Origin of the sequence: Micromonospora sp. NPDC002296 (genome assembly GCF_040296145.1) — a bacterium.
GTDB lineage: Bacteria > Actinomycetota > Actinomycetes > Mycobacteriales > Micromonosporaceae > Micromonospora.
Map to the genome: position 1 here is coordinate 119,583 of NZ_JBEOWQ010000006.1, position 56,282 is coordinate 175,864.

The following is a 56,282-nucleotide window of genomic DNA, read 5'->3' on the forward strand; positions in this document are numbered from 1 at the left end:
CGGGATCTCCGTGTCGACCTTGTCGGTCGAGACCTCCAGCAGCGGCTCGTCCACCTCGACGGTGTCGCCGACCTGCTTGAGCCAGCGGGTCACGGTGCCCTCGGTGACGCTCTCGCCCAGGGCCGGCATCTTGACCGGGGTGCCCTCGCCGGACGGGGCCGGGGCGGCCTGCGCCGGGGCGGCCTCGGCCGCCGGCTCCTCGACGGCCGGCTGCTCCGCCTCGGCCTGCGGCTCGGCTGCGGCCTCGGCGGCCTCCTCGGCCGGCTCCTCCTGCTGCGGCGCGGCGGCCTCGCCGCCTGCCGACTCGCCCTCGCCGGCGATGACGGCCAGCTCGCTGCCCACCTCGGCGGTCTCGTCCTCGCCCACCACGATCCGGCTCAGCACACCCGCCGCCGGGGACGGGATCTCGGTGTCGACCTTGTCGGTCGAGACCTCGAGCAGCGGCTCGTCGACCTCGACGGTGTCGCCCTCCTGCTTGAGCCAGCGGGTGACGGTGCCCTCGGTGACGCTCTCGCCGAGCCGAGGCATGGTGACCGATACCGGCATGTTCTGAAACTCCTTCATTCCCCTGGTGCGATCTCGCCCGTCTGCCGCCGGACGCCGCGGAATCAGTTCTCGATCAGGCGTGCGCGTGCAGCGGCTTGCCGGCGAGGGCGAGGTGCGCCTCGCCTAGGGCCTCGCCCTGGGTCGGGTGGGCGTGCACGAGCTGCGCCACCTCGGCCGGGTAGGCCTCCCAGTTGTAGATGAGCTGCGCCTCGCCGACCAGCTCGCCGACCCGGGCGCCGACCATGTGAACGCCGACGACGGGGCCGTCCTCGACCCGTACCAGCTTCACGAAGCCGGCGGTCTTGAGGATCTGGCTCTTGCCGTTGCCGCCCAGGTTGTAGTTGTACGTCTTGACCTTGTCGGCGCCGTACTGCTCCTTGGCCTTCGCCTCGGTGAGGCCGACCGACGCCAGCTCCGGGTCGCAGTAGGTGACCCGCGGGATGCCGGCCTCGTCGATCACGGCCGGGTTCTGGCCGGCGATCTCCTCGGCGACGAAGATGCCCTGCTGGAAGCCGCGGTGGGCGAGCTGGAGGCCGGGCACGATGTCGCCGACGGCGTACACGTTCGGCACGCCGGTGCGCAGCCGCTCGTCGGTCAGCACGTAGCCGCGGTCGGTCTTGACGCCCTGCTCCTCGTACCCGAGGTCGGCGGTGTTCGGGCCGCGGCCGACGGCGACCAGCAGCAGCTCGGCCTCGACGGTCTCACCGCCGGCGATGGTGACCTTGACGCCCTTGTCGGTCTTCTCGACCTTCTCGAACGGCTTGCCGACCTTGAAGTTGATCTTCCGCTTGCGGAAGGCCCGCTCCAGCGCCTTCGACGACTCCTCGTCCTCGGCGGCGACCAGCCGGGGCAGCGCCTCGATGATCGTCACGTCCACGCCGAAGGACTTCCACACGCTGGCGAACTCGACACCGATCACGCCACCGCCCAGCACGATCGCCGAGGAGGGGACCCGGTCGAGGTTCAGCGCGTGGTCGCTGGTGATGATCTTCTCGCCGTCGACCTCCAGGCCGGGCAGGCTCTTCGCGTACGAGCCGGAGGCCAGCACGACGTTGCGGCCGGTGTAGCGCTTGCCGTCGACCTCGACGACGTTCGGGGCGACCAGCCTGCCGGCACCCGCGACGAAGGTGATGTTCTTGGAGCCGCCCACCAGGCCCTGAAGGCCCTTGTACAGCCGGGAGATCACACCGTCCTTGTACGAGTTGACGCCCGCCATGTCGACGCCCACCAGCTCGGCCTTCACGCCGAACTGCTCGGACTCGCGGGTCTGGTCGGCGATCTCGGCGGCGTGCAGCAGGGCCTTCGTCGGGATGCAGCCGTTGTGCAGGCAGGTCCCGCCGAGCTTGCCCTTCTCGACCAGTGCGACCGACAGGTCCAGTTGGGCGGCGCGCAGCGCCGCCGCGTAGCCGCCGCTGCCACCTCCGAGGATGACGATGTCGAAGGTTGCGTCGTTCGGCTCGCTCACGTCCAACTCCCAGTTCGCGTCACTGCATCGGGGGTCACGGCGGGGTGGCACGGACAGTCCCCACCTCGGTCATCTTGTCACCACCGCCCACCGGCCGCGTAGCGAGGTGCCCAACGACACGTCACCGACACGTACGCTTGGCACCGGTTTCGATGACGGACACGGGGGAGACGGTCGGTGGCGCTGTTCCGACGACGCAAGCAGGCGCACCCGGCGGGCCGCGACCGCGCGCCCGACCGCGCCGATCTCGAACACCTGGAGAACTTCGTCCGAACCCGGCGGGGCGTCGAGGCGTTCATCGAGCCGCGCACCACCGTCACCGAGACCACCGTGATTCTCATCGCCGACGACGGGGAGTGGACCCGCCGCCGCGTCGACGGCCCGGAGGGGGCCCGCCGCTTCGCCCACAAGCTGGCCATCCCGATCTACGACGTCCGCCTGATGGGCTACCCACAGCGCATGCGCGACTACAACGAACGCCGCAAGCGCCGCCCCCACCACCCCTGACCCCAGCCCCCGCGCGGGCGCGGGCCCTGCGGGCCCCGGCAGGCCCCTCTTTCACGGAAAGAGTGGCCATCCCGCGCGGGATGGCCACTCTTTCCGTGAAAGTGCGCGTCTTTAAGGGGACGGGGGTCAGCCGTTGGTGGCGACGTCCTCGACCAGGTGGATCAGGGTGCGGACCGGGACGCCGGTGCCGCCCTTGGTCCAGTAGCCGGTCGGCTCGCCCGAGTGGTAGCTCGGGCCGGCGATGTCGATGTGCGCCCAGGCCACCTCGTCGGTGACGAACTCGCGCAGGAACACCCCGCCCTGGAGCATGTGACCCGCCCGGTCCATCCCGGCGTTGACCTGCGAGATGTCGGCGACGTCGGAGTCCATGCCCTTACGCACGTCGTCCGGCAGCGGCATCGGCCAGGCCGGCTCGCCGACCGCGTCGCCGGCCACCCGGACCCGCTCGCACAGCTCCGGGCTGCCCATCACCCCGGCGATCCGCTTGCCCAGCGAGATCACCTGACCGCCGGTCAGGGTGGAGGTCTCGAACAGGTAGTCGGCGCCGTCCTCGCAGGCCCGGGCGAGGGCGTCGCCCAGGACCATCCGGCCCTCGGCGTCGGTGTTGAGCACCTCCACCTTCTTGCCGTTGTACATGGTGATCACGTCGCCCGGCCGGTAGCTCGTGCCCGACGGCATGTTCTCGGCCATCGGCAGGTACCCGGTCACCGCGACCGCCGGCTTGAGCGCGGCGATCGCCAGCATGGCCGCGCCGACCGCAGCCGCGCCACCCATGTCGGACTTCATCTCCCACATGCCCTGGGCCGGCTTGATCGAGATGCCGCCGGTGTCGAAGGTGATGCCCTTGCCGACCAGCGCCACCCGCTTGCCGGTGCCGCCACCCTCCGGCGTGTAGGTCAGCTTGACCAGGCGCGGCGGGGCCTCGGAGCCCTGGCCGACGGCGATGATGCCGCCGTAGCCGCCGGCCGCCAGGGCCTCCTCGTCGAGCACCTCGACGCCGAGCCCCGCAGCCCGCGCGGCTTCGGCCACCACGTCGGCGAACGCCGGCGGACGCAGCATGTTCGGGGCGGTGTTCACCCAGTCCCGGGTCAGCCGGACCGCACCGGCCACCGCCTGCGCCCGTTCGACCTCCGCCCGGGCGGTCGCGTCGCCGGCCTCCGGGACGGCGATCAGCACCTCGGCCACCGGCTCACGCCGGGCCGGCTGCGGCCGGGTCTTGTACCCGGCGAAGCGGTACGAGCCGAGCAGCGCGCCCTCGGCGACCGCACGCAGCGCGGCGGGGGCGTCGGCGTCGTCGGGCAGCGGCAGGGTCAGCGCCACCCGGCGCGCACCGGCCAGGGCCCGGACCACCGAGCCGGCGGCTCGGCGCAGCGTCTCCGGCGCCGGGGCGGCGCCGGTCGGCTCCGCGCCGAGCCCGACGGCGGCGACGACCGGAGCGGTGATGGTGCCCAGGGTGGCCAGCTTGATCACCTCGCCCGGGGCGCCGGTCGCGCCGAGCAGCGCCAGCGTCTCGGTCAGCTTGCCGTCGAAGGCGGCGGCGATGCTCTCGGCACCGCTGGCGAGCAGCAGCGCGCCGGCCGGACCTGCGATGTCCTGCTCTCCGGTCTGGCTGTGCAGGCCGATCACGATCGCGTCGACGGCGAGCTCGGCGGGGTCGGTGTCGACCAGGCTGATGGTGGTGCTGGGCGATGTCACTGAAGCTACTCCGGGCGGGCCGGGCCGGCCGCGTCGTCGCGTACCGGCGATGAAGGTCTCCGGCGGTAACCTACCGCCGGACGATTGGGGCTGTCCCACCGAACTGCTCCGGCGGGCTCCCGCCGATGCTAACCAGCCGTTAAGGCACCGGTAAGTTGCCACCCATGACCGACGTGACCTCCGACGCCGCCGCGACCCGGCCGCGCCGTTCCCCGTTGCACGGGCGGCATACCGCCCTCGGTGCCAAGTTCGCCCCGTTCGGTGGCTGGGAGATGCCGCTGGAGTACGCCGGCGGCGGAGTGCTCAAGGAACACACGGCGGTCCGTACCGGGGTCGGGGTGTTCGACGTGTCGCACCTGGGCAAGGCCCGGGTGGCCGGGCCCGGGGCGGCGGACTTCGTCAACGCCTGCCTCAGCAACGACCTCGGCCGGATCGGCCCCGGCCAGGCGCAGTACACGCTCTGCTGCGACGACGCGACGGGCGGCGTGGTCGACGACATCATCGCCTACCTGCACGCCGAGGACCACGTCTTCCTGATCCCGAACGCCGCGAACACGGCCGAGGTGGTGCGCCGCCTGCGGGCCGCCGCGCCGCAGGGGCTGGTCGTCACCGACGAGCACGAGGCGCACGCGGTGCTGGCCGTGCAGGGGCCGCGCTCGGCGGAGCTGCTCGGCGCGCTGGGCCTGCCCACCGACCACGACTACATGTGCTTCCGCGCCGCCACCCTGGCCGGCGCGGACCTGGTGGTGTGCCGCACCGGCTACACGGGCGAGCTGGGCTACGAGCTGGTGGTGCCGGCCGAGCACGCCGTCGCGGTCTGGGACGCGATCTTCGTTGCGGGCGAGGCGTACGAGCTGCGGGCCTGCGGGCTGGCGGCGCGGGACACCCTGCGCACCGAGATGGGGTACCCGCTGCACGGGCAGGACCTGTCGCCGGAGATCACCCCGGTGCAGGCGCGCTCGGGCTGGGCGGTCGGCTGGGACAAGCCGGCGTTCTGGGGCCGCGACGTGCTGCGCGCCGAGAAGGCCGCCGGTCCGGCGCGTACGCTGCGCGGCCTGGAGGCGGTCGACCGGGCCATCCCGCGCCCCGGCATGCCGGTGTACGTCGGCGACACGCAGGTCGGCACGGTGACCAGCGGCACCTTCTCGCCGACCCGCAAGCAGGGCATCGCACTGGCCCTGCTCGACACGTCCGCCGCCCTCGCCGACGGCGACACGGTCGAGGTCGACATCCGCGGCCGCCGCGCCCCCATGCGCCTCACCCGCCCCCCTTTCGTAACCCCCTCGGTCCGCTGACCCACCCCGCCTGGCCCCGCCCCGCCGTTCGAAGGGGGGCGGGGTCAGGCAGGGCGGTTGTCGTCGGCGTCCAGGACCGCCTGGGTCCAGCCGCCCTCCGTTACGCCGGTACCGTCGAGTACCGCCCAGTCGACCACGTCCGCCGCCTCGATCGTCACGGGGGAGCCGATGCGGACCGTGGGGTCGGTGTCGGCGTCGGTGACGCTGGCCCCGACGATCCGCTCCGGGGACTCCCACGAGGTCACCCCCGCCCAGACGTACTCGGGGCCCTCGTCGGCCGGCAGGCCGTACTTGACCACGAGCTGTGACTCGCCGGGCAGCCCATCGGCCAGGAACCGGGCCCGGATGTCGTCCAGGCCGGCCCGGGCGGTGGCGATCGCCGTGCTCATCGCGTCGCCCCGGCGGGCGTACCGCTTGTCCGGCTGGATGCCGTTGAACAGGGTGGCGCAGGCCGCCGCGAAGTACCTTCCCGCCGGCCCCGGGTGCCCCGGCGGCGGGCGCAGGCTCAGGAACGAGTCGGCCTCCGGGTCCGTGGCCGGGTCCAGCTCCAGCCGCAGCAGCACCGGCGCGGTCGCCCCGTGCTGCTCCGGGTTGCCGTACGCCACCGCGATGTCGTGCCCGGTGATCGTGGCGAGCACCGGAAGCTGCACGAACGCCGGCACCTCCTCGCCGGCCAGCCCGTCGGTCCAGTCCCGCAGCAGCCGTCGGGCCGCCCCGGTCATCACCGCGCCCCAGGCCCTGGTGAGGTGGTCGGGCACCCCCTGGGTCTGCAACTCCAGCAGCCCGAACCGGCGCAGCCCCTTGGTGGTGAACCACAGCCCGTCGGCGTCCGAGGAGTACGGCACCAGCACCCAGTCGACCAGCCGGATCCGGCCCTGCTCGTCCGGCAGCGAACGAAGCGCCGCCGCCGGGTCGAGGAACTGAAGGCCGAAGACGTCCACCACGTCGCCGCCGACGGTCTCGGCGACCGCGGCGGCCACCGCGCGGGCCGCCCACTCGTGCGCGGGCGGCCAGCCCGGCCGGTACTCCGCCTGCACCACCACCAGGTGGGTGGCCGCGGCGAGCCGGTCGAGCTGTGCCCCGGTCGCCCCGAACGCGGTCAGCAGGTCCGGCGGCAGCGCGGGGAACTCGGAGATCGGCCGGGTGTCCACGCTCATCAGCGGGCTGTCCAGCATCTGGGTGGCCAGCCCGTGCACCGGCTCGGCGAGCCGGTCGGCCAGCGCCCGCACGGCCGTCTTCGCGCTGACCCTCGGCAGCCCCGCCATCGGCACCAGGTAGGTGGCGCTGAGCGACTCGGGGACCGGGACGGGCAGGAAGTCGTCGGTGATGAGCATGTGGGTCCCCCGTCTCCCCGCGCCGGCCTGTCGCCCGAACGCTACCCGGCCCGGCGGGTCCGGATCAGCGGGTCAGCACCAGACCCAGGTAGACCAGCGTGGTGACCAGCTCCACGGCGGCGCCGAGCACGTCGCCGGTGATCCCGCCGAGTCGGCGTACCACGTGGCGCAGCAGCGGGGCCGCGACGGCGACGGCGGCGAGCACGACGAGCGGCCCCTGCCACGGGCGGCCCGGCACGGCGGCGACCGCGACGACCGCGACGGCGGCCGTGCCGAGCGCCGCCGCGACCGGGCCGACGGTGCCGGCGACCAGCGCGCCCAGCCCGTCCGGCCGGGCCGCCGGCACCCCGCGCCGGCAGGCCAGGGTGACCCCGAGCCGGCCGGCCGCCGTCGCCGTCACCACCGCCGCGAGCGCCGCCGGCCACGACCGGTCCGCCAGCTCCGCGAGCGCCGCCGCCTGCACCAGCAGTACGACCACCAGCGCGGCCACCCCGAACGGGCCGACGTCCGGCTTCTTCATGATCTCCAGCGCCGCCGCCCCACGCCGGTACGACCCGAGCGCGTCCACGGTGTCGGCCAGCCCGTCCAGGTGCAACCCTCGGGTGAGCAGGGCGCCCACCGCGACCGTCACCCCCGCCGCGACCAGCGGTGCGGCGGCGGCGGCGAGGAGCAGCAGAGTCCCGGCCAGCATCGCCCCGAGCAGCGCGCCGATCGCCGGGGCCAGTGCCATCGCGGCGCCCGCCGTGGCCCGGTCCACCCGGCCGGGGCGTACCGGCAGGACGGTGAACGTGGTGAGCGCGAGCCGGACCCCGTCGGCGTACCTTCGTCCGGCCGGCCCGGCGTGCCCGGTCCGGTCGTCGGGTTCAGCCGGCACGCCAGCCGGCCGGGTCCGGCTGGGTGGGCTGGTCCGGTCCGGTGGTGGCGGGCCCGGTGGTAGCCGGCCCGGGTTCGGCGGGTTCGGGTTCGGCGGGTTCGGGGCCGGTCGGTTCGGGGGTGGCCGGTCCGGGGCCGGCCGGCTCCGGCTCGCGGAAGTCGGGTTCCCCGTCGCCCGGGTCCTCCCCGCCGTCGCCCTCGCGGCCGGGCTCCTCGCCGGCGGGACCGGGGTGGGCGGGCTCCGGGCGGGTGGGCAGCGCGGCGGCCAGCGACAGCACCGAGCGCAGCAGTGGCAGCGCGGCCAGCGCGTTGGCGCCCTCGCCCAGGTCGAGGCGCAGGTCCAGCAGCGGGGTCAGCCCCAGCACGTCGGCGGCGAGCCGGACCGCCGGGTGGCCGCCGCAGTCGGCGAGCAGGCACCAGTGTCGGGCCTGCCCGGCCAGGTCCCGGCTGACCATGCCGGCGGCCAGGCCGACCGGGCCGTCCAGCAGCACCGGGATCCGGCGGGCGGTCGCGCCGAGCAGCACACCGGTGGCCACCGCGATGTCCCCGCCGCCCAGTTCGGCCAGCACGTCCTTGGCGTCCCGGGGGGAGCGCCGGGTCCGGTGCATCGCGTCCCGGACCGCCGCGCAGCGGCGCATCCAGGCCGCGTCGTCGATCTCGCCGTTCGCCGTCACCACCCGGCCGAGCACGGCCGGCGGCTCCGCGCCGGCGGTCGCCGCGAGCACCGCCGCCGCAGCGGCGTCGGCCCCGGCTCCGCACGACGCCAGCACCAGCAGCTGTACGCCCGCGTCGGCGGCCTCCTCGGCCAGCCACCAGCCGTACCGCAGGGCCTTCTCCACCGTCTCGTGGTCCAGCGCCGCAACGCCCTCCATCGGTTCGGCGGCCGGCGCGTCCACCACCTGGAGGCTGGCGCCGCTCTCGGCGGCCAGCCGGGCCAGCACGCCCTGGCCGGCGCGGGCCTGCGCGGCCCGCCGGGCCGACTCGCCGGGCACCGAGCCGGCGGCGGCGCCCCCGGCGTGGTCGCCGTGCAGCAGCAGCACCCGCACGGTGCCCCACGGCGCCGGGGTGGCGGTGCCCTGAGTGGCGGCGGCGAAGCCGACCACCCGTTCCAGCACGCCCAGCCCGGCGCCGGGCACGTCCAGGGTGGCGAGCCGCTCCACCGCCTGCGGCCCGGCGTACTCGTCGGGCATGGGCAGTTCCATGCCGGCCTGGATGACCAGGCCCGTGGCGACCACCGGCAGCGCCGTGGTGGGCGCCGACCACGGCACGCCGGACGGCTCCGGCGGGGCGGTCGGGGTGAGCACGTCCGGCAGCGTGGCCTCCCGCTCGCCGTCGTCGGGCCGGGCGGCGGCCGGTTCCGAACGCGCGGACGCGTCCCCGGTCCCCGTCACCGGCGCGCCCTGCCCGGCCCCGAGGCCCTGCCCGGCCTGCGCGCCCTGCCCCTGACCGACCTGCGCCGGGACGGTGGCGGTGGCGCGCGGGACGGCGGAGGGCTTCAACCAGCACGCCTGGCCGGCGACCACCAGGACCACCGCGTCGCACGCGTCGGCGACGGCCCGGTTGGCCGCCCCGAGGGCATCGGTGAACGCCCGGCCCAGCGGGGTGGTCGGCACCAGCGACAGCCCCACCTCGGGGCTGACCAGGACCACCCGTGCCGGGCAGTCGCGGAGCGCCGCGGCCAGCTCGGCGATGGTCGCCGTGTCGTCCGCCGGCTGGTGGGCCGGGTCGAGCAACACCGTCACCCAGCCGCCGAGGTCGTCGACGAGCAGCGTGTCGTTCGGCCCCGCCGAGGAGACGACGTCGGCCAGCCGGCGCGGCTCGTCGGCGGTCTCCTCGGTGGTCCAGCTCCCCGGGCGGCGGCTCCGGTGCGCCTCCAGCCGGGCCGCCCACTCGGCGTCCTCCGGAGCGCCGGGCGCCGACGTCGCCACGTAGCGCACCGTGGGCGCGTCGGCCACCAGCGACTCCGCGAACTCGGACTTGCCGGAGCGGATACCGCCGAGCACCAGGACCGTGTTCCACCCGTCAACGGACATGCCCGTACCTTAAAGCCGCCGGACGCCGCGCCGCCCGCCGGCCCGGCTCACCCGCAGTGCTCGAAGGGGCTGCCGTAGCCGACCCGCCGACCCGCCGCACGCAGGTCCGGTCCGCGTCCGTCCGGACGGGCCCGGCGTAGCACGCGAAGGAACCGCTGTCGGTGCTGCGGGCCGTCCCCTTCACCTCCAGGTACGCCGACACGGCCGACTTGACGCCGACGGCGGTGTCCTTGAGCGTCACCACGCAGTTCCGGCCGGTCGCGGCCCCCGGGCACGGAGCGTCGGGCCGTCCGGCGCCGCGGCCGACTACGCTTGCGGGGTTCGTCACAGGGGACTTCAGCGGCGAGGGGAGACGCGGCATGGCGTGGAGCTGGCGGTACGAGGGCGCGAACGGCGAGTCGACCGAGGGGCCGACGGAGACGTTCGGGAGCCAGGCGGACGCCGAGTCGTGGATCGGTCAGGCCTGGCGGGAGCTCGCGGCGTCCGGCGTCACCTCGGTCGCGCTCGTCGAGGACGACCGGGTCGACTACCGGATGAGCCTGCAGCCCCCGGCCGAGTGATGGTGTCGGACCGTCCGGACGGCGGCGAGCCGCTCGTGCTCGGCGTGCCCCGGGCGGCGTTCCGGCCCAGCCCGGTGTTCCTGGCGTTGGTCGCGCTGTTCGTGACCAGCGCCGTGCTGGCCTGGAACCGGATCGGCAGCGTCCGGTTCGACGTGTTCCTGCTCGTCGTCTCGGGCTGGCTGGTGTCGCTCTGCCTGCACGAGTACGCCCACGCCGTGGTCGCGTACCGGGCCGGGGACCGCAGCGTCGCGCACCGGGGTTACCTGACGCTCAACCCGTTCAAGTACACCCACCCCCTGCTGTCGATCGTGCTGCCGGTGGTGGTGGTGCTGCTCGGCGGGATCGGCCTGCCCGGCGGCGCGGTGTGGGTGGACCGGCACGCCATCCCGGGGCGGCTGCGGCACACCCTGGTCAGCCTCGCCGGCCCGGCCACCAACGTGCTGTTCACCCTGCTGCTGGTGGCCGTGCTGCGGATCGGGTTCGGCGGGGGTGGGCCGGTGGAGTTCTGGGCCGGGCTGGCGCTGCTGGCGTTCCTCCAGCTCACCGCCAGCGTGCTGAACCTGCTGCCCGTGCCCGGCCTGGACGGCGGCAACATGATCCAGCCGTGGCTGAACCCCCAGTGGCGGCGGATGTACGACCTGTTCGCCCCGTACGGGTTCATCCTGCTCTTCGCGCTGCTGTGGAACCCGCGCATCGGCGGCTGGTTCTTCGACGCGGTCTTCGCCGTGGCGAACCTGCTCGGCCTGCCCCCGTGGCTCTACTCCGCCGGCCTGGAGCTGATCCGCTTCTGGCGCGGCTGATCCGGGTCCGGCCGACGCGTATGCGTCGGCCGGACCCGAGGGTCACGGCCGCTGGGGCGGGGACTGGGTCTTCGCCGGGTCGCGCTCGACGATCGGGTCGAAGATGTCGTCGATCGCCTTCAGCAGGCCCTCGTCCAGCTTCACTCCGGCCGCCTTGACGTTGTCGCGTACCTGCTCCGGGCGGGACGCGCCGATGATCGCCGAGGAGACGTTCGGGTTCTGCAGCACCCAGGCGATGGCGAGCTGCGGCATGGTCAGCCCGGCCTGTTCGGCCAGCGGCTTGAGCTGCTGCACCCGGGTCAGCACGTCGTCGGTGAGGAACTTGGCGATGAAGCTGGCCCCGGACTTCTCATCGGTGGCCCGGGAGCCGGCCGGCGGCGGCTGGCCCGGCAGGTACTTGCCGGAGAGCACGCCCTGGGCCATCGGCGACCAGACGATCTGCCCGAGGCCCAACTCCTCGCTGGTCGGGACGACCTCGGTCTCGATGACCCGCCACAGGATCGAGTACTGCGGCTGGTTGGAGACCAGCGGGATGCGCAGCTCACGGGCGAGCCGGTGGGCCTCGCGGATCTCCGACGCCTTCCACTCGGAGACGCCGATGTAGTGCGCCTTGCCGGAGTGCACGACGTCGGCGAAGGCCTCCATCGTCTCCTCCAGCGGCGTGCTGTGGTCGTACCGGTGGGCCTGGTAGAGGTCCACGTAGTCGGTCTGCAACCGGCGCAGCGAGCCGTTGATCGACTCCATGATGTGCTTGCGGGACAGGCCGCGGTCGTTGCGGCCCGGACCGGTCGGCCAGTAGACCTTGGTGAAGATCTCCAGACCCTCGCGGCGCTCGCCCTTGAGGGCCCGTCCGAGCACCTCCTCGGCCTTCGTGCCGGCGTACACGTCGGCGGTGTCGAAGGTGGTGATGCCCGTCTCCAGCGCGGCCCGGACGCAGGCGGTCGCCGCGTCCTCCTCGACCTGCGAGCCGTGGGTGATCCAGTTGCCGTACGAGATCTCGCTGACCAGCAGGCCCGAGCGGCCCAGGTGTCGGAATTTCATGCTCCGACCCTAGCCCGGTCGGATCACGGTCACCGGCCGGCGGGCCGGCGCACCGGCACGGGTCACAGCAGCGGGCTGGTGTCGGCCAGGAGCCGGTCGATCTGCTCCACCACCCGGTCCCGGCTCGGGTGCACCGGGTCGAGCAACGGCTCGCCCCGCCGGTCGAGCGCGCCCCAGCGGCCGGCGTCGTCGCCGACCAGGAACGCGACCGGGTGCACGACCAGCGCGGGGTGCGTCGGCGCCACGACCGTCCGGCCGGTGCGGTCCACCACCCCGCGTCGGCCGTTCAGCTCCACCACGGCCAGGCCCTCGTCGGTGAAGCCGTCGACGTAGCGGCCGTCGGCGAGCGCCGTGGTGAGGCCGTGGTACCGGGTCGGCACGACCACCACGCCGGCCCGGTCGACGGCTCCCCAGCCGCCGTCGGCCCGGACCGCCGCCACGCCGTGCCGGAACGGGCGTACGTCGTCGAAGCCCGGCGGGATCACCACGATGTTGGACGGGTCGATCGCCATCCAGTCGCCGGTGCCGTCCATCGAGACCCAGGCCAGGCCGTCGGAGAACGAGCCGACCGCGCGGTAGCCGTTGTTCGCCTCGATCAGGGTGCGCCCGGCCTCGTCGATCAGCGCCCAGCGGGCGCCGTCCGGGCGGCGTACCCAGGCCATCCCTTCGCGGAACGGCTGCACCTCGGCGTAGTCGGTGCCGACGACCAGGTTGCCGTCGGCGTCGGCGTACCCCCACCGGTCCAGGTCCTCGTCGTACGTGGGCACCGGCGGCCGGCCGGTGCGCAGGATCTCGTCCCGGCTGCGCGGGTACGGGCCGAAGCCGTCCCGGCCGGCCCGCTCGGCGACGGCGTCGAGGGCCACCCGGGTCCGGCCGGTCAGCTCGGCGTCGGCCGCCCGGTGCAGGTCCAGCGCCCGCTCGAAGTGGTGACACGCCTCGATGAGCCGGCCCTGGTCGAAGCTGCTCCGCCCGGCGTGCTCGTGCAGGGCCGCGCGCAGCCGGTCGGGCAGTTCGGTCGAGTTGGCCTCGGCGAACAGCCGGTCGGCCTCGGCGAACTCGCCCCGCCAGCGCAGCACGTGGGCCAGCCGCGCCCGCGCCAGCGCGGTCCGCCGCAACTCGCCGGTGGTCTCGGCGTACGTCAGGGCGAGCCGGGCGTCGTCGAGCGCGTCGTCGAGGTCGCCGAGGATCCGGGACGTGACGGCCCGCAGGCTGAGCAGCCGGGCCCGGGACCGGTTGTCCAGGGCGACGGCCAGCTTGGCGGTCAGCCCGTCCCGTACCGCACGCAACCGCCCCGGGTCGTCGGTCTCCTCCCGCAGGGTCTCCGGGTGCAGGCGCCACCGCAACGCCGCGAGCGCCCGCTCCGGGTCGGCCGCCACGGCCGCCCCGTCGGCCGGGGCGACGCCTCGCCGGTCCTGCCCGACCCACGCGCCCACGCCGGGGGCGGACCCCGGGGTGGCGGGCGACACCGGCCGCCCGGGCGGCCCGGAGACGGGGTACGCCGGCACCCCCGACACGGGGTACGCCGGCAGCCCGGAGACCGGCCGCACCGGCGGTCCCGAGACGGGCCGCGTGGGGGGTCCCGAGACGGGCCGCGTGGGGGGTCCCGAGACGGGCCGCGTGGGGGGTCCCGAGACGGGCCGTGCCGGCGGTATGGAGACGGGCCGTGTCGGCGGCGCGGAGACGGGCCGTGTCGGCTGCTCCGGCATCGGTAGCGCCGACACCGGTGCCGCCGCCGCCCCGCCCCTCGGCGCGGATGCCGGTCCCTCCTCCGTTGGCGCAGCGACGGGCGAGGTTCCCGAGGTGGCCGTCGTGGCCGGCGGGCGGGCCGCCTCCGGGGCCGGCGGCTCGGGGGTCGGCGGTGCGGGCCTGTTCGGTCGGAACCAGGCGTCCGAGTGGTCCGGTGCGGGCGCGGGGGCGGTCGCGGCCGACGGCGGCTCGTCGACCGGCTGTCGGCCCGGTGGCCGCGCCTCCTGCCGGGACTGCGAGGTCGGCTCGCTTGCCGACGTCTCCTCAACGGCCCGGACGGCGAGACTCCCGTGTTCGTCGGCGACGGCACTCGCCTCGTCGGGGACGCCACTCGCCTCGTCGGCGACAACGCGCGGTTCGTCGGCGGCGACACTCACCTCGGCGGCGGCACTCACCTCGGCGGGAGCGACGTGCGGTTCGTCCACCCGGACCTGCGGCTCAACGGCTCCGACCAGCGGCCCGTCGACGTCGACGAGACCGTGGACGTCCGTGCCGTCGGCGTCCACCCCGGGGCTGTCGGCGGCCACGCCGACGGCGGCAGCATCGTTGAGGTCCACGGCGCGGCCGGTGTCCCCGGCTCCGGGCAGCGGACCGGCCGGCGGCTCCGGGCAGCCGACGATGGCATCCGGCCGGTCGTCGTCCGCCCCGTTGACGTCCGTCGGGCTGGCGTCCGGCTCTGCGGAGTGTGCATCGACTGGGCCCGAAGCCGGCTCGACCGGCGGCTCAGAGGCGGCCTGGACCGCAGACAACGGCTCAGGGACCACAGGCAGCGGGTCGGTCGCCGCCGCGTCGGGCTCCGCCCGGCGCGGAACCGGCCGTGCTTCCGTGCGCTGGGCGGGGCTGTCGTCCTCGGTTCGCAGGGGCGCCGACAACTCGCCCGGGTCCGGCGTCCCGACACCGGCGTCCGGCTCCGCGGCCTCGGGCGCCGGGCCGGGCACGACGGGTGCCCCGGCGGCGACCGGAAGGCGACCTGCCGGGGTGGGCGGAACCGGCCCGGCAACCTCCACCGGTACGGACTCGTCGGCCACCGCGTCCACCGGGCCCGCCGCTGTCGGTGTGCCGGCGGGCGGGGCTGACCCCACCAGCGGTTCGTCCCGCTGTTCGGGTGCGGATACGTGCTCGGCCGGCTCGGGGGCCGGCAGGAACTCCAGTCGAAGCCGGGGCGCTGGCGGCCCGGAGACCGGCTCGACCGGAGCACCGGACGCCACGCCCCCGGGCGGCCCTGAGACGGGCCGTACCGGCGGCGTGGGTCGGCTGGGCGGCTCGGACACCGCCGGTGCCGGCGGCCCGGACACCGGCGCGACGGACGTCGGGCCCGTGGCCGCCCGCGTGACGGGCGCCGGCGCCACCGGCTGGGCGGGGACGGGCGGCGCGGGTGGCCCGGAGACCGGCGGGCCGGACACGGGGGCACCCGCAACCGGCATGCCGCGTGTCGGCCGTTCGGTACCGAACGCGCCGGGAGCCGGCGGCCCGGCCGGCGGCGGCCCATAGCTCGGAGGACCCGAGACGGGCCGCCCCGGAACAGACCGTCCGGCCACGGGTGGACCCGCCACCGCCCGGTCCGGCCCCGGCGAATCCGAGACCGGGGCGCCCGAGACCGGGGCGCCCGAGACCGGGGCGCCCGAGACCGGGGCGCCCGAAACCGGAACGGCCGAGACCGGCGCGTCGGTCGTGGGCGGGGTGCGGTGCTCGTCGTGCGATGCGTCGGCGGCCGGCTCGACCGGTGGCCGGTGCGGCGCAGCCGGTCGGTGCGTCGGCGGGCCGAACCGGGGCGCGTCGCTGGGCGGCTGGTCGGTGCCTGGGCGCTCGGCCGGCCGGTCCGGGTGGACCTGGTGGACCGGGTAGGCCGGGCGGACCGGCCGGATCGGGTCCGGCCCGGGGCGGCGCGCGGCCGGCTGGTCGCCTTCGGGTACGGGCCGGACCGGGGCCTCGGGCGGGTGCCCGGCGAACCGCCGGTCGTCGCGGAGCGGCTGCGTGCCCCGTTCGTCGCGCGGCGGCGGGGCTAGCCGTTCGTCGCGAGGTGGCGGGGCGAGCCGTTCGTCGCGGGCGGGCGGAATGGGCCGGTCCTCGCGGGTCGACGGGGTGTCCCGGTCGACCGGCGCAGGACGTCCGTACCGGTCCGTGGCGGATCGTTCATCGGCCCGGCCTTCGATCGGTGCGTCCGGGCGGCGCAGGTCGGCCCGGGAGGCGTCCGCGAACCAGGGGTCCTGTCGCGTGCCGTCGACCCGTTCCGCGCGGCCGACCGGCCGCGTGCCGTCGATCGGCCGCGCCTCGGGGCGGGCCGGGTCGGTCGGGCTCGCGGCGGGGCGGGGACCGTCGCCGGGGCGCACTGGTTCCCGATCCGGGCCCGGCATCCGGCCCAGGTCCGGCCGTAGGGGACCGGGCTCCGGCCAGGGCAGACCGCCGTCGCGGGCCGGCGCCGGCCGACCGGTCGGGTGGCGGTACGGCTCCGCCCACGAGGCGGCCTCCCGGCCGGCGTCCCGGTGCGGTTGCCCGTCCCGATCCACGGGGCGGTGCGGCATCCCGGCAGCGGGTCGGCCGCCGTCCGGCTGGCCGACGCCGGGCCGACCGGCATCCCGCCGCCCGTGCTCGGGCACCGTCCCGTCGACGGGACGTGCGGGGCCGGTTCCGGGCGACGGCGTCCAGCCGCCGCGGTCCGGCCCCGGCCGGCCGTCGCGCTCCTGGCTCGGCCGGCCGTCGCGCTCCTGGCTGGCCCGGCCGTCGCGCTCCGGGCTCGGGCGGCCGTCGCGGTCCAGGCTGGGCCGGTGACTTTCCGGCCGGCCGGGTCGGTCCGGTCCGGGTCGGTCCGGTCCGGGTCGGTCGGGTCGGGGCAGGTCGGGTCCGGGCCGCTCGGAACCGCTTCGGTCGCCGGTCGTCCGGTCGTAGGAGCGGTGACGGCGCTCCTCGGGCTCGGGCAGCCACCCCGGCTCCTGCCGGTGCGCGGGGGACACCGGCGCCGCCGGCTCGGACGGGGGAGTCCGCCGGCCTGGGCCGGCCAGGTGCCGCTGGTCGTACCGGTCACCGTGCCAGCCGGCCGTCGGGCCGCGATCCACCGTCCACTCGGGCCGGCGCGGCTCGTGGCGCGCGGGCAGGTCCGCATCGGGCCGCAGCGGGTACGCCTCGACCGGCCCCCGGTCCGCCGGGTGCTGGTCGGGGCCCCACCCGCTGCCGTCGCGGCTCCGGCGGCCGGACCGGTCGTGGTCCGTCGTCTCGGGCCGGCGGTCCCCGCCCCGCAGGCCGTACCCGCGCTCGTCGTGTTCCGCGGCCCTGGCCCCCCGCGGGCGCCACGCCTGTTCGCGCTCGTCGCGGCCGGGCCGGTCGGGATCCCGCTCGTCGCGGCCCCGGCGCTCGTCGACGGGGGTGGCGTGGTCCCGGGCCGGGCCGGCCCAGGCCGGGCGCGCGTCGGGCCGGCGCGGTTCGGCCGGACCCGCGCGGCGGTCGTCCCCACCGCGCCGGGCGTGGCCGTCCGGGGCGGGGGCCTCCCGGGGGTACGTCCCGTCGCGCCCACCCGGCGCCGGGCTCACCGGTCCGGCGTCGGGGCTGAACGGCTGCGCCTCGGCCCGGCCGACGACGGTGGCCCGGCCACGGTGCTGGGGCGGCAGGCGTCGCAGGTTCCGCAGCCCGATGTCGCCGGGGTAGCGCTGCCCCGGGAACTGCGGCTGCCACTCCGAGGTCGGCTCGAAGACCCAGGACGGTTCGACCGGGTCGCGCCAGCGGTCGTAGAAGTCGCCGCTCATCGCAAGGCCTCGTCGCCGCTCGCGTGGCGAGCCCCGGCGCCCGGCTCGCGTCGCTCGCTCACGGCGATGTCACCTCGTTGGAAATTGTCGCGCTGGGCGCCCCGCCCGCCGGTAAAGTCGCCCGGTCCGGCATGGCGTGGCTGCGGAAGGAGGGTAACGGCGTGGGCTCTGTCACCGCCACTGCGGCACCGCCCACCGAGTCAAACATTATCCTATGGTTTCGGACATTCAGTGCCATAGCGGGATCGGGATTCCGACGATACGCCACGTACCGCCAGGCGGCGGTGGCCGGTGCCGTCACCAACACCGTCTTCGGGTTCCTGCGCTGCTACGTCCTCCTCGCCGTGGCCGGGGCGGCTGGCAGCGCCGCAGGCTACGACCGGGAGCAGCTCGCCACCTTCGTCTGGGCCGGGCAGGGCCTGCTGGCGGTGGTCCTGTTCTGGAGCTGGACCGACCTGGCCGACCGGATCCGCACCGGTGAGGTGGCCAGCGACCTGCTGCGGCCGGTCCACCCGGTGACCAGCTACCTCGCCACCGACCTGGGCCGGGCGGGCTGGGCCGGCGTGTCCCGGCTGCTGCCGCCGATCGTGGTGGGCCCGATCTTCTTCGACGTGCACCTGCCCGCCCGCTGGCCGACCGTGCCGCTGTTCGCCGTCTCCGTGCTGCTCGCGGTGGTGATCTCCTTCGGCTGCCGGTTCCTGGTCAACGCCACCGCGTACTGGCTCGACGACGTCCGGGGGCCGCAGATCCTCTGGACGCTCGCCTCGGGCGTGCTCGCCGGGCTCTACTTCCCGCTGCCCTTCCTGCCCGACGCGTTCTACCTGGCGTTGCAGTTCGGCACCCCGTTCCCGAGCCTGTTGCAGACCCCGCTCGACGTGCTGGTCGAGCGGGACCAGACGGCCACCCAGGTCGGGTTGGTCGCGGTGCAGGTCGGCTGGGCGGTCGCGGTCCTGGCGCTGTGTCGGCTGGTGCAGCGTCGCGCCGAGGGCCGGCTGGTGGTGCAGGGTGGCTGAGCCGGTCGTCCTGCCCCGGCAGCGGCCACCGGGGAGCCCTCGGCGCCCGTCCGGCCGGCTGGCCGCGTACCGGGCGCTGCTCGGGGCGCAGGCGCGGTCCCAGGCCGCCTACCGGACGTCGTTCGTGGTGGACCTGGTCGGCAACGTCGGAGCCACGGTCTTCGACGTGGTGACCGTGCTGGTGATCTTCGGGGTCACCCGGGAGCTGGGCGGGTTCACCCTCCGCGAGGCGCTGGTCATGGTCGGGCTCTCCACCGCCGCGTTCGCCATCGCCGACCTGCTCGTCGGCAACGTCGAGCGGCTGCCCCGGTACGTGCGTACCGGCCTGTTCGACGCCGTGCTGCTGCGTCCGCTCGGCGCGCTGCCCCAGCTCCTGCTGATGGATCTGCCGCTGCGCAAGGTGTCCCGGGTGGTCTTCGGCCTGGGAGTGCTGGTGGTGGCGGTCGGCTCGGCGGGCATCGACTGGACCCCGGGCCGGGCGGCGCTCGTGGTCCTCGCCCCGCTGGCCGGGGTGGTCTTCTTCGGGTCGGTCTTCGTGGCCACCGCCACCGTCTCGTTCTACTGGACGGAGTCGGGGGAGCTGGCCAACTCGATCACCTACGGCGGCAAGGACTTCACGTCGTACCCGGCCACCGTCTACGACGGCTGGTTCCGGGCGGCCTTCGCGTACGGGCTGGGGTTCGCCTTCGTCAGCTACCAGCCGGCGCTGGCGCTGCTCGGCCGCGCCGACCCGCTCGGCCTGCCGGCCTGGGCCGGCTGGGCCGCCCCGGCGGTCGCGCTGGTCGCCGCCGCGCTCGCCGCCATTGCCTGGCGCGTCGGGGTCCGCCACTACCGGAGTACGGGGTCATGAGCGTCATCGAGGCACGCAACCTGCGCAAGGAGTTCACGGTCCGGGTGAAGGCGGGGCGGCTGCGCCGCGAGAAGCGCACCGTCGGCGCGGTCGACGGGGTCGACCTGCTCGTCGAGCGGGGCGAGATGCTGGGCTACATCGGCCCGAACGGCGCCGGCAAGTCCACCACCCTGAAGATGCTCACCGGCGTGCTCACCCCCAGCTCCGGCGAGGTGCGCGTCTGCGGCCTGCGCCCGGTGCCCGAGCGCACCCGGCTGGCGTTGCGCATCGGCGTGGTCTTCGGCCAGCGCTCCCAGCTCTGGTGGGACCTGCCGCTGGGCGACTCGTTCGACCTGCTGCGGCACGTCTACCGGGTGCCGGCCGACGCGCACGCCGCCCGGCTGCGCCGCTGCCGCGACCTGCTCGACCTGGACGGCTTCCTGGACACCCCGGTCCGGCAGCTCTCCCTGGGCCAGCGGATGCGCGGCGAGCTGACCGCCGCCCTGCTGCACGGCCCGGAGGTGCTCTTCCTCGACGAGCCGACCATCGGGCTGGACGTGGTGAGCAAGCAGGCGGTCCGGGGCTTCCTGGGCGAGCTGGGCCGGGCCGGCGACACCACCCTGGTGCTCACCACCCACGACCTGGCCGACATCGAGCGGCTGTGCCGGCGGCTCGTGGTGATCGACCACGGCCGGGTGGTGCACGACGGCACGATCGCCGCCCTGCACGACCGGTACGGCTCGCGCCGCCTCGTCGTCGCCGATCTGGACGCGGCCCTGCCGGAGCCGCCGGAGCTGCCCGGCGCCCCGCTGCGCCGGGTCGAGGCGGACGGGCACCGGCTGGTCTTCGCGCTGGAGTCGACGGGTGCCGCCGAGGTGGTGGCCGCCCTGGCCGGGCTGGCCACCCTGCGCGACATCTCGATCGTCGAGCCGGACATCGAGGAGGTCGTCGCCCGCCTCTACGGCCGGGGGGAGGGGCCCCTCGTCGACGCTTCCGGGGCGGCCTCGTGACGGCCGCCCGGGCAGGCGCGGGTCAGACCGGGTCGCCGACCTTGACCCGGGGCTCCGGTGCGCGCATCCGGCGGAAGGTGATCGACCGCATGATCGCGTACAGGTAGAGCGAGCCCATCCGCTCACCGCTGTTCGGGAAGCGGGCCTGGACCAGCTTCTTGATCTTGCGGCTGATCAGGATCGAGTCGATCACCACGCCGAGGGCGAGCACGCCCCAGAGGATGTTCGAGATCAGCCGGACGATCGGCGGCATCGCCTGGTTCGAGCCGAGCAGCACGATCAGCGCCCCGCCGAAGAACCAGGTGCCGATCGTACGGCGGGAGTCGACCACGTTGCGGGCCAGCAGCTTCACCGGGCCCCGGTCGCGGGGGCCGCCCTCGCGGCGGAACTCGGCCGACGACTCGGCGCGCAACCGCCGCCGCCGCTCCCGGGCCTCCTCCTTGCTCAGCGGCTTGGTCGGGCCGGCCGGCCTGCGGCCGGCGACGGGCCGCTTCGGCGTCTCCCGCCCCAGCTCCTTCTTGCTCGGGGTGTAGCTGCGGCGGGCGGGCGCGGACGCCTCGTCGGGCGTCACCGAGGTGACGGACTCGTCGACGAGGTCGGAGGACTTGCGGCGAAACAGCGACGGCACGAGGAAAGGGTAGCCACCCGCCCGCGCCCGGTGCACATCGCGGTGCACCGGGCGCGGTCAGGCAGTGAGCGAGGTTACCGGCGGCCCCCGCCGCGAGCGGCGTTACGGCCGCTCGACGTGGGCGCCCAGGTCGGCCAGCTTGGCCTCGAAGTCCTCGTAGCCCCGGTTGATCAGGTCGACGCCGTACACCCGGGAGGTGCCCTCGGCGGCGAGCGCGGCGATCAGGTGGCTGAACCCGGCGCGCAGGTCCGGGATGACCAGGTCGGCCGCGTGCAGCTTGCTCGGGCCGGCGATCACCGCGGAGTGCTTGAAGTTGCGCCGGCCGAACCGGCACGGGGTGCCGCCGAGGCAGTCGCGGTAGACCTGGATGTTGGCGCCCATCGTGTTCAGCGCCTCGGTGTAGCCGAGCCGCTGCTCGTACACCGTCTCGTGGACGATCGACAGGCCCCGGGCCTGGGTCAGCGCCACGACGAGGGGCTGCTGCCAGTCGGTCATGAAGCCGGGGTGCACGTCGGTCTCCAGCGCCACGGCGTTCAGCTCGCCGCCCGGGTGCCAGAACCGGATGCCGCCCTCCTGGCCCGGGTCGCCCAGCTTCGGCGGCCGGGAGTCGGTCACCTCGTACTCGCCGCCGACCGAACGGAAGATGTTCAGGAAGGTCATCATGTCGGCCTGCTGCGCGCCGAGCACCTCGACGTGGCCGCGGGTGGCCAGCGCCGCCGCCGCCCAGCTCGCCGCCTCGATCCGGTCCGGGATCGGCCGGTGGGTGTAGCCGTGCAGCTTCGGCACGCCCTGGATCTCGATCACCCGGTCGGTGTGCACCTTGATGATCGCGCCCATCTTCTGCAGGATGCAGATCAGGTCGATGATCTCCGGCTCGACCGCGGCGTTGCGCAGCTCGGTGACGCCCTCGGCCATCACGGCGGTGAGCAGCACCTGCTCGGTCGCGCCGACGCTCGGGTACGGCAGGGCGAACTTGGTGCCGTGCAGCCCGTTCGGGGCGGACAGGTGCAGCCCCTCCGGGGTCTTCTCGACCGTGGCGCCGAACTCGCGCAGCGCCTGGAGGTGGAAGTCGATCGGGCGCGGCCCGATGTGGCAGCCGCCCAGGTCCGGGATGAACGCGTGGCCGAGCCGGTGCAGCAGCGGCCCGCAGAACAGGATCGGGATGCGGCTGGAGCCGGCGTGCACGTTGATCTGGTCGGTGCTGGCGCTCTCGACGTTGGCCGGGTCGAAGACCAGCTCACCGATCTCCGCGCCGTCGGTGACCTTGACCCCGTGCAGGCCGAGCAGCCCGCGGACCACCTCGACGTCGCGGATGCGCGGCACGTCGAACAGGCGGCTGGGGCTGTCGCCCAGCAGGGCGGCGACCATCGCCTTGGAAACCAGGTTCTTCGCGCCGCGCACGCGGATCCGCCCTTCGAGCGGAGTACCTCCGTGTACGACCAGGACGTCATCGGTCAACGCAACCTCCAGCGCGTCGGTGCTGCCGTGTTTGTGGTGTTGCGGGAGTTGTCAGTGGTACCCGCGGTGCGGCCGGCGGTAAACGGGCCCGCGCGTGTCGTCGCCCCGGCAGCATAGCCCTCGGTGACCGGCTTGGATGGGGTCACATCGCCCCGGAGGGCACGAAACGGGTTGTCACGTGCGCAAACGCACCCCGAGTGTCACTCAGGGTGATCAGGTTGTCCGTGCTTCGGGGTCGGCGGCGGGGAGGGCCAGCATCTGGTCCAGCGCCACCCGGGCGTGGTGCGCGGTGTCCGGGTCCACCGTGATCTGGTTCACCACCCGGCCGGCCACCAGCTCCTCCAGCGCCCACACCAGGTGCGGCAAATCGATCCGGTTCATCGTCGAGCAGTAGCAGACCGCCTTGTCCAGGAACATGATCTGCTTGTCCGGGTGGGCCAGCGCCAGCCGGCGCACCAGGTTCAGCTCGGTGCCGATCGCCCACGCCGATCCGGCCGGGGCGGCCTCGACGGCCCTGATGATGTACTCCGTCGACCCCACGAAGTCGGCGGCGTTGACCACCTCGTGCCGGCACTCCGGGTGCACCAGCACGTTCACCCCCGGCACCCGCTCGCGGACGTCGTTGACGCTGTCCAGCGTGAACCGGCCGTGCACCGAGCAGTGCCCGCGCCACAGGATCATCTTCGCGTCGCGGAGCTGCTCGGCGGTGAGCCCGCCGTTCGGCTTGTGCGGGTCGTAGAGCACGCAGTCGTCGAGCGAGAAGCCCATCTCCAGCACGGCGGTGTTGCGGCCCAGGTGCTGGTCGGGCAGGAACAGCACCTTCGACCCCCGCCCGTACGCCCAGTCCAGCGCCCGCTTGGCGTTGGACGAGGTGCAGACCACGCCGCCGTTGCGGCCGACGAAGCCCTTGATGTCGGCCGAGGAGTTCATGTACGTCACCGGGACGGTGTCCTGCGCCACGCCCAGCTCGGTCAGCACGTCCCAGGCGGTCTCGACCTGGGACAGCACCGCCATGTCCGCCATCGAGCAACCGGCGGCCAGGTCGGGCAGGATCACCTTCTGGCTGCCGGTGGTGAGGATGTCGGCGCTCTCGGCCATGAAGTGCACGCCGCAGAAGACGATGTACTCCGCGTCCGGCCGGGCCGCCGCCTCGCGGGCGAGCTTGAACGAGTCGCCGGTCACGTCGGCGAACTGGATCACCTCGTCGCGCTGGTAGTGGTGGCCCAGCACGAAGACGCTGTCGCCCAGCGCCGCCTTCGCTGCCGCCGCCCGGGCCACCAGGTCGGGATCGCTGGGTGCCGGCAGGTCGCCCGGACACTCCACACCACGCTCGGTGGCGGGGTCGCCCCCGCGGCCGAGCAGCAGCAGGGCCGTTGCGGTGTTCGAGGGTTCCGCCCACGTCGAAGTCACGCCCTCATGGTTCCACAGCCGGGAAGGGGGCTCGTGGCGGTGTGGGCTGCCACACTGTCTCGCCCCGAAGTGCCCTGCCACACTGCTCGCCATGCGTGTGCTGCTTTGTCCCGACAAGTTCGCCGGCACGCTGCCGGCTCAGGAGGTCGCCGCGGCGGTGGCCGAGGGCTGGCGGGAGGTGGCCGACGGGGACGACCTGCTCATCCGCCCGCTCGCCGACGGTGGGCCCGGCTTCGTGGCCGTCCTCGCCGAGGCGCTCGGCGGGCGTCGGGTGCCGGTGCCGACCGTCGACCCGCTCGGCCGGCCGGCCGACGGTGAGATCCTGCTCACCGACGACGGCACGGCGTACCTGGAGAGCGCCCAGGCCTGCGGCCTGCACCTGCTCGCCGCCGCCGAGCGCGACCCGAAGGCCACCACCTCGTACGGGCTCGGCGCGCTGGTCACCGCCGCCGTGGAGCACGGCGCCCGGACGGTGGTGATCGGGCTCGGCGGTTCGGGCACCAACGACGGCGGGGCCGGCCTGCTCACCGCGCTCGGCGTCACCGCGCTCGACGAGGCCGGCCGGGCCCTGCCGTACGGCGGGGCTGCGCTGGCCGGGATCGCCGGGCTGGACGGCGCGCCCCGGCTACGCGGCGCCACCCTGGTCGCCGCCACCGACGTGGACAACCCGCTGCTCGGGCTGCACGGCGCCAGCAGCGTCTACGGCCCGCAGAAGGGCGCGACCCGCTCCGACGTGCTGCTGCTCGACGCCGCGCTGGAGCGCTTCGCCGGCGTGCTGGAGCGGCACCTGCCCGGCTGCCCGGCGGGCCTCGGCGCGCTGCCCGGCGGCGGCGCGGCCGGCGGCCTCGGCGCGGCGATCCTGGCTCTCGGCGGCCGGTGCGAGTCCGGCATCGGCCTGGTCACCGAGGCCATCGGGCTGTCCGCCGCGCTCGACGCGGTGGACCTGGTGGTCACCGGCGAGGGCTCCTTCGACCACCAGTCGCTGCGCGGCAAGGTCGTAGCCGGGGTGGCCGGGGCCGCCCGGGACCGGGGGGTGCCCTGCGTGGTGCTGGCAGGACAGGTGAGCACCGGGCGGCGCGAGGCCGCCTCGGCCGGGGTCACCGACGCGTACAGCCTGGTGGAGCACTTCGGCGGGGAGGCGCGCGGCGGGCTGGAGGCGGCGCTCAGCCGCCCGGCGGAGGGGCTGCGTCAGCTCGGCGCCCGCCTGGCCCGCCAGTGGAGCCGCTGAGCGCCGGCCGGACACCGGGCGGCTGACGACCCGGCCCCCCGCTTTCACCTATCCTCCTAGGACGGACCGGCGGTTGTGCGGGGCCGGGGTCACGTCGACCGGTGGCCCCGGCCGGGGCGGCGTACCATCGAGTCTGCGACCACATCGGGAATCACTGGACGACGCGAGACGTTGGCCAGTGCGTCCAGACCCAGACCGCGCAGGGAGATTTCCACGTGACCACGCCAGCGCAGACCGAGTCGACCGAGTCGACCGAGGCCCCTACTTCCGTCGTCCTCACCGACGTCGCCGCGCAGAAGGTCAAGGCCCTGATCGAGCAGGAGGGCCGTGACGACCTGCGGCTCCGGGTGGCGGTGCAGCCGGGCGGTTGCTCCGGCCTGCGTTACCAGCTCTTCTTCGACGAGCGCTCGCTCGACGGGGACGTCGTCACCGACTACGACGGTGTCGAGGTCGTCGTCGACCGGATGAGCGCCCCCTACCTGTCCGGCGCCACCATCGACTTCGCCGACCGGATCGACGCCCAGGGCTTCACCATCGACAACCCGAACGCGGGTAGCTCCTGCGCCTGCGGCGACTCGTTCAGCTGAGTCGACGCCCCTCGGCCGATGCGGCGCGGGGCCACCCCCGACCCGGGGGTGGCCCCGCTGTCCTTTTTGCGGGACGGCTTCACCGTCCGTAGCCGACCACGGGTGTCGTCACGGTGGGCCGACCAGTGCGGATCCGCTCCCCGGCGAACGCCGGCCGGCCGACCGGCGACACGGGGTCAACCGGAACGTGAACGATCGCTCTCGACCCAGGACCACGACACCGGACGGCCCGGTAGGCTGACCCGCGCCGTGCTCCCGACCGCGAGGGTTGACATGAAGATCGCCGTGACCGGCTCGATCGCGACCGACCACCTGATGAGCTTCCCGGGCCGGTTCGCCGACCAGCTCATCGCCGACCAGCTCGACAAGGTCTCGCTGTCCTTTCTCGTGGACGACCTGGTGCTGCGCCGCGGCGGGGTTGCCGCCAACATCGCCTTCGGCATGGCCCAGCTGGGCCTGAGCCCGATCCTGCTCGGCGCGGTCGGCGCAGACTTCGCCGACTACCGTTCCTGGCTGGAGCGGCACGGCGTCGACTGCGACTCGGTGCACGTCAGCGAGGTGGCACACACCGCCCGGTTCGTCTGCACCACCGACACCGACATGTGCCAGATCGCCTCCTTCTACGCGGGCGCGATGAGCGAGGCACGCAACATCGAGCTGGCCCCGGTCGCGAAGCGGCTCGGCGGGCTCGACCTCGTGCTGGTCGGCGCCAACGACCCGGCGGCGATGCTGCGGCACTCCGCCGAGTGCCGTGATCGTGGGTACGCCTTCGTCGCCGACCCGTCCCAGCAGCTTGCCCGGATGGGCGGCGACGACGTGGTGGGCCTGATCGACGGCGCCGAGTTCCTGATGACCAACGAGTACGAGAAGTCGCTGCTGCAGAGCAAGGCCGGCCTCACCGACGCGCAGCTGCTGGACCGGGTGAAGGTCCGGGTGACCACGCTGGGCAGCAACGGCGCGGAGATCGCCGGCCGGGACTTCGACACCATCCACGTGCCGATCGCCCGGGAGACGAGGGCGGTCGACCCCACCGGCGTCGGGGACGGCTTCCGGGCCGGATTCTTCGCCGGGCTCTCCTGGGGCCTGGGTCTGGAGCGGTCCGCCCAGGTCGGCTCCCTGCTGGCCACCCTGGTGCTGGAGACCGTCGGCACCCAGGAGTACGAGGTGCGCCACGACCTGTTCGTCAAGCGGCTCGCCGAGTCGTACGGCGACGTCGCCGCCGACGACGTCCGCCCGCACCTGCTCCCGTAGGGAGTACGCGGTGATCGTTTGCGCCTGACCGGCGCGACACGCCGAGGCTGGTGCCGGTCAGGCGCAAACGATCGACAGATTCCGTAGTGCTCCACGCCCGGCGGCTGCGCCTGATCTGGATCGACGAGTGAGTCAGTGGGTGCGGCGGACGTCGTAACCGGGGCCCTCGGGGTGGGCGGCGACGAACTCCTGGCCGCGCATCCGGCACCAGGCGGGGATGTCGACGGCCGCCGCCGGATCGTCGGCGAGCACCCGCAGCACCGCGCCGACCGGCAGCTCCGGCAGCCGTCGGGCCAGCCCGATCACCGGCAGCGGGCAGCGCTGCCCCCGACAGTCCAGCACCCCGTCCGGCCCGGTCACCCCGTCCGGCCCGGTCACAGCCCCACCACTCCCGCCTCGGCGCGCAGCTCCGCGACGATCCCGGGCAGCTCGGCGAGGAACCGCTCGACGTCCGCCCCGGTCGTCTCCCGGTGCAGCGACACCCGCACGTTGCCGTGCGAGAGCACCCCCATCGCCTCCAGCACGTGCGACGGGCGCAGCGTCGACGACGTGCAGGACGAGCCCGAGGAGACCGCGAACCCCCGGCGGTCCAGCGCGTGCAGCAGCGCCTCGCCGTCGACGTACAGGCAGGAGAAGGTGACCAGGTGGGGGAGCCGGTCGACCGCGTCGCCGACCACCTCCACGTCCGGCACCTCGGCCGCCACCCGGGCCCGGACGAGGTCCACCAGCGGAGCCAGCCGGGCCGCCTCGGCCGCCGCGTCGGCCGCCGCCGCGCGCAGGCTCGCCGCCGCCGCCACCACCGCGGGCAGGTTCACCACCCCGGGGGTACGCCCCGACTCCCGCTCGTCGGCCGGCCACGGCGACTCCCACCGGGTCCCCTTGCGCACCACCAGCAGCCCGACGCCGGGCGGGCCGCCCCACTTGTGCGCGCTGGCGGTCAGCACCGACCAGCCGCCCGGCACCGGGGCCCGCCCGACGATCTGGGCCGCGTCGACGTACAGCGGCACCCCGGCGGCGGCGCACGCGGCGGCGGCCTCGGTCACCGGCTGCACCGTGCCCACCTCGTGACTGGCCCCGATCAGGGCGGCGAGGGCCACCCCCGGGGCGGCGACCGCAGCCGACCAGGTGGCCGGGTCGATCCGGCCGAGCCGGTCCACCGGCACGGAGGTCGCCGTGCCGCCCGCGGCGACGTGCCGCTCGGCGGCGTGCAGCACGGCCGAGTGCTCGATCGCCGAGTGCACCAGGGTCCCGCCCGCCCGGCGCCGCCCGGCCAGGCCGCCGAGCACGGCCGAGTGCGCCGCGGTCGTACCGCTCGGGGTGAAGGACAGCTCGTCGGCGCGGACACCGAGGGTGGCCGCGGCGGCCTCGCGGGCGGCGTCGAGCAACTGCCGGGCCCGGCGGGCCTGCGCGTAGAGCCTGGCCGGATCGGCCCAGCCGTCGTCGAGGGCGGCCAGCAGGGCCTGCCGGGCAACCGGATGCAGCGGCGCGGCGGTGGCCGCGTCCAGGTAGACAGGGGGTGCGCTCACGGCCCCGACGCTATCGCGCCGGTATGCCCAAGATCCCCCCGATGGGGGCGGACAGTGACCCCAACACGGTCAGGCCCGTCATGGTCGAGTAATCTGCGACCGTCGGTGACGCCTTTGCCGCAGGTACGGGGACAACAACCACCGCGGCGCGCTAGGGAGGCAGGACCAGGTGGTCGCAAGGAGTTCGGAGGTACGGCCGTCCGCCGTACGGCACAGCGCTTCTCCGGGAGCGGGTGGAGGCCGGCGGCGTGGTGCTGGCCGGCTCGCCGGGCTCGGCCTCGGCGGCGCGGCCCTGCTGGTCCTGCTCACGGGTTGCGACGTCGGCAAGACGTTCGGCGGCTTCGGCTGGCCTCAGGGCGGCATCACGCCCGAGTCGCACCGGATGTACGACCTGTGGATCGCGTCCTGCATCGCGGCGCTCGCGGTCGGCGTGTTCGTCTGGGGCCTGATCTTCTGGTGCGTGGTGCGCTACCGGAAGCGGGGCAACGAGCTGCCGGTGCAGACCCGCTACAACATGCCGATGGAGTTCCTCTACACGATCGCCCCGATCCTGATCGTGTCGGTGCTCTTCTACTACACGGCGGTCGTGCAGACCGACGTGGTGAAGACGACGAAGAACCCGGACATCACGGTCGAGGTCGTCGCCTTCAAGTGGAACTGGCAGTTCAACTACCGCGACGGCCAGGGCAAGGACGCGAACACCGTGGCGTCGGTGCTCGGCACCAGCGAGGTCATCCCGATCCTGGTCCTGCCGACCGACCGGTCCATCCGGTTCGAGGAGACCAGCAAGGACGTCGTCCACTCCTTCTGGGTGCCGGAGATGCTGTTCAAGCGGGACGTCATGCCGGGCAACATCCGCAACGTCTTCGAGGTCTCCAGCCTCGACGCCGAGGGCGCGTACGTCGGTCGCTGCGCCGAGCTGTGCGGCACCTACCACGCGTTCATGAACTTCGAGCTGCGGGTGGTCTCTCCGGAGAAGTACGACCAGTTCCTGGCCGCGAAGCGGGACGGCAAGTCGACGCAGGAGGCGCTCACCGCGATCGGTGAGGACCCGTACGCCTCCACCACGCGGCCGTTCGACACGCGGCGCGGCACGGCCAACTTCAACCCGGACGACGTTGCCGCCGGCGCGGGAAGCTGAGGGAGCGGGCATGAAGACCGAGTGGCGTATCTTCCTGATCATCGCCGGGTTCCTCTTCGGCGTGACGGTCCTCTACGGCGCCTGGACGTACGGCGACTCCGGCGGACACGTCGAGTGGATCGGCACCGTCGCGCTGCTGCTGTCGTTCCTGCTGTGCGCGATGTGTGGTGGCTTCTTCTGGTTCGTCTCCCGCCGCATCGACCTGCGGCCGGAGGACCGGCCGGACGGCGAGATCGCCGACGGCGCCGGCGAGATCGGCTTCTTCAGCCCGGGCAGCTACTGGCCGTTGGGGCTGGCATTGTCCGCCGCGATCGCCGGTCTCGGTCTGGCGTTCTGGCAGTTCTGGCTGATCGGCCTGGGCCTGGTGTCCGTCATCTTCGCCGCCTGCGGCCTGCTCTTCGAGTACTACACCGGAACCCGCCGCACCGCCGAGCACTGACCGGCGACCCGGCACTTCCGGAAGCCCGCGACCCCGAAGGGGGCGCGGGCTTCCGTGCGTCCGAAGGGATCGCGGGCGGAGTGCGCGCGCAGGTCGGGTAGCACGCCGACGCGATGGCGGGGCGCGCGGCGCCGGGGTCGGGCCGGTCAGGCCGCGCGGTGCCGCGGCGCGCGGTGGTGGCGGCGGCCGGCGGGCTGGTCGGCCGGGAAGGTGAACGTGCCGATCACCACGGCCGCGCCGCAGCGGGTGCAGGCCAGATCCGGGCAGTCGGCCCCGTGGCCGTCGGCGCAGGGTGGCGCCTCGAACGGCTGCACGCCCTCGCAGGTGTCGCAGTAGAGCTCGCGGTCCGACACGGGCGTCTCCTCTCGTCGCTGGACGCCGTCGTGGTCGCGCGGTGCCGCCGGGCGGCTGACCGGGGACCCACGGGGGACGTCGGCCGGCGTGGTGCCGGCGGGCCCGGCCGGCAGTCGGGGCCGGAACGGGCGCGGAAAATTACTCGGATGTAGTTTCCCACGGGGGTCCGACACGTCCGCCGGTGCCTCGCCCGGTCCGGCCGCCGGTGGTCAGGCGGAGCGGGCGATCTCGATCCAGCGGTCCAGCGAGGCGGCGGCGGCGCCGGAGTCGATCGACTCGGCGGCCCTGGCCATCCCGGCGCGCAGCGCCTCGACCAGGTCGCCGTCGAGCGGGCCCTGGGTGGCCAGCGCGGCGGCGGCGTTGACGAGCACCGCGTCCCGCACCGGGCCGGTCTCGCCGGCCAGCAGCCGCCGGGCCACGCCGGCGTTGTACGCCGCGTCCCCGCCCCGCAGCTCGGCGAGGGTGGACCGGGGCACCCCGAGGTCGGTGGCGTCCACCAGGGCCTCCCTGACGGTGCCCGCCTGGGCCACCCAGACCCGGGTGGGCGCGGCGGTGGTGAACTCGTCGAGGCCGTCCTCGCCCCGCAGCACCAGCACCGAGTCGCCCCGACCGGCGAAGACGGCCGCCATCACCGGTGCCATCCGCAGGTCGAAGCAGCCGACCGCGCCGGACCGGGGCCGGGCCGGGTTGGTCAGCGGGCCGAGGAAGTTGAAGAAGGTGGGCACGCCCAGCTCGCGCCGGGTCGGGCCGGTGTGCCGCATGCCCGGGTGGAACCGGCCGGCGAAGCAGAAGCCGATGCCGGCCTCGGCCACGCACCGGGCCACCCCCTCGGGGGACAGGTCCAGCGGCAGGCCCAGGAACTCCAGCAGGTCGGCCGTGCCGCACAGGGATGAGGCGGCCCGATTGCCGTGCTTGACCACCCGGACCCCGGTGCCGGCCACCACGAGGGCGGCCATGGTGGAGATGTTCACGGTGTGGGCGAGGTCACCGCCGGTGCCGACCACGTCGAGCGCGGACGCCCGCAGCTCCTCCGGCAGCTCGACGGGCACCGCCTCGCCGAGCATCGCCTCGACCAGCCCGGCCAGCTCGGCCGGGGTCTCGCCCTTGGCCCGCAGCGCGACGGCGAAGCCGGCGATCTGCGCCGAACCCGCCGAGCCGGCCATGATCTCGCCCATCGCCCAGGCGGTGTCCGCGGTGGAGAGTTCCTCGCCGCCCAGCAGCGCGGAGATCAGGTGCGGCCAGGTCCGTTCGCCCATGACGGGCCTCCCGATCGGGCGTGGGGTGCGGAAACGGGGTGCGACCGGTGAGGGCCGCGAGTCGGGCCGGGCGTCGCCGGTGGCGCCCGGCCGCGGTGGCTCAGGCCGGGGCGTGGCTGCGCAGCAGCTCGGCCACGGTGGTGCCGGTGGTCACCGGGTCGAGCGGGTGCACCAGGGTGGCGTCGACCTGGGCGTACGCGGCCAGCCAGCGGTCGGCGGCGCGGGCGATCACCAGGCAGGTCGGGGGGGCGTCGTCCCGGTCGTCCTTGATCTGCCGGGCGATGCCGAGGCCGCCACCGGGGCTCGCCTCGCCGTCGAGCAGCATCAGGTCGATCTCGTACTCGTCGACCAGCCGGATGCACCCGGCGTAGTCGGACGCGTCGACGAACTCGATCTGCAGCCCGGGGGCGGGCCGGGTGCCGACGGCCAGCCGCATCCGGTCACGGACCTGCGGGTCGTCGCTGTAGAGCAGGACGGTGCAAAGACGATCGCTCATCGCTGGCTGGCTCCCACCTCGTAGCTGCGCGCTGATCGTACCCGCCGCCGCCGGCCCGTCGACCTCGCGCCCACGCGGCGCGGTCGGCGTACCGGAAAGGGCAGGTCAGGATGTTGTTTCCGCCGCCTCCGCGGCGCGCTGGTGGGCCTCCTGGCGGTCCAGCTCGCGGTCGAGCCGGCGGGCCTCCCGCTCGGACTGGCGAATCCACTGCACCACCAGCACCGCGAGCATCGTCACACTGACGAACTCGCCGCCGGCCCACAGGACCCCACCGGCGACGACCTGGTCGTCCCAGGGGTTCGACCAGGTCAGGTTGAGCGACGGGTACCAGTCGCCGCCGAAGAGCGTGGTGCTCTGCATGATCGTGAGCCCGAGCACGGTGTGGAAGGGCACCGACAGCACCATGAGCAGCGCCCGGCCCGGGTACGGCCACCGGCCGGGCAGCGGGTCCAGCCCGAGCAGCGGCCAGAAGAACACGCAGCCGGTCATGATGAAGTGCGCGTGCACCACCTCGTGCGCCCAGGCGTGTTCGAGGGTGTAGCGGTACAGGTCGGTGAAGTAGAGCGCGAAGGGGTTCACCACGAAGATGGCGAACGCCACCAGCGGGAAGCTGTAGATCCGGGCGATCCGGCTGTGCACGATCGCCAGCAGCCGCTTGCGCGGCCGGACCGGCAGGGTGCGCAGGGCCAGGGTGATCGGGGCGCCGAGGGCCAGGAAGATGGGCGAGACCATCGACAGCACCATGTGCTGCACCATGTGCACCGACAGCAGCGCGGTGTCGTACGCGTGCAGGCCGCTGACCGTGACTGCGGCGATCCCGCCGAGGCCCGGGCCGAGGAAGAACACCGTGCGGGCGACCGGCCAGCGGTCCCCGCGCAGCCGGAGCCGGTGCACCCCGTAGAGGTACAGCCCGGCGGCGAGCACCAGCCCGAGGGCCAGCCAGCTGTCCAGCCGGGTCTCGGTGAACACCCGGGCCACGGTGAACGGCGGCGGAATCGGGTCGCCGCCGGCCGCGACGGCCGACGGCGCGGCGACCGCCGAGGCGGCGGCGAAGATCGAATCGACGTGCAGCACGCTTTTCAGGCTAGGCCAGGCGAACCGGACCCCCACGATCGGGCCACCCGTGCCACCGATTTGGCCCCCCGCTGATCGCCTGCCGTGGTCAGGGGCAATAATGACCGCGTGACTGCGGCCCCAGCCATTGACAAGAGCCGGATCCACTCTCTGACACGGCCCAACATGGTCAGCGTCGGGACGATCGTGTGGCTCTCCAGCGAACTCATGTTCTTCGCGGCGCTGTTCGCGATGTACTTCTCCATCCGTGCGGCAGCGCCGGAGCAGTGGGCGAAGCACACCGAGCACCTGAACATCCCGTACGCGACCACCTTCACGGTGATCCTGGTGTTGTCCTCGGTGACCTGCCAGCTCGGTGTGTTCGCCGCCGAGAAGGGTGACGTCCACGCCCTCCGGCGTTGGTTCACCATCACCTTCGTGATGGGTCTGATCTTCGTGCTCGGTCAGGTGAACGAGTACCGGACCCTCGTCCACGAGGGGGTGAAGATCAACGCGGACGGGTACGGGTCGATGTTCTACCTGACCACCGGCTTCCACGGCCTGCACGTGACCGGTGGTCTGATCGCCTTCATCATCTTCATGGTCCGCACGACCATGGGCCGGTTCACCCCGGCCCAGGCCACGTCGGCGATCGTCGTGTCGTACTACTGGCACTTCGTCGATGTCGTGTGGATCGGCCTCTACGCCATGATCTACTGGCTTCAGTGATCTTGGCGCGTCACGAACCGCGCCGCTGCCCCGTCCCCTGAGACAAGGTCCCACCGGTTAAGGACACAGGTCATGACTTCTGACAACGACCGCCGACGCGGTCTGCTCGCGCGACTGCGCGGCGAGCGGCCCGCAGCGCGCAGCAGGGGCCGCCGCCGGCTGGGCGCCGCGGTCCGGCTGATCGCCGCGCTGACGCTGGCCGGCGGCGCCTACACCGTCTTCGCCCCCAGCGTGCAGGCGCAGGAAAACCCGCCGATCACCGGCGCCGCCGCCGAGGGCAAGGCGCTGTTCGACGTGAGCTGCGTGTCCTGCCACGGTCGCAACGCGCAGGGCGTCGAGGGTCGTGGCCCGAGCCTGGTCGGGGTCGGTGCGGCCTCGGTCGAGTTCCAGGTCAGCTCCGGCCGCATGCCGATGGCCCGCCAGGAGGCGCAGGCCATGCGCAAGCCGCCGGTGTTCACCGACGAGGAGGTCCGCCAGCTCGGCCAGTACGTCCAGGAGCTCGGCGGCGGCCCGCAGGTGCCCGAGGGCGACCTGCGCGAGGGCGCCAACCTGGCGACCGGCGGTGAGCTGTTCCGGATCAACTGCTCGCAGTGCCACGCCTTCGGCGGTGGCGGCGGCGCCCTGTCCTCCGGCAAGTACGCGCCGAGCCTGCAGCCGGCCACCGACCGGCAGATCTACGCCGCCATGCTGAGCGGCCCGCAGAACATGCCGGTCTTCGGGGACAACCAGATCACCCCGGAGCAGAAGGCGGACATCATCGCCTACATCCAGGGCACCCTGAAGTCCGACCAGGATCAGGGCGGCTTCAACCTCGGTCGGTACGGGCCGTCCACCGAGGGCCTGGCGATCTTCCTGGTCGGCATCGTCGCGCTCGTCTTCGCCAGCCTGTGGATCGCGGGCAAGTCGTGACCGAGCGGATCATTCGATTCAGCGCTGTGGTGCCGCAGCCCGGCACCGCCCGTAGCGAGGTGACGGAATGAGCACCAAGACCGAGCACCAGGCCCACCAGGGCCCGGAGCCGCTCGACGTCCACGATCCGCGGCTGAGCCGGTTCGACATCGTCCGGGAGGGCGCGCGTCGGGACGACATCGAGATCGTCCACTACGAGGAGCAGGTCGTCCCCGGCAGCCGGGCGGAGCGGCGGCTGACCCGCACGGTCGCCTCGCTCTTCCTGCTGACCGGCCTGGCCGCGACCGCCTTCCTGGCCGTCTACATCTGGTGGCCCTGGAAGTACGAGCCGGGCTCGGGCGGGGACAAGTACTACACCCCGCTGCTCGGCCTGACCCTCGGCCTGGCGCTGCTGGGCGTCGGCTTCGGCATCCTGACCTGGGGCAAGAAGCTGCTGCCCAAGGAGGTGTCGATCCAGGACCGGCACGTGGAGGACCCGGACGCGCCGGAGAGCCGGAAGATCACCGGCGAGACGATGCTCTTCCTCGCCGACGAGCTGGGCGTGAAGCGCCGTCCGCTGCTGGGCATCTCACTGCTGGCCGGCCTGGCCCCGGTCGCCGCGGTCGCCGCGGCGCCGCTGGTCGGTGGCCTGATCTCCAACCCGCACAAGAACAACCAGATGTTCACCACCGGCTTCGCGCCGGCCGGGGGCAAGAAGATCCGGCTGGTCCGCGAGGACGGCCGGCCGATCCGCCCGGCCGACGTCAGCGTCGGCGGCCAGCTCACCGTCTTCCCCGGCATCGAGCACGGGGTGAGCAACAAGCACGCCGACTCGCCGACGCTGCTGATCCACCTGCGCGAGGAGGACGCCCAGCAGTCCCGGGCGGCCAACGCGCGGCCTGGCATCAACCACGGCGACTACATGTGGGGCAACTACACGGCGTACTCCAAGATCTGCACGCACGCGGGCTGCCCGGCGAGCCTGTACGAGCAGCAGACCAACCGTCTGCTCTGCCCGTGCCACCAGTCCCAGTTCCTGATCACCGACAACGCGCGGCCGGTCTTCGGCCCGGCCAGCCGGCGGCTGCCGCAGCTGCCGATCGAGGTCGACGAAGAGGGCTTCTTCGTGGCGCGGTCGGACTACACCGAGACCGTCGGGCCTGACTTCTGGGAGCGGCCGTGAAGCGTCGTAAGTTGGACATGGCGTCCATGCCGGGCAAGGCGGCGGTGGGGGCGGACGAGCGGCTCCAGGTCTCCACTCCGCTGCGCAAGCTGCTGAACAAGGTCTTCCCGGACCACTGGTCGTTCCTGCTCGGCGAGATCGCGCTGTTCTCGTTCGTCGTGCTGCTGCTGACCGGTGTCTTCCTCACCTTCTTCTACGAGCCGGCGATGACCGAGGTGGTCTACAACGGCAGCTACGCCCCGCTGCGGGGCACGCCGATGTCGGCCGCGTACGCCTCCAGCCTGGACATCTCGTTCGATGTCCGCGGTGGCCTGATCATGCGGCAGATGCACCACTGGTCGGCGCTGCTGTTCATGGCCGCGATCGTCGTGCACATGCTGCGGGTCTTCTTCACCGGCGCGTTCCGCAAGCCGCGGGAGACCAACTGGATCATCGGCTCGCTGCTGTTCTGGGTCGGCTTCCTGGCCGGCTTCACCGGCTACTCGCTGCCGGACGACGGCCTGTCCGGCACCGGCCTGCGGATCGCCTCCGCGATCATGTTGTCGATCCCGGTGATCGGTTCCTGGGTCACCTCGTCGGTCTTCGGCGGGGAGTTCCCGGGCGACATCATCATGAGCCGGTTCTTCATCGCCCACGTGCTGCTCGTCCCGGGTCTGCTGGTGGCGCTGATCAGCGCCCACCTCGGCCTGGTCTTCAAGCAGAAGCACACCCAGTGGCCCGGCCCCGGCCGGACCAACGACAACGTGGTCGGCGAGCGGATGTTCCCGCGGTACGCGCTGAAGCAGGGCGGCTTCTTCATGGTCGTCTTCGGCGTGATCGCCCTGATGGGTGGTCTGTTCCAGATCAACCCGATCTGGTACTTCGGCCCGTACGAGGCGTGGGTGGTCTCGGCCGCCAGCCAGCCCGACTGGTACGTCATGTTCCTCGACGGCTCCACCCGACTCATGCCGGCGTGGGAGATCAACATCCCGATCGGCGACGGGTACGTCATCCCGCCGCTGTTCTGGCCCACGGTCGTGCTGCCGGGCATCCTGGTCGGCCTCTCCACGCTCTACCCGTTCGTGGAGGCCCGCCGGCTCAAGGACACCCGCATCCACAACCTGCTCCAGCGCCCCCGGGACGCCCCGGAGCGGACCGCGATCGGCGCGATGGCAGTGGCGTTCTACGTCGTGCTCACCCTCTCGGGCGCCAACGACGTGATCGCGGACAAGTTCCAGATCAGCCTGAACGCGATGACCTGGGCGGGCCGGATCGGCCTGCTGGTCCTCCCGCCGCTGGCGTACTACGTGACGTACCGGCTCTGCCTGGGTCTGCAGCAGCACGACCGGGAGGTGCTGGCCCACGGTGTGGAGACCGGCATCATCCGGCGGCTGCCGGACGGCCGGTTCGAGGAGGTCCACCAGCCGCTCACCGCGGCGGGCCACGACGGCCACGGCGAACTGGACTACGTCGGCTGGGTGGTGCCCAAGAAGATGAACCGGCTCGGTGCCCTCGGGCCGGCCATCCGGGGCTTCTTCTACCCGATCGAGAAGCCGGCCGAGGCGCCGGTCTCGCCGGGGCACCCGCCGGTCGAGCCCCGGCCGGAACGGGAGGAGGTCGGCAGCGGCGAGAGCCGCCGCTGACCCGCCCGAGACAACGCAAGCGTGGCGCCCGCCGGATCCCTCCGGCGGGCGCCACGTCCGTTTTTCGCCCTCCGGTGGCCGCCGACCGCCGGAGGTGCCCCCGGCGCCGCACGAGCGGTGGATGCGGAACCGGCAGGGTTAATCCGGGTCAGCCGGGTATCCGTGCGGTCCAACGAAAAAAGGGGGGGAAAGATGTTGGGTCTCAAACGCCTCGGACTGCTCGCCGCCCTGGTGGTGGTCGGGCTGGTACCCGCGGCGGCGGCGCAGGCCGCGGCACAGCCGTCGACGCAGGACACCCAGTACCTGCAGGCGCTGCACCAGGTGAACCTGGCGGAGATGGAAACCGGGAAGCTGGCGCAGGACAAGGGCCAGAACCAGCAGGTCAAGGACCTTGGTGCGCAGTTCGTCACGGACCACACCCAGCTGGACCAGACGGTGCAGAGCACCGCGCAGCAGCTCAACGTCCAGTTGCCGGACGCGCCGACCACAGACCAGCAGGAGGTCATCGACAGGCTGAAGAACCTCAGCGGCGCCGAGTTCGACAAGGCGTGGGTGACCGCCGAGCTGGCCGGCCACGTCCAGGCCATCCAGGCCACCCAGACCGAGATCTCGCAGGGCTCCGAGCAGTCGGTGGTCCAGCTGGCCCAGAACGCCCTGCCGGTGCTCCAGGCGCACTACGACGCGCTGGTGGCCCTGGCCCAGACCCTGGGCGTCCCGGTCCCGCAGACCAGCGCCAGCGGCACGCCCAGCCCGGGTGGCAGCGCCACGACGCCGGCTCCGGGCGGCACCACCGAGGCCCCGGCCCCGGGCGGCACCACCACCGAGTCGCCGACCCCGGAGAACACCGAGACGCCGGTTCCGAGCGTGAGCTGACGTCGTAGCACCGCCGGTAGCCGGCCCACCGACCGGTGGGCCGGCTACCGCGCGTGCGTGGGGCGGGTCAGTCCGCGCTGGCCAGGCCGATGGCGAACGCCTCCTCCAGATCGTGCCGGGAGTACGCCCGGAAGGCGATGTGCGACTCCGTGCCCAACACGCCGGGAACCTTGGAGATGCTGCCGGCGATCACCTGGGCGATCTCGTCGAACTCCCGGACCCGCACGACGGCGATCAGGTCGACGTGCCCGGCCACGGAGTAGACCTCGCTGACCCCGGGCAGGTTGGCCAGGTTCTCGGCCACCTCGGGGATCGAGTCGGTGGCGCAGTCGATCAGTACGATCGCGGTGATCACGGGTCCGCTCCTTCGTCGTGCGTCCACTCCCGCCGGTCGGCGTCGATCACCATGCTAGAGGCCGCCCGGTCCGCCCGGACCGGGACCGGCGGGCCGCGACGGGACGCTGCCGGCGGGACACCCTCAGCGAGGCGCGGCCGGGACGGTCAGGCCCCCCGGCGCGCGGACCACCCCGGTCAGGCGCTCTGCGGCACCCACCTCGGCTCCCGGCCAGAGGACCGACCGGGTCACCTCGCCCCGCACCGTCGCCCCCGCGCCCACCACCGACTCCCGGCACCGACCGGTGACCGTGGCGCTCGGGTCGACCAGGTTGCCGCCGCCCGCGGCGTGCAGGTTCGCCGCCAGGTAGTCCGCCGGGGTGCCGGTGTCGTAGAAGGTGCCCCGGTACGGCACCACGGTCAGCGCCCCGGCCGCCTCGGCCGGCCGCCACACCGCCCGGACCAGGTCGCCCGGCTCGACGGGCAGGCCCCGCACCAGCCGCCAGGGCAGCAGCGAGAAGCCGACGAACCGGTGGCCGTCGAAGGTGCCGGGGGCGGCCGGATCGTCGGCGGGCCGACCGAGCAGGCGCACGGTCTCGCCGTCCCAGCCGGCCAGCAGCGCGGCGACGTCCGGGCCCGGCGCGGCGGCCGGATCCGCCAGGTACGCGTCGGCGTTGCCGACCAGCACGCCCCGGCCGGCGATCCAGTCCCGCAGGTTCGCCACGCCGCCGGCCGTGCCGAGCGGGTCGCCGGGCTCGACCGACAGGTGGGCCCGGCCGCCGACGTGCGCGACCACCTGGTCGCCGAGGTAGCAGGCGTTCACCGCGACGCGGGCCGGGCCGGTGAGGCCGAGCCCGGCCAGCCGGGCCAGCGCCCGGTCCAGCAGTGGGGTGTTGCCGACCGGGCAGAGCGCCTTGGGCAGCCGCTCGGTCAGCGGGCGCAGCCGGGTCCCCTCGCCCGCGGCGAGCACCACCGCGCAGACCTCCGGGCCGCCCCCGCCGGACGTCGGGGCGGTCACGCCGTCGGGCGGGGCGGCGGCAGCTCGCCGGCCCGCGGCCCGATGCCGTAGTACCCGAGCAGGTTCGCCGTCGCCCGGCTCAGTCGGGGCAGGTCGTCCAGCGGGTGCCAGGCGGCCTCGTAGACCTCGGCGCCGTCGACCTTGAGTTCCGTGGTCGACGCCGGGACCTCGGCCTCGAAGACCATGTCCACCCAGCCCTTGGCGTGCACCAGCGCGTTCGGCACCGCCGGGCGGAGCCGGTCCGGGGCGAGCCGGACCCCGGACTCCTCGAACAGCTCGCGCGCCGCGCCGACGATCGGGTTCTCGCCGCGTTGCAGCAGCCCGGCCGGGAGCGTCCAACTGTGTCCCGGCGGCTGGCGCAGCAGCAGCAGGCGGCCGGGGCCGGTGGCCTCGGCGTCACGGACCAGGGTGACCGCCCCGACGATGTACTTCGGCGTGGCGAGCCGGACGAGCCGGCGCCGCACCGACACGGGCAGCCGGTAGAAGACCTGATAGGCGAAGGCCCGTCCGGTGGCGCGGGAGCGGGGGATCATGGGTCCAGGTTAGTGGCCGGTGGGGGGCGGGCCGGCCACCGGGGGGAGAACGGTCAGTGCCGATGGTCGACCAGGTCGATGAGCTGGAGCACGACCGCGTCGGGCTCGATGACCCGGTCGAAGACCGCCACCAGCATGGTCTCCAGGTCCGGGTAGCCCAGTTCCTCCGACAGCCGCAGCAGCGGCAGGTCGCTGGCCAGCCCCCGGTTGTGCTTGCGCAGCGCCAGCCCGATGGTGGCCCGGCCGAGGCGGACCTTGTCGGCGATCGAGATGCCCGGCTCGGTGTGCTCGGCGAACCACCGGTTGATCTGCATCTGGGCGTGCGGGGACTTCACGAAGCCGAGCCACTCCTTGCGGGGGCCGCGCGGGGCGACGTCCGCCTCGAAGCCGGTCTCGGCGTCGGTCTCGGTGAAGATCTCCACCACGTCGCCCTCGTCCAGTTCGGAGGAGAGCGGGGCGAGCCGGCCGTTGATCCGGGCCGCCAGGCAGCGGTCGCCCCGGTCGGAGCCCAGCTCGTACGCCACGTCCACCGGGGTCGCCCCGGCGGGGAGGACCACCTGCCGGCCCTCGGTCACCACCTGGACCTGCGCCTCGGCCAGGTCGCAGCGCAGCGACTGGAGGAACTGCGCCGGGTCCGCGGCCTCCTGCTCCCAGTCGAGCACCCGGCGCAGCCAGTCGAGTTGTTGGGCGCGGGCGGCGGCCCCGGCGGTGCGGGGGAACCGGAAGTCGGCGGCGATGCCGTACTCGGCGGCGCGGTGCATCTCCTCGGTGCGGATCAGCACCTCGACCGTGCGGTTCTTCGGGCCGCACACGCTGGTGTGCAGCGAACGGTAGAGGTTGTTCTTGGGGGAGGCGATGAAGTCCTTGAACCGGCCGGGTGCGGGCCGCCAGAGGCCGTGCACCGCGCCGAGGGCCGCGTAGCAGTCGGTCGCCGGACCGTCCACCACGATCACGATCCGGGGCAGGTCGTACGGGGTGCCGTGGCTGCCGGCGACGGTGTCCTTCCAGATCGAGTAGAGGTGCCGGGGGCGGGGGGCCACCTGCGCGTCGACCCGGCTGCGGCGCAGCGCCACCTTCGCCTTGGCGACCACCTCGCCGAGGTACGCGTCCCAGCCGGGCCGGTCGTGCACGAACCGGGCGATCCGGGCGTGCTCGTCGGGCTCCAGGTGCAGCAGCACCACGTCGTCCAGCTCGCGTTTGAGGGTCTGGATGCCGAGCCGGTCGCAGAGCGGGACCAGCACCTCCAGCGTCTTGCGGGCGATGCGCTCCCGCGAGGCGGCCGAGCGGACCCCGAGGGTGCGCATGTTGTGCAGCCGGTCGGCCAGCTTGATGATCAGCACCCGGACGTCCTTGCCGGCCGCGATGATCATTTTCCGGGTGGTCTCCGCCTCGGCGGCCTTGCCGTAGAACGCCTTGTCGAACTTGGTCACCCCGTCGACCAGGTGGGCCACCTCGCCGCCGAAGTCCTCGGCCAGGGCCTGGAGGGTGTAGCGGGTGTCCTCCACCGTGTCGTGCAGCAGCGCGGCGACCAGGGTGGTGGGATCCATGCCCAGCTCCGCGCAGATCTGGGCGACCGCCAGCGGGTGGGTGATGTACGGCTCGCCGCTCTTGCGGAACTGGCCGCGGTGCATGTTCTCCGCGATCGTGTACGCCCGGCGCAGCACCGACGGATCGGTGCCGGTGTGGATCGCCCGGTGGGTGCGGACGAGATGGGTGACCGGATCTGTCTCGGTGCTCGGCCAGCTCAGCAACGACCGCAGCCGACGGGCCAGGGGCAGTTCACCCGGCTGGGTCGGGAGCGCGCCCCCCAGGGCGGCGCCGTGTCCGGCGTCGACGTCCACGAGGGACACCTCCTAACCCCGGCTCCACGACAGCCGGGCACCGGCAACCGGGAGCAGGCCCACGAAACGGGCAGTACTGCACTTCCTTAACAGCCTAAGCGAGGCGGGGTCGTCCGATCGGTCACTTGGTCATGGGCGTTCGGTCGAGAGTTGGTGGGACGAGGCGCCCTCGGCCTTGCTGAGCAGGTCACGGAATCGGCCCGCCCCGGCAGCCGGGGACGCCCAGCCGGAGGACATCTCCACCAACCGGGTCTCGGGTCGCTCCAGCCAGGACAGGATCCGCTCCGACTCCTCGGCGGAGGCCCGGGGCACCGGGCCGTGCCCGGGCGGGACCGTCTCGGCCGTCGCCCGGATCGCGTTCAGCGTCGGCCGCGGGTGGACGCCGGGCGGGGAGACCCCGGCGCCGGCCAGCCGGCCGTGCCGGACCAGGGCCAGCTCCCAGCCGCCCCGGGCGGCCGGGCGGGCGGCGGCCAGCTCGGCGATGCCGGCCAGCGCGGCAAGCCGCTGCATCCGTACCGTCGCGCGCAGCACCGCGGCGAGCCGCGAGCGCACCACGGCCGCCTCCTCGTAGCGCTGGTCGGCCGCCAGCGCCTCGACCCGGGCCAGCAGGGCGTCCACCACGGACCCGGGGTCGCCGGCCGTGGCGGTGCGGAACGGCGCGACGGCGCGGTCGTCGTACTCCTGCGGGGTGATCCGGTGCTCGCAGGGCGCCGGACAGCGACCCAGCTCGGCCAGCGCGCAGGCCGGGGTTACCGTGCGCAGCGACAGCCGGTGCGTGCACTGACGCAGCGGCACGGCGTCGTGGAAGCCGGCGGCGGCCAGGTCGGCCGCCCGCCGGGAGCTGAAGGGCCCCAGGTAGGCATCGTCGCCGGGGGCCAGCGACCGGACCACCGACAACCGGGGGTACGGCCCGTCGGTGAGCCTGAGCCAGACCATCCGCTCGGGATACTTCGACCGCCGGTTGTACGGCGGCGCGTGCGCGCCGATCAGCCGCAGCTCGCGGACCTCCGCCTCCAGCGAGTGGGCGCACTCGACGGCCTCCACCCGCTCGGCGGCGGCGAGCATCTCGGAGATCCGGGCCCGCTTCTCGGCGGCGGTGAAGTAGCTGCGCACCCGGGTGGCGATGTCGCCGGAGGTGCCGATGTAGAGCGGCCGGTCGTCGGCGGCCCGGAAGATGTAGACCCCGGGGACCTTCGGCAGCCCGTCGGCGAGGTGCCGCTTGCGCCGCTGGGTCGGGGTGACCGCCCGGGCGAACTCGATCGCCTCGCCGACCGTGTCGACCCGGTGCCCACCCAGCCGGGCGATCAGCCCGTGCAGCACGTCGACGGTGGCCTTGGCGTCGTCGAGGGCCCGGTGGGTGGGCTGGGTGGCGGTGCGGAAGTACGCCGCCAGGGTGCCCAACTTGCGGTTGGGCACCTCGTCGCGGGTGAGCACCCGGCGGGCCAGCGCCGCGGTGTCCAGCACCCGGGGGTTGGGCCAGCGGTAGCCGTGCCGCGCGCAGGCCGCCTTGAGGAAGCCGACGTCGTAGGGGGCGTTGTGGGCGACCAGCACCGCGTCGGTGATGAACTCCAGGAAGCTCGGCAGCACCTGCTCGATCGGCGGGGCGGGGATCAACATGGCCTGGGTGATCCCGGTCAGCACGGTGATGAACGGCGGGATCGGCACGCCCGGGTTCACCAGGGTGGCCAGCACCCCCAGCTCCTCGCCGCCGCGCACCTTGACCGCGCCGATCTCGGTGATCCCGCCGCCGTCCGGCGCGCCGCCGGTGGTCTCCAGGTCAACCACCACGAAGGTCGTCGCGTACAGCGGCAGGGCCGGGTCCACCCCGTCGCCGGCGGCCCGGTCCAGACCGGCCAGCGCCTGCTGGACGTACTCCTCTCGTGCCACCCGCGGCACGCTAGTCCGCGGGTGCGACACTCCCGCATCAGCGGCCCCACGCGTGGTCACCGGTCTAGGATGAGAGATCGGCTCACCACCGGGCGGTGGGCCCGGTCGCGGTGGGAGACTTGCCACATGCCCCTCACCGAGCCCCACGACGACAACCTCCCGGGGGAGGTGTCGGCCGGTGCCATGCGTCACCCCGGTGAGGACTCCCCGGACACCGACCGCACGTCCGACCTGCCGCGCGAGCCCGACCCGTCGCGTCCCGGCCTGACGGAGCCGCCCGCCGGGGAGCCGGAGCCGACACTGCCGGAGCCGGTACGCCAGCGGATCGTCGCGCTCACCGCCGCCGTGCTGCCGGTCCTGCCCGGCGACGAGGTGCCGGTGCCGCTGCGCCGGGTGGCCAAGTTCGCCCCCAACCGCCGGGCCCGGCTCGGCGCCTCGGTGATCGCCGCCCAACTCGCCGCCGACCCGCTGTTCCGGCAGCGGATCACCACCCGGGTGCTCGCCGACGCCGGCGACCTCGGCGCGGCCGTGGTCGAGGGCACCGCCCCGGCCGCCGCCGATCCGGTCGAGGTGGCCGCCCTGGCGTACCTGGCCCGGCCCCGGGGCTGGCGCGATCTGATCGAGGCCAGCGGCGCGGCGGTGCGGGCCGAGGCGGACAAGGCCGTCGTCGACGAGCTGATACGTGAGGCCGAGCAGCGGGCCGGCCGGGCCGAGCACGACCGGGCAGTGGCCCGGGTGGAGGCCGACAAGCTCCGCGACGAGCTGGCCCGGGTCCGCGAGGAGCTCGGCCAGCTCCGCGAGGAGAGCCGCCAGCTCGCCCGTACCCTGCGGGAGACCCAGGCCCGGGAGCGCAAGGCCGGCGAGTTGCTGGCCACCGAGCGGGGTCGGGCCACCCGGGCCGCGGCCGACGCGGACGCCGAGCTGCGCCGCGCCCGGGCCCGGCTGGCCGATGCCGAGGCGGCGGCCGGCGTGGCGCGGGTCAGCGCGAAGGAGGCCCGCTCGGTCGACGACGCGAGGCTGTGGTTGCTGCTGGAGACGATCGGGCAGGCCGCCGTCGGGCTGCGCCGCGAGCTGGCGCTGGACCCGGTCGACCAGCTCCCCGCCGACTTCGTCGCCGACGCCTTCGCGGACCGGTCGACGCCCACCCCGGCCGGCGCCGCCACCCGGGCCCGCGACACCGACGACCCGGCCCGCCTCGACCAGCTCCTCGCGCTGCCCAAGGCGCACCTGGTGGTCGACGGCTACAACGTGACCAAACGCGGCTTCGGCGAGATGTCCCTGGAACAGCAGCGCAAGCGGCTGATCACCGGGTTGGGCGGGATCGCGGCCCAGACCGGTGACGAGGTCACCGTCGTCTTCGACGGCGCGGAGCGGATGCACGGCCTGCCGCCCACCCCGCGCGGCGTGCGGGTGCTCTTCTCCCGCAAGGGCGAGACCGCCGACGAGCTGATCCGGCGGCTGGTCCGGGCCGAGCCGGCCGGCCGGCCGGTGGTGGTGGTCTCCTCCGACCGGGAGGTCGCCGACGGGGTGCGCCGGCACGGCGCGTACCCGCTGGGTGCCGACTCGCTGCTGCGCCGGCTGGCCCGTTCCTGATCCGGGGTGCTTGCTCGGATCTGGGGCGTAGCGAGTTGGTTGTCCGATTCTGTCGTACCCCTGCCGTAGCGTCGGGATGACCGACGGTGGCCGGCGGCGACGACGGCGACCTGGGCGACGACGTGGTCGGCCAGGTCGGTTCCGCCCGCCGCCGACGCATCGCTTCAGGAGGAACGATGCTGATCGACTGCGACAGGTGCGTGATCCGGGGCGCGGGCTGCTCCGGCTGCCTGGTGACCGCGTTGTTCGAGGCCGACGGGCCCGGGGGCGAGCTCGGCGCCGCCGAGCACCGGGCGATCGAGGTGTTCGCCCGGGCCGGCTTCGACGTCGAGGTGCTCCCGCCCGCCGCGCCCACCCGGGCGCCCCGCCCCCGCCCGGCCCGCCGCCGGGTGGCGTAACCGCCCGCCCGCCGCCGGTCGGGGTGCGGCCCGGTCGGGCGACCGCCGCCGACCGCCGCCCAGGGAGGCCCCGCGTCCGTCGGGCCATAGGATGGGCGCTCACGGCGGGAGGAGTGGCATGACGCGGGTACGACGCGACGGCGGTGCGCGCGACGCGACGCCGACCTGCCCACCGGCGGTGCCCGCCGCGCCCGGCCACGTGCTGGCCCGTGTTCCGCCGGCCCGGGGCCTGGTGGTGGCCGGGGTGGCGGGATGACGCCACGCGGCTGGGCGGTGCTCACCCTCGCCGGGCTGGCCCTGGCACTGCTCGTCGCCGGCGCCCTGCTGGTGCCGTGGCACCGGCCGCCGGCCCCGCGCGCCGACCAGCTCGCCGCGCTGCGGGACCTGCCCGTCGACCAGGTCGCCCACAGCCGGGAGTTCCGGGCCGCGCTGCGCCCCGCCGGCTGGGCCGGTCTCGCCCTCGGGCTGCTGGTGGCCGTGGCGCTCGGGCTCACCCCGCTGGGCAGTCGCCTCGTGGAGCTGGCAGGGCGCCCGTTCGGCGGTCACTGGATCGCCCAGGCGGTGCTCGGCGGGCTGGCCGTGGTGCTCGTCGCCGACCTGCTCACCCTGCCCCTCGCCGCCTGGCGGCAGACGATCCTCACCCGGTACGGGCTGAGCACCCAGGGCTGGGCCGGCTGGACGGCCGACCTGCTCAAGTCGTACGCGGTCAGCGCCGTGATCGGCGCGCTCGCGCTGCTCGGCTTCTACACCGTGACCCGGCTCGCCCCGCGCTGGTGGTGGGCGTTCGGCGCGGCCGGCGCGGCCGGGCTGGTGGTGCTGCTGTCGTTCGTGCTGCCGGTGCTGGTGGAGCCGGTGTTCAACCGGTTCACCCCGATGGAGCAGGGCCCGCTGCGCACCGAGCTGATGGGCATGGCGGCCCGCGACGGGGTGCCGGTGCGCGACGTGCTGGTCGCCGACGCGTCCCGGCGTACCCGCGCGGTCAACGCGTACGTCTCCGGGCTCGGGCCGACCCGCCGGGTCGTCGTCTACGACACCCTGCTGCGCGAGGCCACCCCGGCCGAGGTGACCAGCGTCGTCGCGCACGAGCTGGGGCACGCCAAGGACCGGGACGTGTGGACGGGCACGCTGACCGGGGCGCTGGGCGCCGCGCTGGCCGTGGTCGTGCTCTACCTGCTCGGCTCGGCCGGCCCGCTGCTGCGCCTGGCCGGCGTCGACTCGATCGCCGAGCCGCGCGCGTTCCCGCTGCTGATCGCGCTGGTCACGGTGGCCGGGCTGGTGACCGCCCCGGTCCAGGCGCTGGTGTCCCGCCGGGTCGAGGTCCGGGCCGACGCGCACGCCCTCGCCCTCACCGGCGACCCGGCGACCTTCGAGGCGATGCAGCGCCGCCTGGCCGGGGTGAACCTGGCCGATCCCGATCCGCCCCGCTGGGAGTACCTCTACTCGGCGTCGCACCCGTCCACGGTCGAGCGGATGGCCGCCGCCCGCGCCTACGCCAGGGAGACCGGCCGATGAGCCGCACGCTGCTGATCACCAACGACTTCCCGCCCCGCGCGGGCGGCATCCAGTCCTTCGTGCACAACCTCGCCGTCCGCCAGCCCACCGGATCCGTGGTGGTCTACGCGTCGAGCTGGCGGGGGGCGGAGAAGTTCGACGCCGACCAGCCGTTCGAGGTCGTCCGGGAGCGCACCCGGGTGCTGCTGCCCACCCCGCTGGTCGCCCGCCGGGCCGCCCGGCTGGCCCGCGAGCACGACTGCGACACCGTCTGGTTCGGCGCGGCGGCCCCGCTCGGGCTGCTCGCCGCCGGGCTGCGCCGCCGTGCCGGCGTCCGCCGCGTGGTGGCCCTGACTCACGGGCACGAGGTGGGCTGGGCGGCTCTGCCCGTGGCCCGGGCCGCGCTGCGCCGGATCGGCCGGGGCGCGGACGTGGTGACCTACCTCGGCGAGTACACCCGGGTCCGGCTGGAGCGGGCGCTGCACGGGGTGACCGAGCTGCACCGGTTGGCGCCCGGCGTGGACGTCGAGACGTATCACCCGTCGGTCGACGGCGAGCCGGTCCGGGCCCGGCTCGGGCTGGCCGACCGGCCGGTGGTGGTCTGCGTCTCCCGCCTGGTGCCACGCAAGGGCCAGGACATGCTGATCCGCGCCCTGCCGGCGATCCGCCGCCGGGTGCCGGACGCGGCGCTGCTGGTCGTCGGCGGCGGGCCGTACCGGGACACCCTGGAGAAGCTGGCCCGGCAGACGGGCGTCGAGCGGGACGTGGTCTTCACCGGCTCGGTGCCCTCGGGGGACCTGCCCGCCCACTACGCCGCCGGTGACGTCTACGCCATGCCCTGCCGCACCCGCAACCGGGGCCTGGACGTAGAAGGGCTCGGCATCGTCTACCTGGAGGCGTCCGCGACCGGCCTGCCGGTGGTGGCGGGCGACTCGGGGGGCGCGCCCGACGCCGTCCGCGAGGGCGAGACCGGGTACGTCGTCTCCGGCCACGACGTCGCCCAGCTCGCCGACCGGGTGGCCACCCTGCTCGCCGACCGGGATTTGGCCCGGCAGCTCGGCGCGGCCGGCCGGGCCTGGGTGGAGCGGGAGTGGCGCTGGGAGACCCAGGCCGCCCGGATGGCCACCCTCCTCGCCGGCTGACCGCCGCCCCTCGGCAGGCCGCCGTGTTCGGCTGGCCGCTGCCCGTTCGGGCCGACGTCCCGGTCGGGGGTCAGGTGCCCCAGGAGGGCGGCGGCGGTGCGGGTCGGCCGAAGTGCCAGCCCTGGGCGGCGTCGCAGCCGATGGCACGCAGCCGGTCGGCCTGCCCGGCGGTCTCCACCCCCTCGGCGGTGACGGTCAGGTCCAGCGCGTGCGCCAGCGAGACCAGCGAGGCGAGGATCCGCTCGTCGGTGCGGCTGGTCGGGTCGTCCGCGGGGGCCCGCAGCCCGGCCACGAAATCCCCGGCCACCTTCAGCTCGGTCACCGGAAGATCGCGCAGGTACGCCAGGTTGCAGTAGCCGGTGCCGAAGTCGTCGATGGCGATCCGCACGCCGAGGTCGGCCAGCACCCGCAGGGCGCGCACCGGCTCCTCGACGGCGCTCATCATGGTGCTCTCGGTGACCTCCAGCTGGAGCCGCTCGGGCGGCAGGCCGGTGCGGTCGAGCACGGCGCGCACCAGGTGCACCAGGTCGGGCCGGTGCACCTGCCGCACCGCCAGGTTGACGCTGACGAACGGCGCGGCACCCCCCGGCTCGGACCAGGTCGCCGCCTCCCGGCACGCCTCGGCGAGCACCCAGCCGCCGAGCGGGACGATCAAGCCGGTCTCCTCGGCCAACCCGATGAAGCTGTCCGGGCGCAGCTCGCCGAGCGCGGGATGCCGCCAGCGGACCAGGGCCTCGGCGCCGAGCACGGTGCCGTCGCACAGCGAGGTAAGCGGCTGGTAGTCCAGGTAGAACTCACCCCGCTCCAGGGCCGCAGGGATCGCCGCGGAGAGCGCGTACCGGGCCAGCTCCCGGCGGTTGCGGTCGGCGTCGTACAGCGACCAGCGGGCGCCCCCGGCGGCCTTGGCCCAGTGCAGCGTGGCGTCGGCGGCGCGCATCAGGTCGACGGGGGTGGTCCCGGCCACCGGGCGTTCGACGATGCCGATGCTCGCCGACACGGTCAGCTCGTGCCCGTCGACCAGGGCCGGCTCGCCGACCGCGGCGAGCGCCGCCTCGGCCACCTTCACCACGTCGTCGGTGCAGGCGGTCCGCTCGACCAGGATGACGAACTCGTCACCGCCGAGGCGGGCGACCAGATGCTCGTCGAGCGCCCGGCGCAGCCGGTCGGCGACCGAGACCAGCAGCCGGTCGCCGACCTGGTGGCCGAGGGAGTCGTTGACCACCTTGAAGCGGTCCAGGTCGAGGAAGCACACCCCGACCCGGTCGGCGCCCCGGCCCGGGGCGTCGATCGCGGCGGCGAGCCGCTCGGTGAACAGGATGCGGTTGGGTAGGTCGGTCAGCGGGTCGTGGGTGGCCTGGTGCCGGAACCGGGCCTCGCTGTCGCGCAGCGCCCGCTCGGCCTGCGCCCGGGCCACCATCGCGGCCCGGCGGATGGACTCCTGCTCGTCCAGCGTGCGCCCCCGCAGTGCCCGGGCGTAGCCGGTGGCCACGGTGGCCAGCAGCCGGGCCAGCCGGTCCTCGACGTCCTCGCCGACCAGCCCCAGGTCGCGCAGCAGCCGGAGCTGCACGACCTCGATCGTGCGGCCCAACCCCTCGGCGGAGGCGATGTGCGACTCGACCAGCTCCGCCCCGACCTGGTGGCCGACCCGCAGGTCGAACGGCTCGGCCACCAGTGCCTCGGCCAGCCGATCGGTGAACCGTTGCAGCAGCGCCTCCAACTGGGCCTGGGCCATCGGCAGGTAGCTGGTGCCGGAGACCGCCTTCGCCCAGGCCCGGGCGAAGGCCCCGGGATACGGGGTGAGGTGCCCCGGGCGCGGAGCGAGCGGCCCCGGATACGAGGCGAACGACCTCGGACCCGCCGGGCCGTCGGACCGCTTACCCACCGAGCCGCCCGACGCCGCCCATGAAGACCGCCTGCTCGGCGTCCTCCGCGCTCTCCGGTGTCTCGGGACGCCACTGCGGCACCCAGCCGACTCCCGGGTCGACCAGCTCGAAGCCGTCGAAGAGGGAGGTCAGCTCGGCGCGGCTGCGGATGAACAACGGGTTGTCGGTGCGGCGGTAGACCGCCTCGGCCTCCGCGCGCTCCCCGGTGTCGTGGCGGTCCTCGTCGCTGGCCTGGGAGAGCACCAGGTAGCTGCCCGGCGCCAGCGCCTCGCGCAGCGTCCGCAGGATCTCCGCCGGCCGGTCGGAGTCCGGGATGAAGTGCAGCACCGCCACGATCATCACCGCGACCGGCTGCGACAGGTCCAGCATCCCGGTGATGTCGGGGTGGGTCAGGATCCGTTCGGGGTGGCGCAGGTCCTCCTGGACCACAGCGGTCCGGTTGTTGCCGCTGAGGATCTCCCGGCTGTGCGCCACCGCCACCGGGTCGACGTCGACGTAGACCACCCGGGAGGCGGGGTCGATCCGCTGGGCGATCTCGTGCACGTTGCCGACCGTCGGGATCCCGGAGCCGATGTCGAGGAACTGGCGGATCCCGGCCTCGGCGAGGAAGTGCACCGCCCGGCGCAGGAACGCCCGGTTCGCCTGGGCCATCAGCGGCGCCTCGGGCACCGCGTCCACCATCGCCCGCGCGGCGGCCCGGTCGGCGGCGAAGTTGTGCGAGCCGCCGAGGTAGTAGTCGTACATGCGGGCCACGCTGGGGCGCTCGATGTCGATGGTGTCGGGTGCCCAGTCCGGCCGCTGCATGCCCTACCCCTTTGTCAACGACGCGGAACACGTCGTCCCGCGCGGGTCATCCGGGTATTCTGCCCCGCCAGCCACACGGGTGACCAGACAGGGCCGCTCCCCGCCCGACCGGCCGGTCGGGCGGTCCCGTTGACCGGACCCTACGGCCGTCGCGGAAACCCCCGGCCGGCGACTGCCGGTCGGACGGGGAAGCGGTCAGAACTTCGGGGCGTCCGGCGCCTCGAGCAGGCCGAGCCGCAGCGCCGTCATCAGCGCCTGCGCCCGGTTGGCCGCGCCCAGCTTCTCGTAGAGCTTCGAGATGTGCGTCTTGGCCGTCGACTCGCTGACGAAGAGCTGCTTGGCGATGCCCGCCACGCTCATGCCGTCGGCGAGCAGCCGCAGCACCTGGCCCTCCCGGGGGGAGAGCTGCGGCCCGGACGGGGCGAGCCGCCGCTTCATCGCCTCGGCCAGGTCGGCCGCGGTGAACGCGCTCGGCGAGGAGGCGGCATGCCGGGCGGCGGCCACCACCTCGTCGGCCGGGGCCGTCTTGGGCACGAACGCGCTCGCCCCGGCCTCCAGGGCGCCGAAGAGCTGGTCGTCGCCGGCGTACATGGTGAGCACGACGATGCCCATCGAAGCGCTGGACTTGCGCAGCGCGCGGGTTGCCTCCAGGCCACTGCCGTCGGGCAGTCGCAGGTCCATGATCACCACATCGGGCTGGAGGGCGCCGGCCTGCCGGACCCCCTCCGCCGCCGTGGCGGCCTCGCCGACGACCTCGAACTGCCGGTCCCGCTCGAAGGCGTGCCGAAGTCCCTTGCGGATCAGGTCGTGATCGTCGACGAGGAGGACCTTGGTGCGGGTCGCCGGTGTCGGGCTTGTGGTCATCCTCGGGTTACTCCCCTTCTGCTGCTGCCGCGTTGCCGCGCACCCTATCGCGCCGGGGCGAGGAGCCGAGAACCACGGCCACGGTCGTGCCGCTGGGTTGCCGCGGCCTGATCTCCAACCGGCCCCGGATACGTTCCGCCCTCTCGGCCATGATCGCAAGGCCGTAGTGCCCGTCCGGCCGCTGGTCACCGATGCCGTGACCGTCATCCGACACTTCGATCTGCGCGTACGGCGGGTCCACCTCGCAGGTGACCCACAGGTTCGACGCCCCGGCGTGCTTGCGCGCGTTGGTGACCGCCTCCTGGGCGATGCGCAGGAGTTCCGCCTCGGTCGCGGCGGGCAGCCGGGCGGTCGACTCGTCCAGCGACAGGTGCACCCGCAGCCCACCGGACGCGCCGACGGTGCGGGCGTACTCGGCGATCGCGGCGGCCAGGCCGCCCTGCCGGTCCACCTCGCTGCGCAGCTCGAACAGGCTCAGCCGCAGCTCGGTGATCACCCGGGTCACCTCGTGGCGCAGCTGGCGCAGCGACTCGGCGGTCTCGTCGGCGTCCTCGAAGACGGTGGCCAGGGCGTTGTCGATGCCGTACCCGACCATGACCAGTTCCTGGGCGACCCCGTCGTGGATCTCCCGCGCCAGCCGCTGCCGCTCCTCGTTGGTGGCCAGCGAACGCACCTCGTCGAAGAGCAGGGCGGCCTCCAGCCGCAGCGCGGCCGGGCGGGTCAGCGCCGTCACCCGGGACACCACCGGCGGCGGGTACGCCTGCGCGGCGTCCGCCTCCATCACCAGCATGCCGATCGTGCGGACGCCGGCTACCAGGGGCACGATCAGCGCCGACACGTCGCCGCCGGTGTGCGAGCGGGCCTGCGAGCGGCTCGCGGTCTGCGGCTGCTGGCTGGCCCAGGCGTCGGCGATCGCCGAGTCCGCGTCGAGCGTGGTCTCCCAGTCGACCCGGTCCACGCCCACCTGGGCGAGCACCACCAGCCGCCCGCCGCCGCTGGCCGAGAGCACCGCCGCCCGTTCGGCCCGGGCCACGGTGCGCAACTCCTCCAGCAGGTGCTCGGAGATGCCGCCCGGGTCGAGGGTGGCACCGGGAAGCTGCCGGGCGACCGTGCGGAGCTGGGTCAGCAGCCGGGTGGCCTCGGCGTACGGCTGGGGCTTGCCCTCGCCGCGGACCCGCATCACCCGGTGCAGGGTGCCGGCCGTGTAGAGCCCGAGCCCGGCCAGGATCAGCCACTGGGCGCAGACCGCGAGGTACCCCGGCTGGCCGAGCTGCCGGCCGCCGTCTACCCCGGTGAGCGCGGCGCTGATCAGCAGGGTGGCGGCGCAGACGGCGAGCAGCGCCGCGCCCTCGCGGAACCGGCGGCGCAGCGCGGTCACGGTCACCGGGACGGCGAGGTACGCCAGCACGGCCGAGGCGCCCAGCCCGCCGGCGGCGCCGTCGAGGGTGGTGACGGCGGCGACCTGGCTGGCGGCCAGCCCCAGCACCACGACCTCGGCGAAGCGGCTGAGCGGGCCGAGCAGCCGGTGCTGGGGGGCCAGGACGGCGGGCAGGCCGGCGGCTCCGAGCAGGGCGATCCACCAGAGCTGCCCGACGTCGCGGGTAGCGAGGAAGGTGAGGACGGCCACCAGCGCGAGCATGACCAGGCGCGCGGCGGTGGCGAGCGGCTGCGTGGGCGGCCGGACGGGTGTCGAGGAGGCTGGCACGTGACGGATCGTAGTCAGCGCCGGTAGATGTCGGCGATTTCCGCCGCGTACGTCTTGTGCACGGTCTGCCGCTTGACCTTCAGCGACGGGGTGAGCTCGCCGGTGGCCTCGGTGAAGTCGTGCGGCAGGATGCGGAACACCTTGATTCCCTCGGCCTTGGAGACCGACTGGTTGGTCTGGTCGACCGCGCCCTGCACCTCGGCGCGCAGCGCCTCGTCCTCGCGCAGGTCGGCGACCGGGGTGGTCTCCGGGCGGCCGTGAGCGGCCAGCCACTTCGGCAGCGCCTCCTCGTCGATGGTGACCAGCGCGGAGATGAACGGCTGGCGGTCGCCGACCACGACACACTGGCTGATCAGCGGGTGCGCCCGGACCTGGTCCTCCAGCATCGCCGGGGCGACGTTCTTGCCGCCGGCGGTCACGATGATCTCCTTCTTCCGGCCGGTGATGCTGAGGAAGCCGTCGTCGTCGAGCTTCCCCAGGTCGCCGGTGCGGAACCAGCCGTCCGCGCTGAGCGCCTCGGCGGTGGCCGCCTCGTTGCGCCAGTACCCCCGGAAGACCAGGTCGCCGGAGATCAGGATCTCGCCGTCGTCGTCGATCCGGACGGTCACGCCGGGCAGCGGGCGGCCGACGGTGCCGATCCGGGTGGCGTCGGGCAGGTTCGCGGCGGCGGCGGGGGAGGTCTCGGTGAGCCCGTACCCCTCGCAGATGGTCACTCCGATGCCCCGGAAGAAGTGGCCGAGCCGGGCGCCGAGCGGCGCGCCGCCGGAGATCGCGTCCCGGCACCGGCCGCCCAGGGCGGCGCGCAACTTGCGGTAGACCAGCTTGTCGAAGACCGCGTGCTGCGCGCGCAGCGCCAGGCCCGGCCCGCCCGGCTTGTCCAGGGCCTCGCTGTACGCGACCGCGACCTGCTCGGCCCGGTCGAAGATCTTCCCCTTGCCGTCGGCCTCGGCCTTCTGCCGGGCCCCGTTGTAGACCTTCTCGAAGACCCGGGGGACCGAGAGCACGAAGGTCGGCTTGAACTCCTGGAGCGCCCCGATGAGGTCCGTCGTGTCGGGGCAGTGCGCCATGGTGGCCCGAGCCTGCACCATGCCGATCTGGATGAGCCGGGCGAAGGCGTGCGCGAGCGGGAGGAACAGCAGGGTCGACGCGCCCGGCCGCAGGAACAGGTTCGGCAGTACGGGCACCGCGTTGGCGATGTCGGCGTACATGTTGCGGTGGGTCAGCACGCAGCCCTTGGGGCGGCCGGTGGTGCCGCTGGTGTAGATGATGGTCGCCACGTCGTCGGCCCGGACCGCCGTGCGGCGTCGGTCGATCTCCAACGGGTCGACCGGGGCGCCGGCGGCGATTAGCTCGCCGACCGCACCCAGCTCGATCTGCCAGACCTGCGCCAGCTCGGGGAGCCGGTCCCGGACGCCGGCGACGAGGGTGGCGTGCGCGGTGCTCTCGACCACGACCGCGACCGCGCCGGAGTCCTCCAGGATCCAGGCGGCCTGCTCGGCGCTGGAGGTCTCGTAGATCGGCACGGTGACCGCGCCGGTCGCCCAGATCGCGTAGTCGAACAGGGTCCACTCGTACCGGGTGCGGCTCATCAGGGCGACCCGGTCGCCGGGGGACACGCCGGCCGCGACCAGCCCGCGGGCCACCGCGACCACCTCGTCGCGGAACTGCCGGCACGTCACGTCCTCCCGGCCCGCGCCCGCCTCGCCGGCCGACGGGACGGGGCGGACGAACTGCACCGCCTCCGGGGCCGCCTCGGCGTTGTCCCAGACCGGCTGGGTCAGGTTGGCCGAGTCGCCGACGGTGACGATCGGCGGAACGGAGAACTCGCGCACCTGCACTCCCTCGTGCTCGCACTGGCCGGGCGGGCGGGGGCCCGGACGGGTCGGCTCTGTCGAAACCTACCCGCCCGCCCAGGTGACTGCGGTAGGAGGTTGCCCGCACCGCCTCCCGAATCGGGCCCGAGCGTGGCGCTCGTCGGACGGGTCCGTCGGCGACGGGCCGCCGCGTGGCGGGGGTGGACCGGGGCGTTCCCGCCCGCCGCCGGGTAGCCTCCCCCACATGGCGGACTCCTCCACCCAGTCGATCGTCATCGGCGCGTCACCGGATCGGGTCGCGGCGGTGATCTGCGACTTCGCGCGCTACCCCGAGTGGACCGAGGCGATGCGCCGGGCCGAGGTCGTCGAG

The 56,282-nt window shown here is 74.3% G+C and carries 52 protein-coding genes (2 of these 52 cut by a window edge); 25 read left to right on the forward strand and 27 right to left on the reverse strand.

Features of this window, described 5'->3' with window-relative positions; genetic code table 11:
• A protein-coding gene (sucB, locus tag ABT023_RS07570) for a 2-oxoglutarate dehydrogenase, E2 component, dihydrolipoamide succinyltransferase (RefSeq protein ID WP_350882765.1) crosses the window boundary here: on the reverse strand, positions 1-546 show its 5' end (the start). 1,326 nt of this gene lie to the left of the window's left edge; 546 of the gene's 1,872 nt are visible here — the first part of the coding sequence; its start codon is at positions 544-546; the stop codon falls past the left edge of the window.
• 73 nt (positions 547-619) lie between these two features.
• The gene (gene lpdA / locus ABT023_RS07575; protein WP_350882767.1) at positions 620-2,011 is read right to left on the reverse strand and encodes a dihydrolipoyl dehydrogenase; all 1,392 of its coding nucleotides are present in this window, start codon (positions 2,009-2,011) and stop codon (positions 620-622) included.
• Between the two features lie 177 nt (positions 2,012-2,188).
• On the opposite strand from lpdA, the gene ABT023_RS07580 reads away from it, so the two are divergent.
• On the forward strand, positions 2,189-2,518 hold the full coding sequence (locus ABT023_RS07580; RefSeq protein WP_350882769.1) for a hypothetical protein: 330 nt from the start codon (positions 2,189-2,191) through the stop codon (positions 2,516-2,518).
• A 126-nt stretch (positions 2,519-2,644) separates the two neighbouring features.
• On the opposite strand, the gene ABT023_RS07585 is transcribed toward ABT023_RS07580, so the two are convergent.
• Positions 2,645-4,213, reverse strand: a complete 1,569-nt coding sequence (locus ABT023_RS07585; protein WP_350882771.1) for a leucyl aminopeptidase — start codon at positions 4,211-4,213, stop codon at positions 2,645-2,647.
• A gap of 164 nt (positions 4,214-4,377) precedes the next feature.
• On the opposite strand from ABT023_RS07585, the gene gcvT reads away from it, so the two are divergent.
• Positions 4,378-5,508, forward strand: coding sequence for a glycine cleavage system aminomethyltransferase GcvT (gene gcvT, locus ABT023_RS07590; RefSeq protein ID WP_350882773.1), 1,131 nt, complete (start codon positions 4,378-4,380; stop codon positions 5,506-5,508).
• A gap of 44 nt (positions 5,509-5,552) precedes the next feature.
• On the opposite strand, the gene ABT023_RS07595 is transcribed toward gcvT, so the two are convergent.
• From ABT023_RS07595 to ABT023_RS07605, 3 genes are all read right to left on the reverse strand, one after another.
• The gene (locus ABT023_RS07595) at positions 5,553-6,842 is read right to left on the reverse strand and encodes a DUF2314 domain-containing protein (protein WP_350882775.1); all 1,290 of its coding nucleotides are present in this window, start codon (positions 6,840-6,842) and stop codon (positions 5,553-5,555) included.
• A gap of 64 nt (positions 6,843-6,906) precedes the next feature.
• The gene (locus ABT023_RS07600; RefSeq protein ID WP_350882777.1) at positions 6,907-7,716 is read right to left on the reverse strand and encodes an adenosylcobinamide-GDP ribazoletransferase; all 810 of its coding nucleotides are present in this window, start codon (positions 7,714-7,716) and stop codon (positions 6,907-6,909) included.
• Entirely contained in the window at positions 7,706-9,748 is a 2,043-nt protein-coding gene (locus ABT023_RS07605; protein WP_350882779.1) for a bifunctional adenosylcobinamide kinase/adenosylcobinamide-phosphate guanylyltransferase, read from the reverse strand. The genes ABT023_RS07600 and ABT023_RS07605 overlap by 11 nt, the downstream gene beginning before the upstream one ends.
• Before the next feature lie 359 nt (positions 9,749-10,107).
• Here ABT023_RS07605 and ABT023_RS07610 point away from each other — a divergent pair, with 359 nt between their 5' ends.
• Together ABT023_RS07610 and ABT023_RS07615 are read left to right on the forward strand one after the other, a co-directional pair.
• Complete coding sequence (locus ABT023_RS07610; RefSeq protein WP_350882781.1) at positions 10,108-10,308, forward strand: hypothetical protein; 201 nt, start codon at positions 10,108-10,110, stop codon at positions 10,306-10,308.
• Complete coding sequence (locus tag ABT023_RS07615) at positions 10,308-11,108, forward strand: site-2 protease family protein (protein ID WP_350882783.1); 801 nt, start codon at positions 10,308-10,310, stop codon at positions 11,106-11,108. The genes ABT023_RS07610 and ABT023_RS07615 overlap by 1 nt, the downstream gene beginning before the upstream one ends.
• Before the next feature lie 42 nt (positions 11,109-11,150).
• Here the strand turns inward: ABT023_RS07615 and ABT023_RS07620 are convergent, their stop codons facing one another.
• Together ABT023_RS07620 and ABT023_RS07625 are read right to left on the reverse strand one after the other, a co-directional pair.
• Positions 11,151-12,149 (reverse strand): aldo/keto reductase family protein, encoded by a 999-nt coding sequence (locus ABT023_RS07620; RefSeq protein ID WP_350882785.1) that lies wholly within the window; start codon positions 12,147-12,149, stop codon positions 11,151-11,153.
• 62 nt (positions 12,150-12,211) lie between these two features.
• Positions 12,212-13,855, reverse strand: a complete 1,644-nt coding sequence (locus tag ABT023_RS07625; protein WP_502890614.1) for a WG repeat-containing protein — start codon at positions 13,853-13,855, stop codon at positions 12,212-12,214.
• 330 nt (positions 13,856-14,185) lie between these two features.
• On the opposite strand from ABT023_RS07625, the gene ABT023_RS07630 reads away from it, so the two are divergent.
• The 5 genes from ABT023_RS07630 (at position 14,186) to ABT023_RS07650 (ending at position 20,484) form a co-directional block, all read left to right on the forward strand.
• A complete protein-coding gene (locus tag ABT023_RS07630; RefSeq protein ID WP_350882789.1) occupies positions 14,186-14,971 on the forward strand; it encodes a hypothetical protein in 786 nt (261 codons plus the stop codon).
• A gap of 609 nt (positions 14,972-15,580) precedes the next feature.
• On the forward strand, positions 15,581-15,901 hold the full coding sequence (locus ABT023_RS07635) for a hypothetical protein (RefSeq protein WP_350882791.1): 321 nt from the start codon (positions 15,581-15,583) through the stop codon (positions 15,899-15,901).
• A 1,892-nt stretch (positions 15,902-17,793) separates the two neighbouring features.
• Positions 17,794-18,645: an ABC transporter permease gene (locus ABT023_RS07640; RefSeq protein ID WP_502890612.1), complete on the forward strand. Its 852-nt coding sequence runs from the start codon at positions 17,794-17,796 to the stop codon at positions 18,643-18,645.
• Positions 18,638-19,495, forward strand: coding sequence for an ABC transporter permease (locus ABT023_RS07645; RefSeq protein WP_502890613.1), 858 nt, complete (start codon positions 18,638-18,640; stop codon positions 19,493-19,495). Before ABT023_RS07640 ends, ABT023_RS07645 begins: the two co-directional genes overlap by 8 nt.
• Entirely contained in the window at positions 19,492-20,484 is a 993-nt protein-coding gene (locus ABT023_RS07650; RefSeq protein ID WP_350882795.1) for an ABC transporter ATP-binding protein, read from the forward strand. Before ABT023_RS07645 ends, ABT023_RS07650 begins: the two co-directional genes overlap by 4 nt.
• Before the next feature lie 22 nt (positions 20,485-20,506).
• Here ABT023_RS07650 and ABT023_RS07655 read toward each other — a convergent pair whose 3' ends face one another.
• The 3 genes from ABT023_RS07655 to nadA form a co-directional block, all read right to left on the reverse strand.
• Complete coding sequence (locus tag ABT023_RS07655) at positions 20,507-21,112, reverse strand: DUF3043 domain-containing protein (protein ID WP_350882797.1); 606 nt, start codon at positions 21,110-21,112, stop codon at positions 20,507-20,509.
• Between the two features lie 102 nt (positions 21,113-21,214).
• Positions 21,215-22,570 carry a UDP-N-acetylglucosamine 1-carboxyvinyltransferase gene (murA, locus tag ABT023_RS07660; RefSeq protein WP_350882799.1) on the reverse strand — a complete coding sequence of 452 codons (1,356 nt, stop codon included), beginning with the start codon at positions 22,568-22,570 and terminating at the stop codon, positions 21,215-21,217.
• 213 nt (positions 22,571-22,783) lie between these two features.
• A complete protein-coding gene (gene nadA, locus ABT023_RS07665; protein ID WP_350882801.1) occupies positions 22,784-23,980 on the reverse strand; it encodes a quinolinate synthase NadA in 1,197 nt (398 codons plus the stop codon).
• Positions 23,981-24,071: 91 nt separating this feature from the next.
• On the opposite strand from nadA, the gene ABT023_RS07670 reads away from it, so the two are divergent.
• The 3 genes from ABT023_RS07670 to ABT023_RS07680 all read left to right on the forward strand — a co-directional run bounded on the left by ABT023_RS07670 (position 24,072) and on the right by ABT023_RS07680 (position 27,046).
• Entirely contained in the window at positions 24,072-25,208 is a 1,137-nt protein-coding gene (locus ABT023_RS07670) for a glycerate kinase family protein (protein WP_350882803.1), read from the forward strand.
• A 215-nt stretch (positions 25,209-25,423) separates the two neighbouring features.
• Positions 25,424-25,795: an iron-sulfur cluster insertion protein ErpA gene (gene erpA, locus ABT023_RS07675; RefSeq protein WP_350882805.1), complete on the forward strand. Its 372-nt coding sequence runs from the start codon at positions 25,424-25,426 to the stop codon at positions 25,793-25,795.
• Between the two features lie 273 nt (positions 25,796-26,068).
• The gene (locus tag ABT023_RS07680; RefSeq protein WP_350882807.1) at positions 26,069-27,046 is read left to right on the forward strand and encodes a carbohydrate kinase family protein; all 978 of its coding nucleotides are present in this window, start codon (positions 26,069-26,071) and stop codon (positions 27,044-27,046) included.
• A gap of 132 nt (positions 27,047-27,178) precedes the next feature.
• Here the strand turns inward: ABT023_RS07680 and ABT023_RS07685 are convergent, their stop codons facing one another.
• Both ABT023_RS07685 and ABT023_RS07690 read right to left on the reverse strand, forming a co-directional pair.
• Positions 27,179-27,406, reverse strand: coding sequence for a sulfurtransferase TusA family protein (locus ABT023_RS07685; protein WP_350882934.1), 228 nt, complete (start codon positions 27,404-27,406; stop codon positions 27,179-27,181).
• Between the two features lie 14 nt (positions 27,407-27,420).
• On the reverse strand, positions 27,421-28,572 hold the full coding sequence (locus tag ABT023_RS07690; protein ID WP_350882809.1) for a cysteine desulfurase family protein: 1,152 nt from the start codon (positions 28,570-28,572) through the stop codon (positions 27,421-27,423).
• A gap of 169 nt (positions 28,573-28,741) precedes the next feature.
• Here ABT023_RS07690 and ctaC point away from each other — a divergent pair, with 169 nt between their 5' ends.
• Together ctaC and ABT023_RS07700 are read left to right on the forward strand one after the other, a co-directional pair.
• Complete coding sequence (ctaC, locus tag ABT023_RS07695) at positions 28,742-29,713, forward strand: aa3-type cytochrome oxidase subunit II (RefSeq protein WP_350882811.1); 972 nt, start codon at positions 28,742-28,744, stop codon at positions 29,711-29,713.
• A 10-nt stretch (positions 29,714-29,723) separates the two neighbouring features.
• Positions 29,724-30,152, forward strand: a complete 429-nt coding sequence (locus ABT023_RS07700) for a cytochrome c oxidase subunit 4 (protein WP_350882813.1) — start codon at positions 29,724-29,726, stop codon at positions 30,150-30,152.
• 146 nt (positions 30,153-30,298) lie between these two features.
• On the opposite strand, the gene ABT023_RS07705 is transcribed toward ABT023_RS07700, so the two are convergent.
• From ABT023_RS07705 to ABT023_RS07720, 4 genes are all read right to left on the reverse strand, one after another.
• On the reverse strand, positions 30,299-30,505 hold the full coding sequence (locus tag ABT023_RS07705) for a hypothetical protein (protein WP_350882815.1): 207 nt from the start codon (positions 30,503-30,505) through the stop codon (positions 30,299-30,301).
• A gap of 210 nt (positions 30,506-30,715) precedes the next feature.
• Positions 30,716-31,762, reverse strand: coding sequence for an anthranilate phosphoribosyltransferase (trpD, locus tag ABT023_RS07710; RefSeq protein WP_350882817.1), 1,047 nt, complete (start codon positions 31,760-31,762; stop codon positions 30,716-30,718).
• Positions 31,763-31,862: 100 nt separating this feature from the next.
• Positions 31,863-32,258, reverse strand: a complete 396-nt coding sequence (locus ABT023_RS07715) for a hypothetical protein (RefSeq protein WP_350882819.1) — start codon at positions 32,256-32,258, stop codon at positions 31,863-31,865.
• A 105-nt stretch (positions 32,259-32,363) separates the two neighbouring features.
• Positions 32,364-33,314 carry a cytochrome c oxidase assembly protein gene (locus tag ABT023_RS07720; protein WP_502890615.1) on the reverse strand — a complete coding sequence of 317 codons (951 nt, stop codon included), beginning with the start codon at positions 33,312-33,314 and terminating at the stop codon, positions 32,364-32,366.
• Between the two features lie 126 nt (positions 33,315-33,440).
• Between ABT023_RS07720 and ctaE the strand changes: the two genes are divergently transcribed.
• The 5 genes from ctaE to ABT023_RS07745 all read left to right on the forward strand — a co-directional run bounded on the left by ctaE (position 33,441) and on the right by ABT023_RS07745 (position 38,606).
• The gene (gene ctaE, locus ABT023_RS07725; protein ID WP_350882823.1) at positions 33,441-34,040 is read left to right on the forward strand and encodes an aa3-type cytochrome oxidase subunit III; all 600 of its coding nucleotides are present in this window, start codon (positions 33,441-33,443) and stop codon (positions 34,038-34,040) included.
• A gap of 72 nt (positions 34,041-34,112) precedes the next feature.
• Positions 34,113-34,949: a cytochrome bc1 complex diheme cytochrome c subunit gene (qcrC, locus tag ABT023_RS07730; RefSeq protein ID WP_350882825.1), complete on the forward strand. Its 837-nt coding sequence runs from the start codon at positions 34,113-34,115 to the stop codon at positions 34,947-34,949.
• A gap of 67 nt (positions 34,950-35,016) precedes the next feature.
• Positions 35,017-36,111, forward strand: a complete 1,095-nt coding sequence (gene qcrA, locus ABT023_RS07735; protein WP_350882827.1) for a cytochrome bc1 complex Rieske iron-sulfur subunit — start codon at positions 35,017-35,019, stop codon at positions 36,109-36,111.
• Positions 36,108-37,733, forward strand: a complete 1,626-nt coding sequence (gene qcrB / locus ABT023_RS07740; RefSeq protein WP_350882829.1) for a cytochrome bc1 complex cytochrome b subunit — start codon at positions 36,108-36,110, stop codon at positions 37,731-37,733. The genes qcrA and qcrB overlap by 4 nt, the downstream gene beginning before the upstream one ends.
• A gap of 192 nt (positions 37,734-37,925) precedes the next feature.
• A complete protein-coding gene (locus tag ABT023_RS07745; RefSeq protein ID WP_350882831.1) occupies positions 37,926-38,606 on the forward strand; it encodes a DUF4142 domain-containing protein in 681 nt (226 codons plus the stop codon).
• Positions 38,607-38,673: 67 nt separating this feature from the next.
• Here the strand turns inward: ABT023_RS07745 and ABT023_RS07750 are convergent, their stop codons facing one another.
• From ABT023_RS07750 to ABT023_RS07770, 5 genes are all read right to left on the reverse strand, one after another.
• On the reverse strand, positions 38,674-38,961 hold the full coding sequence (locus tag ABT023_RS07750) for an Lrp/AsnC family transcriptional regulator (protein WP_350882834.1): 288 nt from the start codon (positions 38,959-38,961) through the stop codon (positions 38,674-38,676).
• 123 nt (positions 38,962-39,084) lie between these two features.
• Positions 39,085-39,957 carry a nucleotidyltransferase family protein gene (locus ABT023_RS07755; RefSeq protein WP_350882836.1) on the reverse strand — a complete coding sequence of 291 codons (873 nt, stop codon included), beginning with the start codon at positions 39,955-39,957 and terminating at the stop codon, positions 39,085-39,087.
• The gene (locus ABT023_RS07760; RefSeq protein WP_350882838.1) at positions 39,954-40,490 is read right to left on the reverse strand and encodes an NUDIX hydrolase; all 537 of its coding nucleotides are present in this window, start codon (positions 40,488-40,490) and stop codon (positions 39,954-39,956) included. Before ABT023_RS07760 ends, ABT023_RS07755 begins: the two co-directional genes overlap by 4 nt.
• Positions 40,491-40,543: 53 nt before the next feature.
• Positions 40,544-42,331: a RelA/SpoT family protein gene (locus tag ABT023_RS07765; RefSeq protein WP_350882840.1), complete on the reverse strand. Its 1,788-nt coding sequence runs from the start codon at positions 42,329-42,331 to the stop codon at positions 40,544-40,546.
• 129 nt (positions 42,332-42,460) lie between these two features.
• Complete coding sequence (locus ABT023_RS07770) at positions 42,461-44,218, reverse strand: DEDD exonuclease domain-containing protein (RefSeq protein ID WP_350882842.1); 1,758 nt, start codon at positions 44,216-44,218, stop codon at positions 42,461-42,463.
• 126 nt (positions 44,219-44,344) lie between these two features.
• Between ABT023_RS07770 and ABT023_RS07775 the strand changes: the two genes are divergently transcribed.
• From ABT023_RS07775 to ABT023_RS07795, 5 genes are all read left to right on the forward strand, one after another.
• Positions 44,345-45,811: an NYN domain-containing protein gene (locus ABT023_RS07775; protein ID WP_350882844.1), complete on the forward strand. Its 1,467-nt coding sequence runs from the start codon at positions 44,345-44,347 to the stop codon at positions 45,809-45,811.
• 176 nt (positions 45,812-45,987) lie between these two features.
• Positions 45,988-46,209, forward strand: a complete 222-nt coding sequence (locus ABT023_RS07780; protein ID WP_350882936.1) for a hypothetical protein — start codon at positions 45,988-45,990, stop codon at positions 46,207-46,209.
• Between the two features lie 118 nt (positions 46,210-46,327).
• Entirely contained in the window at positions 46,328-46,465 is a 138-nt protein-coding gene (locus tag ABT023_RS07785; protein ID WP_350882846.1) for a hypothetical protein, read from the forward strand.
• Positions 46,462-47,721 (forward strand): M48 family metallopeptidase, encoded by a 1,260-nt coding sequence (locus tag ABT023_RS07790; protein ID WP_350882847.1) that lies wholly within the window; start codon positions 46,462-46,464, stop codon positions 47,719-47,721. The genes ABT023_RS07785 and ABT023_RS07790 overlap by 4 nt, the downstream gene beginning before the upstream one ends.
• Positions 47,718-48,842: a glycosyltransferase family 4 protein gene (locus ABT023_RS07795; RefSeq protein WP_350882848.1), complete on the forward strand. Its 1,125-nt coding sequence runs from the start codon at positions 47,718-47,720 to the stop codon at positions 48,840-48,842. Before ABT023_RS07790 ends, ABT023_RS07795 begins: the two co-directional genes overlap by 4 nt.
• A gap of 70 nt (positions 48,843-48,912) precedes the next feature.
• Here the strand turns inward: ABT023_RS07795 and ABT023_RS07800 are convergent, their stop codons facing one another.
• From ABT023_RS07800 to ABT023_RS07820, 5 genes are all read right to left on the reverse strand, one after another.
• Entirely contained in the window at positions 48,913-50,574 is a 1,662-nt protein-coding gene (locus ABT023_RS07800) for a putative bifunctional diguanylate cyclase/phosphodiesterase (protein ID WP_350882938.1), read from the reverse strand.
• Between the two features lie 142 nt (positions 50,575-50,716).
• Complete coding sequence (locus ABT023_RS07805; protein WP_350882850.1) at positions 50,717-51,529, reverse strand: SAM-dependent methyltransferase; 813 nt, start codon at positions 51,527-51,529, stop codon at positions 50,717-50,719.
• A gap of 195 nt (positions 51,530-51,724) precedes the next feature.
• Positions 51,725-52,393 carry a response regulator transcription factor gene (locus ABT023_RS07810; protein ID WP_007072219.1) on the reverse strand — a complete coding sequence of 223 codons (669 nt, stop codon included), beginning with the start codon at positions 52,391-52,393 and terminating at the stop codon, positions 51,725-51,727.
• A gap of 7 nt (positions 52,394-52,400) precedes the next feature.
• Positions 52,401-54,038: a sensor histidine kinase gene (locus ABT023_RS07815; protein ID WP_350882940.1), complete on the reverse strand. Its 1,638-nt coding sequence runs from the start codon at positions 54,036-54,038 to the stop codon at positions 52,401-52,403.
• 74 nt (positions 54,039-54,112) lie between these two features.
• A complete protein-coding gene (locus tag ABT023_RS07820; RefSeq protein ID WP_350882852.1) occupies positions 54,113-55,930 on the reverse strand; it encodes an AMP-dependent synthetase/ligase in 1,818 nt (605 codons plus the stop codon).
• Positions 55,931-56,156: 226 nt separating this feature from the next.
• Between ABT023_RS07820 and ABT023_RS07825 the strand changes: the two genes are divergently transcribed.
• Positions 56,157-56,282, forward strand: the 5' portion of a protein-coding gene (locus ABT023_RS07825; protein WP_350882854.1) for an SRPBCC family protein. Its footprint extends 330 nt past the window's final position; only the first 126 of its 456 coding nucleotides appear in the window; it begins with the start codon at positions 56,157-56,159; its stop codon lies off the right edge, out of view.

Excerpts from the sequence above, each read along its gene's own strand:
- ABT023_RS07680 (WP_350882807.1), top strand. The coding sequence starts at position 26,069 with ATGAAGATCGCCGTGACCGGCTCGATCGCGACCGACCACCTGATGAGC.
- ABT023_RS07780 (WP_350882936.1), top strand. The coding sequence starts at position 45,988 with ATGCTGATCGACTGCGACAGGTGCGTGATCCGGGGCGCGGGCTGCTCC.
- ABT023_RS07805 (WP_350882850.1), bottom strand. The coding sequence starts at position 51,529 with ATGCAGCGGCCGGACTGGGCACCCGACACCATCGACATCGAGCGCCCC.
- ABT023_RS07595 (WP_350882775.1), bottom strand. The coding sequence starts at position 6,842 with ATGCTCATCACCGACGACTTCCTGCCCGTCCCGGTCCCCGAGTCGCTC.
- ABT023_RS07795 (WP_350882848.1), top strand. The coding sequence starts at position 47,718 with ATGAGCCGCACGCTGCTGATCACCAACGACTTCCCGCCCCGCGCGGGC.
- ABT023_RS07610 (WP_350882781.1), top strand. The coding sequence starts at position 10,108 with ATGGCGTGGAGCTGGCGGTACGAGGGCGCGAACGGCGAGTCGACCGAG.
- ABT023_RS07745 (WP_350882831.1), top strand. The coding sequence starts at position 37,926 with ATGTTGGGTCTCAAACGCCTCGGACTGCTCGCCGCCCTGGTGGTGGTC.
- ABT023_RS07605 (WP_350882779.1), bottom strand. The coding sequence starts at position 9,748 with ATGTCCGTTGACGGGTGGAACACGGTCCTGGTGCTCGGCGGTATCCGC.
- trpD (WP_350882817.1), bottom strand. The coding sequence starts at position 31,762 with ATGGGCGAACGGACCTGGCCGCACCTGATCTCCGCGCTGCTGGGCGGC.
- ABT023_RS07800 (WP_350882938.1), bottom strand. The coding sequence starts at position 50,574 with ATGGCCCAGGCCCAGTTGGAGGCGCTGCTGCAACGGTTCACCGATCGG.
- ABT023_RS07785 (WP_350882846.1), top strand. The coding sequence starts at position 46,328 with ATGACGCGGGTACGACGCGACGGCGGTGCGCGCGACGCGACGCCGACC.
- gcvT (WP_350882773.1), top strand. The coding sequence starts at position 4,378 with ATGACCGACGTGACCTCCGACGCCGCCGCGACCCGGCCGCGCCGTTCC.
- qcrA (WP_350882827.1), top strand. The coding sequence starts at position 35,017 with ATGAGCACCAAGACCGAGCACCAGGCCCACCAGGGCCCGGAGCCGCTC.
- ABT023_RS07625 (WP_502890614.1), bottom strand. The coding sequence starts at position 13,855 with ATGCCGGAGCAGCCGACACGGCCCGTCTCCGCGCCGCCGACACGGCCC.
- ABT023_RS07715 (WP_350882819.1), bottom strand. The coding sequence starts at position 32,258 with ATGAGCGATCGTCTTTGCACCGTCCTGCTCTACAGCGACGACCCGCAG.
- ABT023_RS07670 (WP_350882803.1), top strand. The coding sequence starts at position 24,072 with ATGCGTGTGCTGCTTTGTCCCGACAAGTTCGCCGGCACGCTGCCGGCT.
- ABT023_RS07775 (WP_350882844.1), top strand. The coding sequence starts at position 44,345 with ATGCCCCTCACCGAGCCCCACGACGACAACCTCCCGGGGGAGGTGTCG.
- ABT023_RS07650 (WP_350882795.1), top strand. The coding sequence starts at position 19,492 with ATGAGCGTCATCGAGGCACGCAACCTGCGCAAGGAGTTCACGGTCCGG.
- ABT023_RS07760 (WP_350882838.1), bottom strand. The coding sequence starts at position 40,490 with ATGATCCCCCGCTCCCGCGCCACCGGACGGGCCTTCGCCTATCAGGTC.
- ABT023_RS07810 (WP_007072219.1), bottom strand. The coding sequence starts at position 52,393 with ATGACCACAAGCCCGACACCGGCGACCCGCACCAAGGTCCTCCTCGTC.
- ABT023_RS07790 (WP_350882847.1), top strand. The coding sequence starts at position 46,462 with ATGACGCCACGCGGCTGGGCGGTGCTCACCCTCGCCGGGCTGGCCCTG.
- ABT023_RS07615 (WP_350882783.1), top strand. The coding sequence starts at position 10,308 with ATGGTGTCGGACCGTCCGGACGGCGGCGAGCCGCTCGTGCTCGGCGTG.
- ABT023_RS07700 (WP_350882813.1), top strand. The coding sequence starts at position 29,724 with ATGAAGACCGAGTGGCGTATCTTCCTGATCATCGCCGGGTTCCTCTTC.
- ABT023_RS07620 (WP_350882785.1), bottom strand. The coding sequence starts at position 12,149 with ATGAAATTCCGACACCTGGGCCGCTCGGGCCTGCTGGTCAGCGAGATC.
- qcrC (WP_350882825.1), top strand. The coding sequence starts at position 34,113 with ATGACTTCTGACAACGACCGCCGACGCGGTCTGCTCGCGCGACTGCGC.